Source organism: Xanthomonas euvesicatoria pv. euvesicatoria, from assembly GCF_020880415.1.
In the GTDB taxonomy this organism is placed as follows: Bacteria; Pseudomonadota; Gammaproteobacteria; order Xanthomonadales; family Xanthomonadaceae; genus Xanthomonas; species Xanthomonas euvesicatoria.
The window spans coordinates 1-57,671 of the sequence record NZ_JAJIUJ010000015.1 but is presented as its reverse complement, the minus strand read 5'-3'; the positions used below and the strand labels follow the sequence as shown (position 1 = coordinate 57,671).

Here is a 57,671-nt window from a genome sequence, read left to right as displayed (position 1 = left end):
TGGGTCGGCCTGGCGATTCTGGCCCTGGTCGGCTGGCTGCTGTATCGCGTTGGCAAGCGCGGCGAACAGGCCGCCTGAGTGTGATGCCAGATGGCGCATGCGCCCCGCATGCGCCATCTGCAAGCCGCGCCTGGTTGTGCGCGCAGCTTGATCCAGCACAGCTGTGAGGGAACGGGAAACAGCTGTCTGGGCCCCCGGGCTTTACCTGGCGAAGACATGCCAGCGCTGCAATGGCGCCAGGTCCTGCGCACGATGGAGCTCGATTCGCCGTTTCGATTGCATCGCTGCCACTGCGTCCTGCACACCGCATGCAAACCGTGCAGCACTGCCGCATGCGGGCATCGCGGCCTGCACAGCCACCCGCTAACCCGCCATCCAGATTCAATGTCTTTGCGCCGGCTTTACGCCCTGCGCAACTGCCGTGCATAGCGACTTTATGCCGCTGCTGCTTATCGTGCCGTCTCCCGCACAACGGTGCGCTACGAGTGCTGCATGCCTGGACTGATCTGATCCCAACCACGCGGTAGACCGTGGTGCGCTCATGCGCTGTGCATGACGCCGCAACGCCAGGCAAGTGTCTGGCAGTGCAGGCCCGCGCACTTCCCTGCAGTGGGCGTGTGCATCGCATCGCGACCGCACCGACGCCGCCCCGAAAAAACCGCAGTTGCGGCACTGCAGACCAAGTGCAGCGCCGCCATACCGCGCGTCGTAACGCACCACCTCCCACTCTTCAGCGCGGCACGGTCATGCGATTCGTGCCGCGCTTTGCCCTGGAATCACCGCAATGCCCACCATCACCTCGCGCTCGTCTTCCCGCAAGACACTGCTCGCCGTCATCGTTACGGCAGCGCTGAGCAGCCTCGCAGTTCAGGCGCAGGCGCAAGACGCCACCGACGCGGCGCTTTGCACCGATCGGCCGACCAAGGCCAATGCCACCTGCACCGTGCCGGCTGGCGAGTGGCAACTGGAAACCGACATCGGCAATTACACGCGCGACAGCCAGCCCGGCACACGCACAGAGACGGCGTACTTCACCAATCCCACGCTCAAGTACGGCGTCAGCGACCGCATCGATCTGCAACTCAACTGGGCGCCGCAACTGCAGGTCAAGACCACCGACCGCGCCACCGGTGCGCGCAGCAGCCTGAGCGGCGGCGGCGATCTCTATCTGCGCATGAAGGCGCGTGTGTACGAGAGCGACACCGCCAGCGTGGCGCTGCTGCCGTTCGTGAAGGCACCCACCGCGCGTACCGGCCTGGGCAACGACACCTGGGAAGGCGGCCTGGCGCTGCCGGTCAACTTCGTGCTGCCCAGCAGCTTCTCGCTGACGTTCGGTCCGGAACTGGATTGGTTGGCCGACAGCGATGGCAGCGGCAAGCATGTGGCCATCGTCAACGTGATCAATCTGGCGCGCCCACTGACACCAAAGTTGTCGATGGCGGTGGAGGTGTGGTCCTCCATCAACCGCGATCCGGCGCAGACCGTGGAGCAGTACTCGGCCGATATCGCGGCGTCGTATCTGCTCAATCCGCTCCTGCAGCTGGACGTAGGCGCCAATTTCGGCCTCAACGACCGCACGCCCGACACCCAGGTCTACGTCGGCTTGTCGCACCGCTTCTAAGAGCAGCGAACAAAACGACTGCGCAGCCGCCAGGCGGGCGCGGCCGGTGCCCGGAATCGGCATGTACCACTCGTCCACGCCGGTTTTGAGTGCACCGTCCGCACCCACCTGACGACTGCTCGCTACGTTGTAAGCCGCTCTAAAGCGCCCAGCCGCCCGTGTCGCGTGCAGCGGCATGGGCGACGCATGCGTGCGCGGCGCACCACGTCGCGCCGCAGGACCTCTCTGCCTTTGCGCGTGCGCCGCAGCAACGCCTACCATCGACGTTTTGCCGTTGCCGGAGATCTCGATGAAGCTGCGTCACGCCGTACTGCCCCTGTGTTTGCTGGCTGCCCTGCCAAGCCTTGCCGCTGCGCGCGGTTTCGATGTGCGCGACATGGTGGCGCTGGACCGGGTGTCCTCGCCTACGCTCAGCCCGGATGGCAGCGTGGTGCTGTTCGCCAAGCGCCAGGCCAAGACCGCCAATGGCAAGCCGGCCACCAGCCTGTGGGTGCGCAATCTGCGCACGCGCGATCTGGCGCCGCCCAAGCGGCTCACCCCGGAAGGATGGAACGTCAACAGCCCGGCGTTGTCGCCGGACGGCAAGACGGTGTACTTCCTCAGCAGCAAATCCGGTAGCCAGCAGCTCTACGCGCAGCCGATGGCCGGCGGCACGCCGCAGCAACTCACCGCATTTGCGGTGGACGTGGACAGCTACAAGCTCTCGCCGGACGGCAAGCGCATCGCCTTCAGCGCGGGCGTGTTCCAGGACTGCGGCTCGGACCTGGGCTGCACCAAGAAGAAGCTGGGCGAGCTCAAGAACAACAAGGCCAGCGGCGTGGTGTACGACCAGTTGTTCGTGCGTCATTGGGACACCTGGAACGATGGCCGCCGCAACACCCTGTTCGTGGCCGAGTTGCCTGCGGCCGGTGCCAAGGCAGTGGTCGGGGCATCGGCGATCAGCGCCACGTTGGCCGGCGACGCGCCGTCCAAGCCGTTCGGCGGCAACGACGATTACACCTGGTCGCCCGATGGCAGCAGCGTGGTGGCCAGCGTGCGCATTCCGCAGCCGCATGGCCCGGAGGCGAGCAAGAATGCCAAGGCCAGCGGCAAGCCCACCGGCAACGACGAGCCGTGGCAGACCAACTTCGATCTGTACCGCCTGGATGCGACCGGCAAGTCCGCGCCGGTCAACCTGACCGCGGCCAACCCGGCCTGGGATGCCGGCCCGGTGTTCAGCACCGACGGCAAGACGCTGTACTACCGCGCCATGAAGCGCCCGGGCTTCGAGGCCGACCGCTTCGGCCTGATGGCGATGGATGTGGCCAGCGGCAAGACGCGCGAGATCGCGCCGAAGTGGGACCGCTCGGCGGGCGAGATCGTGTTGAGCGAAGACGGTGCCAGCCTCTACACCAGTGCCGACGAACTCGGCGAGCACCCACTGTTCAAGATCGATATCGCCAGCGGCGAGGCGACCAAGCTGGTAGGCGAGGGCAGCGTGCACGCCCCCACGCTGGCCGGCAATACGCTGGCCTTCACCCGCAGCTCGCTCAAGAGCGGCGACCAGATCTTCGTCAGCGACACGCAAGGCCAGGGGCTGCGCGCGATCAGCCAGAGCGCTGGCGAATTGCTGCCGGACGTGCAGTTCGGCGACTACGAGCAGTTCCAGTTCAAGGGCTGGAACAACGACACCGTGCACGGCTACGTGGTCAAGCCGTACAACTACCAGCAGGGCAAGACTTACCCGGTGGCGTTCCTGATCCACGGCGGCCCGCAGGGCAGCTTCGGCAATGGCTGGAGCAACCGCTGGAATCCGCAGACCTACGCCGGCCAGGGCTACGCGGTGGTGATGATCGATTTCCACGGCTCCACCGGCTACGGCCAAGAATTCACCGACGCCATCAGCCAGCATTGGGGCGACCGCCCGCTGGAAGATCTGCAAAAAGGCTGGGCCGCCGCGCAGAAGCAATACGGCTTCCTCAACGGCGACAAGGCTTGCGCATTGGGCGCCAGCTACGGCGGCTACATGGTCTATTGGATGGCAGGCAACTGGAATCAACCATGGAAGTGCCTGGTCGACCACGACGGCGTGTTCGACAACCGCACCATGGGCTATGCCACCGAGGAACTATGGTTCAGCGAGTGGGAAAATGGCGGCACGCCGTGGCAGAACCCGGCCGGCTACGAGAAGTTCAACCCGGTGCTCCACGTAGACAAGTGGAAGGTGCCGATGCTGGTCATCCACGGTCAGCAGGATTTCCGCATTCCGGTCGAACAGGGCCTGGCTGCCTTCACCGCGCTGCAGCGCAAGGGCATCGATTCCAAGTTCCTGTATTTCCCGGACGAGAACCACTGGGTGCTCAAGCCGGATAACAGCATCCTGTGGCATGACACCGTCAATGGCTGGTTGAAGCAGCATATCGGTCAGTGACGGACGACCGACACGCCGCCAGGCGCGGCGTGTCGGTTGCTTGAGCGAATGCGTTCCCTGGGCGATGGGCGTTGTCGAAGTCAGCGTTTTGGCAACCGCATCCTGCCCGTTGCGCCTGGAGTGCTAGCGCGCCGACTGCGCGCACCGCCAGAGCACGCAGCCGCTATTCCACCTCGCATCTGCCGCGCGTGCACTGCAGTCTTGCCGGCAGTCCATGCCCACCTGATACCTGCGCAGCGCTAGCCGCGCTTGGCCAGCTGGCCTTCCACGATGTCTAGAATTTCCGACACCGCAATCCCGAACGAGCCGGCACGCCCGGCGTCGAACGCGGCCTTCCACTCGGCATACCCGGGCAGATACGCCTGATTGGGCGTGCTGTCGCCGACGTGTTCGGCAGCGCTGCGCTCCAGCGTCTGTGCAATCACCGGAATGTGCGGCAGCGTGTCCAGCGTTCCGTTGGGCATTCCCGCATGACGGACCTGGACCTCGCTGATGGTCACGTGCAGGATCTGGCCACCCTGCGGATGCGTATCGATCTGGTTGATCAGCAGTAGCGGCGTTTCGGCGGCACTGCGCCCGCGGCAGCGCCATAGCTGGCCGACTGCATAGGTTGAAGACGTTGGGGTTGAAGCATTGGCAATGGCCATCGGGAACTCCGCGCGCAAACCGCAATGATGCAGCTTGCTTGCGACGATGGCGACCGGATCGGCGGTGGACGCGCTGATACCGATGAGTCCGCCGGCGGCAATCGTCGATCCGGAGCGTCTGGCCGTTCCACTGACATTCCGCGCGCTGGATGAGTACGCTTGACGTGAACCGCTTGCAACGCCGCGGTGCAGATCACGGGCCAATGCATCCCAAATGCAATTGCCGCAGCGCATCACAGGCATGTCAAACTAGCGCATCTTCCTCTTCCAAGTTCCCTGCCAGGACCGCAAGGACCGTTTGCATGCGCACGTCGTTCCGCCCCGCATTGTGGGTAATCGCTCTGATCTGCAGTCCCGCCCTGGGCGCCGCGTCGCGGCCTGCCGTTGCGCCCGCGCGCGCCCCGGTGGCGGTTGCGTCTTCCGAGCAAGGCGGCGATACGAGCGTGCCATTGCCGGCCGTGCTGAAATCCGGCATGGGGTATCGCGCGTTTGCGCAGGCGGTGATGGAGCAAGGCTGGCAACTGGTGGATCCCCTTGCGGCCGATAGCTGCATGGCCGCGGGCGACTGCGAGATCGAGTTCATCGCGCCCGGCGGCAGCGCGCGGCTGCGCGTGCAGGTGGGCTCACAGGCCGGTGCGGCGGTAGTGCAGAGCTGGCGTGCGCGACAGGTGCCGCTGGATCGCATCGGTAACCCGACCGCTGCGGCGGGAGATGCCAAGCCTGCACCGGCGGCAGTGGACGCAGGCAACACCTCGCGCTGAGTCCTCCGGCCGCAGGCCGATCGCGCATGCGGCGTATCATGGCGCGGCAGGGGCGAATCGTTTCGATCGCGCGCCTGGTTTGATGCGCCTTTCCCGGTCTCGAGCACCTTGCCCTGCATGAACCCTCTCGCATGAAGAGCATCGATCCTGCCGATCTTGAAGCGTTGTTCGATGCCGTGCCGGACGTGTTGTTCTTCGTCAAGGATCGCGAGGGCCGCTACACCCACGTCAACCAGACCATGCTGCGGCGGCTGGGGCTGAAATCGCGCAAGGACCTGATCGGCAAGCGTGTTGCCGAGGTCTATCCCAGTGGCCTGGGCGCCAATTACGCCAATCAGGACGAGCAGGTGCTGGCCGGCGAGGTGATCGACAACCTGCTGGAGCTCCACCTGTTCGCTAACCGTGAGCCTGGCTGGTGCCTGACCTGCAAGCGTCCGTTGCTGGTGAATGGCAAGGTGCAGGGCATCATCGGCATCTCGCGCGATCTGGGCCCGCAGGACGGGCACGAATCGCAGTACGAAAAGCTGCGACTTGCGCTGGCGTATCTCAACGCCAATTACGCGCAGAACGTCCGCATGCAGGCGCTGGTGGAGATCACCGGGTTTTCCATGTCCAAGCTGCAGCGCTCGTTCCGCAAGGTATTCCAGCTCACGCCGCAGCAAGTGTTGGCCAAGCTGCGTCTGCAGATGGCGATGCATCTGCTGCACGGAAACAAGAGCCTTACCGAAATCGGCCACGCTTGCGGCTTCAGCGACCAAAGCGCGTTCGCGCGGCAATTCAAGCAAGCGGTCGGCATGACGCCGCGCGAATATCGTGCGTTGGCGAATGCGCAGCAGTTTTCAGCCGAACCAGTGTAGAGGGCGGGGCGATCTCAACGTGCATGCGCAAGACGTGCGTTGAGCCTGAAAATTCTCTCGAACTGCCTGATGAGGTTTCCGAACAAGGGCTTGCCATGGATAGGCGTCCACCGGATCTGCAACATTGCGTCGTTTCTTGATTCCTGAGCGTTGTGCCGATGATTCAAAGGCATCGGACATGATGACGGGTCTTGAGAGGTGCCCAAGTTATTGGGAGATGCCTTGACCGCCTCGTCTGGTCATTGAACAACTGCATGCGCAGCCGGCTCGTCTTCGTCTCAGTCACCACGCATTCGCGCCGCATGCAAACCGCGCCGCATTCGGTGGTTTACTAAGGCAGCGATGTCACGCACATCGACATGAGTGGGTCGTGCTTCCTGCGTTGAAACGGCAACACGGTTTTCGCTGCACGTCATCCGCAATTGCATGATGAACAATGCCGGGTCGAGCCAGCAGTGAGTGAGGCAGGCACTGCAGCATGCAACACGATGAGGCAGGCGGTTCGAGCGCCATGGCACGGGTCACGCGGTGACTGCGCCACGCAGTGGCAACACGCATCGCTGCCGGCTCGCAAGGCCTGGCGTAAGGCGCCGCCACGTTCCACGCACATTCCGGGACGGGGAAAACTGGGCGCGGTGTGCGAGCAAATCGAATGGCGATATCGGAGGATGCACCGTGCCTAAAATTGAATCGACCAAGCAGGCCCCACCGGATCCCGCGCAATTGATTCAAACTGCACCGACACCATCGGGCTCGGGATCAGCCGCAAGTAGCTCTGCCGCCAGTGCGGCGCCCTCAGCGCAACTCGGCGGACTTTCCATCAGGCCGCGACGGCTGGGCCGAGCCTCCAGAGCCAATCTTCCAGCGGCATCGTCCACCAACGCACAGGACGTCATGGCGGCGCTCTTTGCCGCGGCGCCAGTTCCGCAAGGGCCAGATCCTTTCGAAGTATTGAGCAAGGCCTCATCCAGGCTGAAACGCTTCAACGACCTGGCACAAAAACGTGACGCACCAGCGGATATCAGAGCGCTGGAAGCAAGACTCGAATCCGGAAAGTCTGCGATCGAATCCGCTCGACAAGCCTTGCAGGCGCTGGCCGAGCTGAATATCCAAAAACGCATGCCGGTCGACAACGTCGAAGAACACGAGAATTTCCTGGTGCCGCATTTCGCAGTAGCCGCCTCGCTTCACTACGGCGCATGCGAGAAGATGATCGATCAGAAAATGGCCACCGAATTTGGCCATGTGAATACCCAAAGGGTCGAGATGGTGGTGTTGTCCGCTGACGCCATGCGTCTGCAGCAACCGGGACCATGGCTTGCGTTACGCGGGCATCTTCTGAATGCGCTTGCAGCGATGGAGGAGGTTTGCCAGCGCATCAGGTCGCCGATGACGGGTCAGGGGCCGCGTGACTCGCTCAATGACCATCTCCCGGTCGTCAGGGCGATGATGGGATCGTGCCATGAACGGATGCAGACCGTCCGCGGAATGCTCGTCGAAATACATTCAAGGCGACTTGCCGATGAGGCCAGCGAGTGCGGCCTGCCCCAGGTGCTTGACGGACTGAGGGAACTCGAAGAAATCGACAGCCTTCACCATGCTGAGGTGGGCGAAGCGCTCAAGCATGTGATCCAGGTCCATGTCGAACGCTTTTCCTCAACCGAGCATTCGCTCACCCCGGAGGGGCTGGCCCGGTGCAAAAAGGTACTCGTCGGATACGCCGAGATACGCGGCCGAGCCGGGATGCAGCTGTGTGTGGATGCCGCCGCGCTCATCGAAGCAGGTGAGCATGCCAGAGATCATCTATGGCCAACGATGCTCGATCTTGCACAGGCACTTGCCGACCAACGTCAGGCGATTGTTGACATGTGTGAGTTCGCCGTCCAGGACAGACAGCTGATTGGCGCAGCAGCGGCCTCGCCCGGGCAGGCACCGGCGTCGCTAACATCAAGCGTGCCGACAACCACGACGACAACAGGCAAATCGAGCCGGCCGCGCAGGGCACGCGTGCGCACGCCTGATGCTTCCAGCTCGGCGGCAGCGCCCGCGCGGCGGGTCATGGACGAGCGCAGCGCAGCGCAAAAGCAGGCCGACGAGATACTGAAAGGCACGCGTCTGGAGTCGTTGCCGGTAGCAGAACTCGGGGGCGATTTCATCGCGCTCGCCAAGCGCCTTGGCAAGGACACCACCGACGTAGAGCGGCTGATCGGCGACTCCAGATATGACGCGGCGACGGCCTTCGATTCTGCCAGGATCACCATGCAGGGCTGGTTCGGATCCAGTGAGCGTGTGCTGCAGCTCAAAGGCAAACTCCGTGCAGGAGACGCGCGCATCGACCACCTCGACACGCGGCTGCGTCTTCTCCAGAGGATCGAGCACGATTTCAAACGGCGCGAAGCCGATGCGCTCAAGACCGATCCGCAGCCACGTGCGCCGCATCTGGAGCGCCTGTTGGCGATGAATGGACTGGCACGCGTCACGTCGCCGCGCCGCCTTCGCTCGGAGGACGACATTGGCGACCGTGGCAGGCTATTCGAAGTGCGTATCGATCACACGCCGCAGTCGAATGGAAACATCCCGCGGCCCTGGTTCGTCCACGTACATGCCAAAAGACCGGTCACCCCCCGACGCGCTGCGCGCGCTCGACTATAAGGACTTGGCCGCCGTCCACTTGAAGACGGAGAGAGAAGTCAACCTGGGCGCACGCTGGGAGGAGATGATGCGCGCCCTCGGAAATACCGAGGCCAAGGTGCACCGGGCAACCATCGGCTCCAAGCTGCTTGGCCAGCTTTGGGTGGCTGGCGCTGGTGGGCAGCGCTAATCACGACACGTCGCCTGTCCTCACCAAGGAAGAGATCCTCGAACACACGGCTCAAGGCTCCACGGATCGCTCAACGTGAGTGGCCAGTTGCAGCGGGCCAGGCAGGGACCTGAAGACGGTGAGCATCTGATCGAGGCAATTCGGCGGGCAGGGAGCTCGGTCTTTTTGCCCGCCAACGCCGTGCGGAATGAAGCCGGTGTCGACGCGCGAGCCCGTGCACGCGCAGGCATTGGCGCGCGGCCAGGCGTGGTTCGCCTGACCGTCGCCGTGGGCGGTACTGGTATCGCGCACGTGCAGCCCGTGGCACGTACTGGTCGCAACCGTCATGTCCGGGATTTTTGAATCACATTGCTGAGGAAGGAGGAATTGCGTGCCAACACCTGATTCACCAGCGCGGCATCCGGCATCCAACCCGCGCCAGACATGTCTTTCAGCTGAGCGCCCAACGAGCGCAAGGAGGACGTGGCGGAGTCTACATCGAGCGCGGCGTACCACTGCTTGACCATTTCCACTTCAGGCGTGGCTTGCCAGGCAAGCGCCTCGCGTATCGCCTCAATCACCATGGCATGTACGCCATCCAGGCCTTTCGCATAACGGCTGCTCATCACGCTGGCATCAAGCAGCACTTGCAGCGCCCGTGCCGGGTTCTGGACGACGTCTCCCCAACCATACCGAAGCGGCTCTCGTGGATTTGCCGGGGTATCTTTCTCCCGGTCGTAGCGAAAGCCGGTTACGTCAATGCTGACGACCTTGTGGCGTGCATCTTCTCCGGGAATGACCAGCATATTGTCAGGGCCCAGATCAGACGCTTCGCCCAGGGTCAGCCTGGCCAGCAACGAGGCGAACAGCCCGTCCAGACCGCTGTGGCGCAAGGTATCGATCAACGCCTGTTTGCCCGAACGAAGATTGACCGGATCGTTGATCCGCGCAAGCAGCGCGTGGTCTGCGGCGAGTTCATCGGCCTGCGCACCGCTGCCGGCTGCGCTTTTCACACGGGCAGCGGCTTGCTTGCCTGCGCAAGCGAAACGTCAGGCGGCAAGAACGCCTTGGTCAGGAATGTATCCAGCGGCTCTGCATCATGAATCAGTCGCGAGGCGATGAAGGCGTTGTCGGGTAGTGTCAGCAGCGATGAGTCCGGAATGTGTTGCCGCGGAAGATGGCGTGCCTGTAGCGCGTTGACCAAATCCTGTGCGGCAGCGACGTTGATGATGTCAAACAAGGCCGGGATGCCAAGCGGATTGCGTAGACGAGGATCTGCAGCAACCAGGCTTTCGTGAATCTCGCAGACATCGTCGATGTCCAACGCATCCGTCTTCGCTTTTTCCGTCAATCTCTTACCTTTTTCGGTATCGAGAAAGGCATGGAAGGCCAGTGTCAGCCATTGCTGCGTGGCCTGCTTGTCCATGCTGCCCTCAAGCAGCCTGGCTGCCGAGCCGACGATGTAGCCCAAGCGTTTGTTGGCCTCCGCGCCTTGCCCCTTCGCGCAACATTTCACTGCCTGACCCAGCAGGCTGCGCGAAATTCCGGTTTTGACAAGATGCTCCTGGCCATCGAGCATCCCGACCATGCCCACATCGCTGCCTCCCAATGTCGCCTTGGAGCGCGAGAAGACAACAGCGCTTTCGGACAGGCTCATCGGGTGGCGATGGCCGCCGATGTCGGCCCTGGTGGCTAGAAACGCGATAGGCCGAATGATCGAGAATAGAGGTCTATCCGGGCGATTTACGACGGGAGCCGAGGCAGGCGCGCCGATGCTCCTGCTGCCGCGGCGTCCGGCATTACGCAATCGAGCGCGGTGGCTGTGCTGGTCCGCGCCGCGCTGCGGCGGGGCGTTAGTCCAGCCAATCGGGCATCAGTGCGGTGGTGCCGATCGTCGTCGGTCGCCGGGCTGCGTGGTAACGCCGCGTCATCGGCTGCAGGAAGCGGCAAGTTTGCTGCGCCAGAGGTCGGGGTGATCCGAGATTCCATACCGTGCTCCAGTGACTAGCGGCACATTCTGCAATGCGGCCAATCCCAAGCAACGCCAGTTGGCGTAATCGTCATCCGGGAAGCGAATAGCGACCGAGCGTCGTCATCGACGCGACCTACATGACCTTGGACGGGAGCGACAGGTAAACCTCGCTCGCGTCAGGGTGCTCCATCGCGGCCTGGTAACGAACATCGCGCAGTGCGCATGCTGGTTGCGCGATCGAAGCTGTGGCTAACGCGAAACAGCTAGCGCTTGACGTGGAAATGCGCAGTAACCTGCCGCTACCGCGCAAACGCGCGGTAGCGGCGAAAACTGAAGGGTTGGGGGCCGTCAGCGCGGCGAATGTGGCGTGCCTCGGTTTCAAACCCGGGTACCTGGTCTTCCCACGGTTACGCCAGCATGCGCACCTTCGGCTCGCGTGCCCACTGGCGGGTTTTCGCTGCGGTAATGAATGCCTTGGTATCGGCGGCCGGAACGACGCCCGCATCCTTGCCGACGTTGCCGGCCTTCAACAACAACTGCGCGCCTTCGTCGAATGCGATGGCTTTCAGATGCGCCCAGGCAAAGCTCACAAAATCCAGCGCCGCCGATTCGCGTGTCAGCAGCTTGGCCGCTTCCGAGGACAGCAATACCGCCACCGCGTCGAACACCACCGAAGGCGTCCCAGCCAGCTGCCCATCGGCGGCCAACGGCTTGCCGTCGCTAAGCTTGGCGCCGCCGAGCTTGGGCGCAACGATCTTGACCGTCGCACCCGCAGCTTCGGCCGCCTTGCGTACGGCCTTGATCGCCGCGGCATCGGAGCCGTCGTGAATCAGGATGCCCACCGTGCGCCCTTTCAGGGTGTCCTTCATCTTGCCGATGACCTGCAAGGCAGGCGAGAGCGGCATGTCGATCGGCGCCACTGCAGCCGGCGGTGCTGGCGGCAGGGCGGTCATGCCCATGCCATCGGCCACACGTTGCGCCAGCTCCTGGTCGATATGGCGCAGATGACCCACGATGGCCTCGCGTACGTGGGCGGTTTCCACCTTCGACAGTTCGAACACCAATGCCGAGGCGATATGAGCCTGTTCCGGTGCGGTCTGGCTGCGGAAGAACAGCCGCGCCTGGCTGTAATGGTCGGCAAAGCGTTCTGCACGCACCCGGCCCTTGGTGCCTTCTTCGGCCGCAGTTGCATGGCTGGGGAAACCACGCAGCGCTTCACGCGGCGCATCGGCCTGCAGCGAACTGGGCTCATAGGCGACGCGGCCCTTGGGTACGCTCATCTGCATGTGACCGTCGCGCTGGTTGTTGGCGAACGGGCACTTGGGTGCGTTGATCGGAATCTGATGGAAGTTCGGCCCGCCCAGGCGGCTCAGCTGCGTATCCAGATACGAGAACAGGCGGCCTTGCAGCAGCGGGTCGTTGCTGAAGTCGATGCCGGGCACGATGTTGGCCGGGCAGTAGGCAACCTGCTCCGTTTCGGCAAAGAAGTTGTCCGGCCAGCGGTCGAGCACCATGCGGCCGACGATTTGCAACGGCACAAGCTCTTCGGGAATGACCTTGGTCGAATCCAGATGATCGAACGGGAACGTTGCTGCCTGGGCTTCGGTGAACAATTGCACGCCGAGTTCCCACTCGGGGAAATCGCCGTTCTGGATTGCTTCGAACAGGTCGCGGCGGTGGAAATCCTGATCGGCGCCGGCGATCTTGACCGCCTCGTCCCAGATCGTCGATTGCAGGCCCAGCTTGGGCCGCCAATGGAACTTGACGAAGGTGCTTTCGCCCTTGTCATTGAGGAATCGGAAACTGTGGATGCCGAAACCCTCGATCATGCGGAGCGAGCGCGGAATGGTGCGGTCGCTCATCGCCCACATCACCATGTGCATCGATTCGGGTGTCAGCGAAATGAAATCCCAGAACGTGTCATGCGCGCTGGCAGCCTGCGGGAAGCCCCGGTCCGGCTCCATCTTCACCGCATGAATCAGGTCCGGGAACTTCATCGCATCCTGGATGAAGAACACCGGGATGTTGTTGCCGACCAGATCCCAGTTGCCTTCCTTGGTGTAGAACTTCACCGCAAACCCGCGCACATCGCGCGGCGTATCCACCGAGCCGGCGCCGCCTGCGACAGTGGAAAAACGGGTGAATAACGGGGTCTTTTCGCCCACCTCGGTAAAGATCTTGGCGGTGGTGTACTGGCTCAACGACTTGGTGAGCTCGAAATAGCCGTGGGCGGCACTGCCGCGCGCATGCACGATGCGCTCGGGAATGCGTTCGTGATCGAAGTGGGTGATCTTTTCGCGCAGGATGAAATCTTCCAGCAACGTCGGGCCGCGCGGGGTGGCGCGGAGCGAATTCTGGTTGTCACCTACCGGAATGCCCTGGTTGGTGGTCAGCTGCGGGTGCGTGCCGCCTGCCTTCTGGTGCAATTCATCGCCAGTACCGCGCGACCCATCGACGGTGGTGTTGGCAGGTGCGAGGGCAGGGACCTGCGCGGATTTGCTGGGGGACTTGGCCATAGGAACTCCACTCTGGCGGGCTTGGGATGCGGGCTGAGCAATAAAGCCTGGGAGTGGCGCTGTTAATTGCATGTGTCTGCTTGCGAACGAAAACTCACATGTGCAGCAAACATTGCGCGACGTCGCAGTTGCATGTTGCAGCGATCACGAGCACGCACACGCGCAGCCGTGCAGATGCGCAGACAAGCGGGCGCGACTATCCATGTTTTACAGCAGATCCAGCGGCTGTTTGCGGGTAGGCGGCGCGAAGGCGCGATCGATCTCGGCAAGATCGTCTGCGTGCAATTGCAGCGTGCAGGCCGCGGCATTGGCACGCACATGCGCCGGCGTTCCGGATTCGGGAATGGCGATGACATTGCCGCTGCGGATCGCCCACGCAAGCGCCACCGCGGTGGCTGCAACGCCACGACGCTCGCCGATGGCGTGCAAGACCGGATGATCCAGCAACGCGCGGCTGCCAAGCGGCGAATAGGCCATCACGGCCACCTCGTGCGCGGCGCACCACGGCAACAGGTCGAATTCGATACCGCGGCTGCCAGCGTGGTACAGCACCTGGTTGACCAGGCAACGCGAGCCGCCATCGATTGCCCAGAGCTCCTCCATGTCATCGACATCGAAGTTGGACACGCCCCAATCGCGGATCTTGCCGGCATCGCGTAGTGCTTCGAATGCATCCACCACTTCGGCCAGATCGCTGCCGCCACGCCAGTGCAGCAAATACAGATCCAAGGTGCGCACCCCCAGCCGTTGCAGGCTGGCTTCGCAGGCGCGTGCGATTCCGCGGGCGCTGGCATTGCCGGGCAACACCTTGGACACCACGTAGGGCGGCTGCGCACGGCCGATGGCCTGGCTGATCAGTTGCTCAGAGCGGCCATTGCCGTACATCTCGGCGGTGTCGATCAGCTGCATCCCCAATTGCTGACCGAGTTGCAGCGCCTGAATTTCCTGCTCGGGCGCATGCCGGCCCTGGCCCAGGTTCCAGGAGCCCAGACCTAATGCGGGCACGCGACGCCCGTTGCGCAGGCGCACCTGTGCGCAGGAAGGGGAAGACGATTCGGACATGATGGGTTCCTGTCGCGTTGGAATGAGGGTGGCGGTCGCATCACACCGATCGCCCTGTCACGGCGACGATGGCTGCACCGATGTTGTCGCAGTGTCTGCACGCGCATCCCAGAACGCACAACGATGACGCTGCACGAAGTCGGGCGTTGCGCCGATCCTGTGCGGCGACAGTGTCAGCGGCGTGTCGCCATCAAACAGCGGCCACCGCGGCCGCCCGCCACCGTTGGGATCGCCGGTGCGCGCGAACGCACCCCAATAATCCTGCACCGTATTGGCAAACGCCTGCTGCGCCGGACTGAACTGCGCCCGGCCACTGAGTACCCACGGGCGCTGAAACAGATACACCAGTTCAGAGGCGTGGAACGCGCCCAATGCAGGCGAAAACGGCAGGCGTAACAGACCGTACGGCGCGTGCGGGTCGTCGAACTCGTAGGCGTACACCGGCGCATGCGTGCGCAATGCCTGCCCCAGCCGGCGTGTGGGGCAGGCGAAGCCGCCATCGGTCACGATGTCGGCGAACGCCTCCCAGCGCGATTGCGCGGCAACGGCTGCGTATTGCGTCAGCACCGGGGCTGGAGAGGCATGCATGCGTTGCACGCGCGCTTCATATCCGCCGCGCAGGTTGAGCTTGCCGATGTAGGACAGCAATTGCGCAAACAAACGCCCTTCATCGCGATTGGTGCCCATCAGTACCGGCACCTGCGCATGCCGACCGCTGGCGATTGCGGCGGCCGGCGGCAGCGGCAACGCCTGGCCGCCGGACATCGGCGCCCACGCATCGCTGCCGGTCAGGCCGCGCCGTTGTGGTACTGCATCGGCCAGCGTTTCGGCCGGCAGTGCGCGCAGGCATGCGGCAACATCGTGCGTGCGTGCGCAACCCAGGCGTTGCGCCATGCGGACGCCGCCACTTTCTGCCTCGCGCTGTGGCACGCTGGAATCGCTCGCCAGGCAACTGCCGCTTTGCAGGATGGCGCGTTGAAACAACCCCGCCGCGCCGGGCGAGGCGAGCTGATAACAGATGCTCCACGCACCGGCCGATTCGCCGAACACGGTGACGTTGTGCGCATCGCCGCCGAACGCGGCGATATTGCGTTGCACCCAGCGCAAGGCCGCTTGCTGGTCGAGCAATGCATAGGCGCCTTCGCCTTCGCCACGCAGGCCTGGATGCGCGAAGAAACCGAACACGCCCAGCCGATAGTTGGGTGCCACCACAATGACATCCTGGCGCGCAGCCAACGCGCTCAGGTCGTAGTCGACATTGCTGCCCAATTCCAGCGCACCGCCATAGATCCACACCATCACCGCGCGTGGATGCGCTGCTGCCGGGCCGGGCGGTGCGTAGACATTGAGCGTGAGGCAATCTTCGGACACATGCTTCTGCCCGAAGCGATAGCGCGGCAGGCAGGCCGGGCCGGCCTGGGTGGCATCGCGGACCTGCGTCCATGCGGCTGGCGGTTGCGGTGCGCGAAAGCGCAGTGCACCCACCGGCGGCGCCGCGAACGGCACCCCCAGGAATGCCCGACCCTGTGCACTGGCCACACCGCGCACCGGGCCGGCCGTTGTCTGCACCACTTCGGCACGCGCATCGGGCGCGTGCACCAGCGCCGGCACTTCGCCGGGACGGCGCGGTGCGCAGCCAATCAGCAGGCAGGCTGCCACCAGAACGGCACCAAGAAAGTTCAGTTCACGCATGCGCCAGGGTCTGCTGTGGGATGAAAGCGTCCGTCATCATCCTGGTGGCACGTGTAGGCCAGGAAAACGGCTGGCAGCGCGCTGGGGCGTGTATGGCATCCGGGCATTCACACGCAGCGCAATAAAAAACCCAGCCGTGTCACCGGCTGGGTTTTGTTGGCCATCGCGGGTGCGGCGATCAGGCCTCGACGTCTTCCTTGTATGCATCCACCGGGATGCAGGCGCACATCACGTTCTTGTCGCCGTAGACGTTGTCCACGCGCGCCACCGGCGGCCAGTACTTCTGCTGCTTGAGGCTGGGCAGCGGGAAGGCGGCCAGTTCGCGCGGGTAGGCATGCGTCCACTCGCTGGCCGACACCTGCGTTGCGGTATGTGGCGCGTGCTTGAGCGGGTTGTCCTCGCGGTCAAGGCGGCCGTCTTCGATGGCGCGGATCTCTTCGCGGATCTGGATCATCGCGTCGATGAAGCGGTCCAGTTCATGCTGCGATTCGCTTTCGGTCGGCTCCACCATCAGCGTGCCGGCGACCGGGAAGCTCAAGGTCGGCGCATGGAAGCCGAAGTCGATCAGCCGCTTGGCGATGTCCTCGGCGCCGATGCCGCTGGTCTTCTCCAGCGGGCGCACGTCGAGGATGCACTCGTGCGCCACCAGTCCGTTGCGGCCGGTATACAGCGTCTTGTAGTGCGGCGCCAGGCGCTTGGCGATGTAGTTGGCGTTGAGCAATGCCACTTGCGTGGCCTTGCGCAGACCGGCGCTGCCCATCATGGTCACGTACATCCAGCTGATCGGCAGGATCGAGGCCGAGCCGTAACTTGCAGCGCTCACCATGCCGACATCGCCTTCGCCGCCCAGCGTCTTCGGCAAATACGGGGCCAGGTGGGACTTCACCGCACACGGGCCCACGCCCGGGCCGCCGCCGCCGTGCGGAATGCAGAAGGTCTTGTGCAGGTTGAGGTGCGAGACGTCCGAGCCCCACTTGCCGGGCTTGGCGACACCGACCAGCGCGTTCATGTTGGCGCCATCGGTATAGACCTGGCCGCCATGCGCATGCACCGCTTCGCAGATCGCCACCACGTCTTCTTCGAACACGCCGTGGGTGGACGGGTAGGTGATCATCAGCGCCGCCAGGCGGTCGGAATATTTTTCCGCCTTGGCGCGGATGTCATCCACGTCCACATTGCCGTTGGCATCGCACTTGGTCACCACCACGGTCATGCCGCACATCTGCGCCGACGCCGGGTTGGTGCCGTGCGCCGATTCGGGAATCAGGCAGATATCGCGGTGCGCTTCGCCGCGGGAGCGGTGATAGGCGCGGATCGCCAGCAGGCCGGCGTATTCGCCCTGCGCGCCGGAGTTGGGTTGCAGGCTCACCGCGTCGTAGCCGGTGCACTCGACCAGCATCGCTTCCAGCTCGTCGATCAACTGCGCGTAGCCGGCAGACTGCTCGGCCGGTGCAAGCGGGTGGATCGCACCGAACTCCGGCCAGGTCACCGGGATCATCTCGGCGGTGGCGTTGAGCTTCATCGTGCAACTGCCCAGCGGGATCATGGTGCGATCCATCGCCAGGTCCTTGTCGGCCAGCGAGCGCATGTAGCGCAGCAGCTCGTGCTCGCTATGGTGGGTGTTGAATACCGGGTGGGTCAGGAACGGGGTGGTGCGCAGCAGGCCTTGCGGCAATGCGTCGGCGGTGGCGGCATCGAGCGCGTCCACATCCGCCTGCGCACCGAACAACGCAGCCAGTGCGACCACATCGGCGCGCGTGCTGGTTTCATCCAGGCTGATGCCGACCGCTTCGCTGTCGATCGCGCGCAGGTTGATGCCGGCCGCACGCGCACGCGCGTGGATGGCATTGGCATCGATCGCCTTGACGTGCAAGGTGTCGAAGAAGCGCTCGCCGACGGTAACGCCGGCGCTGCGCAGTGCCGCCGCCAGGATCGCGGCCAGGCGATGGGTGCGTCGCGCAATGCGGGTCAGGCCGTCGGGGCCGTGGTAGACCGCATACATCGACGCCATCACCGCCAGCAGCACCTGCGCGGTGCAGATGTTGGACGTGGCTTTTTCGCGGCGGATATGTTGCTCGCGGGTCTGCAAGGTCAGGCGATACGCCGGGTTGCCGGCGGCATCGATCGACACGCCGATCAAACGGCCCGGCATCGAGCGCTTGTAGGCATCGCGGCAGGCCATGAACGCGGCATGCGGGCCGCCGAAACCGAACGGCACGCCGAAGCGCTGCGAGTTGCCGACCACGATGTCGGCGCCCCATTCCCCCGGGGCGGCGATCAGCGTCAGTGCAAGCAGATCGGTGGCCACCGCGACCAGGCCGCCTTGTGCGTGCACGGCGTCTGCCAGTGCAGCGTGATCGCCGATATGACCGAAGCTGTCCGGGTACTGCAGCAGCACGCCGAAGCACTCGGCCTGCAGCGCTTCTTCCGGCGTGCCGACGCGCAGCACGATGTCCAGCGGCTCGGCGCGTGTGCGCAGCAGTTCCAGCGTCTGCGGATGCACTGCGTCATGCACGAAGAACGTGTTGGACCTGGACTTGGCCGAACGCTTGGCCAGCGTCATTGCCTCGGCCGCGGCGGTGGCTTCGTCCAGCAGCGAGGCGTTGGCGATCTGCATGCCGGTGAGGTCGGCGCACAGGGTCTGGAAGTTGATCAGCGCTTCCATGCGGCCTTGCGAAATTTCCGCCTGGTACGGTGTGTAGGCGGTGTACCAGGCCGGGTTTTCCAGGATGTTGCGCAGGATGACCTTCGGCGTGTGGGTGCCGTAGTAGCCCTGGCCGATGAAGTTGCGGAACACGGTGTTCTTGTCGGCGATGGCGCGGATCTTGGCCAGCGCTTCTTCTTCGGTGATCGCCTCGGGCAGCGCCAGCGGCGCCGGCGACTTGATGTTGCCCGGCACGATGGCATCGGTCAGCGCATCCAGGCAGGCGTGGCCGACCACGTCCAGCATCTGGGCGATTTCCGCGTCGTTGGGGCCGATATGGCGCTCGACGAACGCGCTGTGGTGTTCGAGGTCGCGCAGGGAAGACGGGGTCTGGGACATGGCGGGCATCCGGAGTAGGGGCAGACGAATGGTCGACCCGCATCACGGCCGGTATGACGCGCATGCGCGCACCACGACCTGCCGCAGCAGCAGTCTTCCTCGCGCCCCTCTGTCCTTTTGCCTGAGAGTTTAAAAACGCGGCCTGGCCCGCGGCCTGCCTGCGTTTCGTGCCCCTTCGGCGCCGGCATCGGCCGGTCTCTCCAGAGTTGTACTGCGGATGGTATCGGGCCTGAGCGATTACGGGCTGTTGCGCCTTCGGCAGCGGCAGTGCCGCTTCTCCCACCGTGTTGCCTGGCTAGTATAGCCAGCGTCCAGCCGCTTGGCGAAACGCTTTTCGGCGCCATGAAATGCCAAAGGCCGGGCGAGTCGCCTCATCCGGCCTCCGGGGTTTGAGCGGCGCTGTTCCCTCCGCTACCGGGTGGTCCGGCAACGGCAGCGCCCGCTCGCGACTGCCCGCGCAGGCGGATCAGTGGTGCCCGTTCTTGGGCGGCGGATCGTGCTTGGTATTGGCGCCCGGCGGGGGATAGTCCCCACCGCCGACATGCTTCCACAGACGCTGGTCCAGGGGCTCCAGCTGGCCCTTGGCCCCGGCGGGCCGCTGCAGCGCTTGCGCACCATTGGTTGGCGATTTTTTCGACAGATTCATGTTGACGTCCTCACGGGTTTTCCCTTCGTACGCAGCGTCACGCCGCCCGAAGGGACGACTGCGTGACCGCCTCGGCCATCTGCCCGTTGGCCGGTGAGGCGACAGTGGTCGCTGGACCGCAGAGCCGGGGACAGCACCATGCGATCCAGCGTGCGCGGGTGCCGTTGCGACCCAGGGCCGGCGCACGACGCTGTGTGCGCGGTAACGAACGTCGCATCCGCCAGGTCCGTGCCGGCATGTGCCGATGTGATGCCGGTCACGGCAAGCGCTCCCGACCGCTCGGCCGGATCGCTGGCATTCGCAAAGCGCAGCGCCTTTGCGCAGCGCGTCCGCGTGTGCTAGTGGCACGCGATGCAGGCTTGGCTGGCGATGCGTCTCGCCGGCATGCCGCCGCCGACCAGCATCGGACAGGGGAGGCGCGAGGTGAACTACCATTTCATTTCCGGGCTGCCGCGGGCGGGCTCGTCCTTGCTGGCCGCGTTGCTGCGACAGAACCCGCATGTGCACGCCGATGTCACCTCGCCGGTGGCGCGACTGTACGCGGCGATGCTGATGGGCATGAGCGAGGAACATCCCTCCAACGTGCACATCGACGACGCACAGCGGGTGCGGCTGCTGCGTTCGGTCTTCGACGCCTATTACCAGGATCGCCAGGGGCTGGGCACGGTGTTCGACACCAATCGCGCCTGGTGCAGCCGCCTGACAGGGCTGGCGACGCTGTTCCCGCACAGCCGCCTCATCTGTTGCGTTCGCGATGTTGGCTGGGTCGTCGATAGCTTCGAGCGCCTGGCGCAGACCCAGCCGCTGCGCTTGTCGGCGTTGTTCGGTTACGACCCGGAAGATTCGGTCTCGTTGCGCGCGGACCTGCTGACCGCGCCGCGCGGCGTGGTGGGCTATGCACTGGACGGGCTGCGCCAGGCGTTCTACGGCGAACATGCCGATCGACTGCTGCTGTTGCGCTACGAAACGCTGGCGCAGCGGCCGGCGCAGGCGATGGAGCAGGTCTACGCCTTCCTGCAACTGCCGGCGTTCGCGCACGACTATGCTGGTGTCCAGGCCGAGGCCGAACGCTTCGATGCCGCGTTGCAGATGCCGGGCCTGCATCGCGTCCGTCGCGGGGTGCAGTATGTCCCCCGGCGCAGCGTGTTGCCGCCGGCGCTGTTCGAGCGGTTGCAGGAGCTGGCCTTCTGGGAACGCGGGCCCTCGCATGGAGCCCTGCTGGTATGAGCAGGCGCGTGGCGTGGCAGCGCACGGCGACGCGGCGGCACTGCCGAGCAGGCGGCCAGCACGGGCCGGCGTCGGCGGCCGCCGGCGGATGACGACCCTGTTTCGACGCGAGGCGGTGGACTACCGGCAGCGCAGTCGGCTCGGGCCGGTGGTGCTGCGCCAGCATGGCGCGCTACGTTGGTGCGTAGGCCTGCTGATGACGACCGTGATCCTGCTGCTGGTCGGATTCTTCCGCCTGGGCTTCGCGCGCAGCGAGACCTTGTATGGCACGGTCGTCCCGGCGGGCGGACTGATCTCCGTCACCACACCGCAGTCGGGCGTGGTGGTGCAGGTCGGCGCCGTGCAGGGCCAGCGCGTCGCTGCGGGCCAGCTGCTGTTCGTGTTGTCGGCCGAACATCGCGACGATCGCGGGCGGCCGACCCAGCGCGCTGCTGTGGTGCTGGCCGAACAGCAGCGCCTGGCCGTCGAGGCGATGGCGCAGTTGCGTGCCCAGGGGCGCGTGCAGCAGCAGGCGGCTGCGCGGGCGCTGGCCGGCCTGCGCGACCGCTTGCAGCAGATCGACGCCGAGCTGGACTTGCTGCGCCATCGGCAGCAACTGACCCAATCGATCGAGCAACGTTACCGTACCGCGTTGACGCGCGGCCTGGTCAGCCAGCAATTCGTCGATGAGAAACAGGCCGACGTGCTCGACCAACGCGCGCATACCCTGGAGCTGCAGCGCGAGCGCATGGCCTTGGCCGATGCGCTTGCGCAGGCCCAGGCCGAGGTGCAGCAGTTACCGTCGAACTTGCGCCAACAATTGGCGATGGCCGGTGCCGGCCTGCAGGAGGACCGGCGTGCGGCGATCGAGCAGGCGGCCGCGTCGCGTTGGGAAGTGCGCGCGCCGCGTGCCGGGCGTGTAGCGCTGCGACCGCTGCAGCGCGGGCAGGCGGTCGCGCAGGGGCAACGCCTGGCCGATCTGCTGCCGACGTCGATGGCGACCGAGGTCGTGTTGTATGCGCCCTCCAGGGCCGCCGGGCTGATCGGCCCCGGCATGCCGGTGCAACTGCGCTTCGATGCCTTGCCCTACCAGCACTACGGTCAGTTCGCCGGGCAGGTGGTCGAGATCGCCGTCGCGCCCGAACCGCCGCGTGTCGACTCGGTCTCGGTAAGCGAGCCGTTGTACCGCGTGCGGGTGCGCCTGGCCGGGGATGCCGCGCTGCGTGCAGGACGCACGGCGGTCCTGCGACCGGGTATGCGCGTGCAGGGCACGCTGGCATTGGAATGGCGGCGCTTCTCGCAGTGGGCATTCGAGCCGCTGTCCAGTTTGCACGGCACGCTGCGATGAGCCGCTGGTGGGCGCAGTTGCGCCGAGCGTCCGGCGTGCGTGGATTGCCGATGATCCTGCAGGGGCAAGTCGGCGAATGCGGATTGGCGGCCATGGCCATGATCGCCCACTATCACGGTTGCCACATCGGCCTGGCCGAACTGCGCCGCCGCTTCCTGCTATCGCGACAGGGCACCAACCTGGCCAATCTGGTCGCGATCGCGCAGGCGCTCGGTCTGCAGGCGCGCGCGTTGCGGCTGGAAATGGACGCGCTGCCGGAGTTGCAGCTGCCCTGCGTCGTGCATTGGGATCTCAATCATTTCGTCGTGCTCAAGCGGGTGGGCACCCGTCGTCTGCAGATCCACGATCCGGCCAGCGGGCCGCGGAGCCTGACGCCGGGCGAATTCTCCCGGCATTTCTCCGGGATCGCGCTGGAACTCAGCCCGGCCGCCGACTTCCGTCCGCAAGCTGCGGCGCCGGCAGTGGCGTTGTCCTCGTTGATCGGTCGTGTCCACGGGCTTGGACGGGCGGTCTGGCAGGTGCTTGCGTTGGCATTCGCGCTCGAGGTACTCAGCCTGGGAATGCCGTTCCAACTGCAGTGGATCGTCGATCAGGCGGTGCCGTCGGCCGACATCGGGTTGATCCATGTCCTTGGCGCCGGGTTCCTGTTGCTGGTGGTCCTGCAATCCTGCATCGCCCTGCTGCGCGGATGGCTGATCGCCAGCGTGTCGGCACAGCTGGGTTTTCAATGGATGGGGCAGGTGTTTGCGCACCTGCTCGCGCTCCCGTTGGCGTATTTCGAGAAGCGTCACCTCGGCGGAATCCAGTCGCGATTCGCCTCGATCGTGCAGGTGCAACGCACCTTGACGACCGGATTCACCCAGACCCTGGTCGATGGCGTGCTGGTGATCGGCACCCTCGGCCTGATGCTGGTCTACAGCGTCGGCCTCAGCGCGATCACGCTGGTGGCGGTAACGCTGTATGCGGCGACACGCTGGCTGTGGCTGCGGAGGATGCGCGAAGCTGCCGCCGAGCAGTTGTTGTGGGACGCGCGCCAGCACACCCACCTGCTGGAGAGCGTGCGCGGCATCCAGGGCGTGCGGCTGTTCGGGCGCCAGCAGGTGCGGCGCATGGACTGGACCCATCTGCTGGCCGAACAGACCAATGCACAACTGCGCCTGGCGCAGGGCGAGGTCTGGCAGTCGTCACTCAAGCGCCTGCTGTTCGGATGCGAGCGGGTGCTGGTGATCTGGCTCGCCGCGTTCGCGATCCTGCGCGCAGAGCTTTCGCTGGGCATGCTGTTGGCATTCATGGCTTATCGCGAGCAGTTCGCCATGCGCTTGTCAGAGCTGATCGATCGGCTGGTGGAGTTCCGCCTGTTGCGCGTCCATCTGGAGCGGGTGGCCGACATCGTCCACCAGCCGCGCGAGGAGGCCGATCAGCGCATCGATGCGCCTGCCTGGAACGACACCACCATCGAACTGTGCGGCATCGGCTTCCGCTATGCCGACGATACCCCGGCCGTGCTCGAAGACGTCAGCGTGCGCATCGCCAGCGGGGAATGCGTGGCCATCACCGGCGCGTCAGGGTGCGGCAAGACCACCTTGGTCAAAGTGATCCTCGGGCTGCTGAAACCCAGCGCCGGACACGTAAAGATCGGCGGGCGCCCGCTGAGCGAGACGGCGCTGACGCCCTATCGCGCCATCGTCGGCACGGTGATGCAGGACGATCTGCTGTTCACTGGATCGGTCAGCGAAAACATCAGTTTCTTCGACCCGGAGCCGGATCAGGCGCAGGTCGAACGTTGCGCGCGCATCGCCGGCGTGCACCAGGAGGTGGAGCAGATGCCGCTAGGCTACGCCTCGTTGTTGAGCGAGGCGGGTACCGGGTTGTCGGGCGGGCAGCGGCAACGCGTCTTGCTGGCACGCGCGCTGTACAGGTCGCCACGCATCCTGGTGCTGGACGAGGCGACCAGCCATCTGGACGTCATGAACGAGCAGCGCGTCAATCGCGCCATCCAGGCAATGCAGGTCACCCGGATCATCGTGGCGCATCGACGCGAAACCGTGGCCATGGCCGCGCGCGTCATTACCCTGGAACAGGGGCGAGTGGTGAGCGATCAGCCGATCGCCGATTGGCAGCGGCTGCAGGAGCGCTCCGCCGCAGCCGACTGATCGCTGCCGTTGGCCGCTGGCGCCGAGCACTGCCGGCGCCGTCATTGCCGGGGGCGCAGCCGCTCGGCTGGGCAGGATGACGATGCCGTGCTAGGACGAAGCGGACGCGGCTGCGATTTATGTGCCTGCGTGCCGCGCATGCGCTCCATCGCTGGCCGCATGCGGTGGCAGTTGGCGTAAAGTGTCGGCTTCTTTGCCCCATGCCTGCCGCTGCGCTCGTTGGCCTGACCACCGCTGCCGGTGCCTGCGCGTGGGGAGTCCTCCGGATACCGTTGCGCATGACTTCTGCTGTTCCCTCCACCCGTCGCATGGCGCTGCTGCTGGCCGGGCTGGCGATGTTCGGCCCGTTTTCGATCGACACCATCTTCCCGGCGTTCTCGCAGCTGGGCCGCAGCCTGGCGGTGGACCAGGTGGCGATCCAGCAGACCATCAGCGTCTATCTGCTGGCGTATGGCCTGATGAGCATCGCGCACGGGCCGTTGTCCGATGCCTGGGGCCGCAAACGGGTGATCCTGGGCGGGCTGGCCTTGTTTGTCGCCGGCTCGATCGGCTGTGCGCTGTCGCAAGACTTGCCCACGCTGCTGGCATTCCGCGCGCTGCAGGGCCTGTCGGCCGGCGTGGGCATGATCGTCGGGCGGGCGGTGATCCGCGACCTGTTCCATGGCCCGGACGCGCAACGGCTGATGAGCCAGGTGTCGATGATCTTCGGGATTGCGCCGGCCATCGCGCCGATCATCGGCGGCTGGATCCTGCTCAGTGGCGGCGGCTGGCCGTTGATCTTCTGGTTCCTGGTGGTGTTCGGCCTGGTGCTGCTCATCGCAACCCTGACCTGGCTTCCCGAGACCCACCCGGTGGAGGCGCGCACGCCGCTGCAGTTCAAACGCCTGTTGCAGGATTACGTGCGCATCGGCTTCAACCCGCGCTTCCAGCGCCTGGCCGCGGCCGGTTCGTTCAACTTCGCCGGCATCTTCCTGTACATCGCGTCGGCGCCGGTGTTGATCATGCAGCACCTGAAGCTGGGCGAAGGCGATTTCGCCTGGCTGTTCATTCCCACCATCGGCGGCATGACGCTGGGCTCGTTCCTGTCCGGGCGCATGGCCGGGCGCATGCAGCCGGTGCGGCAGATCCGCATCGGCTTCATCTGCTGCGGGGTGGCGGCGCTGGCCAATCTGGCCTACACCTTTGCGGTGGCGCAGATCGCGCTGCCGTGGGCGGTGCTGCCGATCTTCCTGGCCGGCGTGGGCATGGCGCTGATCTTCCCGATCCTGGCGCTGGCAGTGCTGGACATGTACCCGCAGCAGCGCGGCCTGGCGTCCTCGCTGCAGGCCTTCACGCAGTTGATGACCAATACGGTGGTGGCCGGGGTGCTGTCGCCGCTGCTGAGTGAGCATCCGCGGCATCTGGCGATCGGCATGACCGGCTTTTTCTTGCTGGGCTGGCTATTCTGGCGCTGGGAGCGCCGCAGCGGCCGCCGTCTACGGCACCGCCAGGCCACCGAGGCAGTGCCTCTGGAGCCGGCCGACCACCTCTGACCTCACAGGAGCCTGCATGTCCACCGATTCCAAGTTGCGCCGTGATGCCCGCAAGCGCGCCGCCGAGCGCCAGCGCAACCAGGCCGCCGCCAATCCCGCGCCGGTGTCCCCGATCGAACCGCATGCCGAACTCCGCGACCAGCAACGCACCCTGTTGGCCGGCATCGTCCGCCGCGACGGTGAATGGGTGCTGGGCATGGATGGCCGCATCGCCGGCGAAAGCACCAGCGCCGCCCAGGTGCTGGCGCTGATCATGCGCGCGGCCGAGTTGCACGAACGCCAGGGCACCCCCGTGCGGCTGACCTACTCGGACGCCCTCAAGGACGCCGCGCACGCCGAAGCCCGTGCCGACGGCATGGAGTTCGAGCAGTTCAAGACCAGGTTGAGCGAACGGTTGCAGGGCGGCACCAAGCTCAACTGAGCCTGCTGGAACAAGCGCTGCTAGACGCACTGCCTGACACGTCTGCTGCCCACGACAGCGTTGGGTGTCAGTCAGGGCGTGTCACTGGACGCGCAACAGCGGGTGGACGATGCCGAAGTAGATGGTGCAGCAGCCTGCCGCAGGTCGCCAAAGCGATGAGCATGCTCATCGCGATCACGGTTTGATCAGTGGCAGGATGCCACCGCGCCATGCAGGCGGGAAACGCTGGCATCTGCGCGCTGTGTTGCGAGCCGATCAATCCCGGCCACTGCCAGCAATAAGCAATCGTCAGGTGCCACGCCAGCGACAACAGCACCGCCAACGCTGCGATGCACCCACCTGCCGTCATACAGACCAGCAACCACCACGTGCAACGCTGACCGATCATCGACGCAACACCTCGCTGTCAGAGAGCGCTGCACCTGAGCAATCTGCCGAAGCGACGGTTGGCCGGTGGTCGACGCTTTCCTTTGCCATGCGTCATCAGCGCGCCATCGCAGGCGCAGTCGTCGTGGTTGCCGGAGTGGCGGCCGGTGCCTGCCACCCGCACATCTGCCCTTGATTCTGCTGCTTGAGCCATTCGCTCATCGGCGCGAAGTATTCCAGCATCGGTCCGGCATCGAGTTTGTCGTTGCCGGTGAGTTCCTTGAGTGTGGTCTGCCAGGGTTGGCTGGAACCACGCTGCAGCATCGACCAGAACTTCTGCCCGGCGTCCTTGTTGCCGTAGAAGCTGCATTCGTACAGCGGCCCCTGATGGCCGGCAGCCTGGCATAGGCCTTTGTAGAATTGGAATTGCAGGATATGCGCCAGGAAATAGCGCGTGTACGGCGTGTTGCCCGGCACGTGGTACTTGGCGCCAGGGTCGAAGAATTCTTCGCCGCGCGCGCCGACCGGCGCCACGCCCTGGTACTTGGCTTTCAGTTCCCACCAGGCCTGGTTGTAATGCTCGGGCGTGATGGAGCCGTCGAACACGCCCCAGCGCCAGCGGTCGATCATCAAACCGAACGGCAGGAACGCCACCTTGCTCAGTGCCATGCGCATCTGCGAATTGATCAACGACTCGCGGCCGGTCTGTTGCTCGCCCACCATGCCGATCGACTGCAGGTACTTGGGCGTCATCGCCAGCACGATGGTGTCGCCGATCGCTTCGTGGAAGCCATCGTTGGCGCCGTTCTGAAACAGCGGCGGCAACGGGTTATAAGCCAGGTCGTAATAGATGTGGCCCAGCTCGTGGTAGATGGTGGTGAAGTCTTCTTCGGTCGGCTTGATGCACATCTTGGTGCGCACGTCCGCGCCGATGTTCTGGTTCGGCTCGCCGCCCATGTTCATGTCCCAGGCGCTGGCGTGGCACACCACATCGCGGTCCAGCGGCTTGATGAACTGCGAGCGCTGCCAATACGTGTCCGGCAGCTTGGGCATGCCCAGCGATGTGTAGAAATCCTGCGCGCGTTCGGTCATCTGCTTGGCGGTACGCAGCTGCGCCTCGCGTTCGGCGTTGAAGCGTGCGGCCGCGCCACCATCGCCGCCGGTATTGCGCGCCAGCACTGCGCTGAGGTTGCCCTGGTACTGCTTTTCCAGCGCGGAGGTGATGTCCAGATCACCGGCGCCAGGGTAGGGCTGCAGCAGATCCCACAGGTTGCTCCAGTCCTGCTGCCACATATTGCCCATCAGGTGTGCCGGCAACAGGCCGCCGGCGACCTCGCCCTTGTCCTTGCCGTATTGCGTATCGAGTTTGCCGCGCGCATAGCACTGCAGCTGCGCATACAACGGTTTGACCTGTTCCCACAGACGGTCGGTTTCGCTGGCCAGTTGCGCCGGCGGCATGTCGTAGCCGCTGCGCCATAGCACCCCGACGTCGGCGAAACCCAGCCCGCGTGCGCCCTCGTTGGCCAGTTCGACGAAGCGTTGGTAGTCCTTGCGCATGGGCTGCGCAGTGCTGTGCCAGCCCTGCCAGGCGTCGAGTTGTTCGTTGTAGTCGCGGCTGCTGGCCAGCACTTGCTCCAACTCGCCGAGCTGGCGGCAGCGGCGCTGCTCGCCTTCGCCCACGCAGTAGCTGCCCGCGCCGTAATCGCCTTCCATCTTGGCGGCGATGCGGGTGAGTTCGGCCAGCTTGGCCGGGTCGCGCGGTGCGGGCAGGGCACTCATCAATTTCAGCAATTGCAGCGCACGCGCACTGTCGGCCGACATCGGTGTGCCGGCGTACTGCTTGGATTGTTCGATCCACCGGTCCAGCTGCGCCAGCGAGCGTTCGTTGGCCTTGGCCGCCAGCAACTGCGAATCGCCGTTGATGTAGGTCGACGACAGCCACTGCGCCGCAGTGATTTCCGGATAGGCCGCCTTGTATTCGGCGCTGATGCGCGCAACGAACTGGTCGGCGCTTTCGGCCAGCGCGGTCTTGCTCGCCACAGGTGTGTCCGGTGGTGCCGCATCCCGGCGGCAGGCCGACAAGCTCAGGGTGCCGGCAGCCACAGCCAACGCCAGCAACAGCAAACGAGGATTCACGGGTGGTCCTTGCAGTGAAGTCCGGCGAAGGCTAGAGCGCGCCGGGGTTCAGGGCAAGGGGCAACGCACGCCACGCATGCGATGTGCGGCGCGGGCAGACGCAGGCGTTGGCGATCAGCGCAGCGTGGTGCCGGTGCACTTGGCGAACAGGTCGCGCTCGGGCGCATAGACGCTGGTCTTGACCTGCATCAACCCAAGCACGGACGGGAACAGCGCATCCTGATCGGTATATTGCCCTGCACGGTGGCGCAGGCAGGCTTCATCCAGGCCGCGATCGCGCGCGAACTCAGGCGAGAACCACATCACCATCGGCACATGGGTCTGCTCCTTGGGCGCGATGGCATACGGAACGCCATGCAGGTACAGGCCTTTTTCGCCAAGCGATTCGCCGTGATCGGAGAGATAGATCATCGCCGTGTCGTAGTCCGGCAGGCCACGCAGCGCGTGGATGGCCTGATTGAGGAAATGGTCGGTGTACAGGATCGAATTATCGTAGGCGTTGACGATGTCCTGGCGGCCGCAGCTGCCCAGATCCGCGGTCTTGCACACCGGCTTGAAGCGTTCGAACTGCGCCGGGTACCGTTCGAAGTAGCTCGGGCCATGGCTGCCCAGTTGGTGCAGCACCACCACGCGGTCGCCAGGCTTTGCGCGCACCTGCGCAGCCAGGTCGCTCAACAGGATCTCGTCCATGCAGCGGCCATCGGCGCACAGGCCCGGTGTGGTGGCATCGTCCAGCTTCTGGATCTCCAACCCGTCGCACACGCCCTTGCAGCCGGACTGATTGTCGCGCCACAGCGTCGAAATGCCGGCATGTTCCAGCACATGCAGGAACGACTGATGGCCACGAATCATGTCTTCGTTGTAGTCGCGACGCCCGTAGGGCGAGAACATGCAGGGCACCGAGACTTCGGTGCTGGTCCCGCACGAATGCATGTCGGGGAAGTTGATCACCCCTGCCTGTGCCAGCTCCGGCGTGGTCTGTCTGGCATAGCCGTTGAGTCCCCAGTTCTGCGCGCGTGCGGTTTCCCCCAGCACCACCAGCAACAAGCGCGGGCGGCTGCCCGGCGCGCGCGGCGTGGCCATGGCGTCGTGTTCGATCGGCTGTTTGGGAGCACGCTTGATCGGCGATTCGGATTTGAGGTTTTGCCGCAATGCCACGATGTAATTGATCGGCGTGGCCAAATAACGCGCTTCGCGGTGATTGCGCATCAGTGCGGAAATATCCTGCGACGAGAGCATGGCGCCAGCAGCGCCCACCACCGCCACCACCAGCAGGAAGCCCGATCGCACCAGCACCGCCTTGCCCGCACTGCGTGCGCGCAAACGTGTGCGCCACAGCAATGCAGTCGGAATCAGGAAGTAGCACACCAGCGGAAGGATCAGGCCCGGCGTGAGCAACTCGCGCGATTCCTTGTGATCGGTATGCAGCACGTTGCGCAGCATGTCCGCATCCAGATAGACGTTGTAGCTGTCCATGTAATGCGCGGCCAGCGCGGTGGTGAACAGCAAGAGCGTCAGCAGCGGCTTTGCATTCCAGCGCCAAACCAGGATGCCCAGGAGCAGCGCATGCACGGCCACCAACAGCGCCATCAACGAGATCGCGAACCCGATGCTGCCCGGATGCGTGGCCATGGCCGTGCGCCAGAACAACTGATTGCACACCAACGCAAAAAACAGGCTCGACAGCAGTACCAACGCTTCGGTCGACACCGTCGGCCGCGTACTCCACGTCAGCGCGCGCAGGCCACCACGCCTGCGCGGTTCCGGCAACCAGGTACTCATGCTGCATCCCCCGAGAGCAACATCAATCCAAGCGCGCGACGCGGCCGTTGCAGCATCACGCAGTACAGCGCCAGTGCGCTCACCCAGCACACCGCCAGCGACCACAGGTCGTGCGAGAGAAAATGCGCGCCGCGCAATTGTTGCGCAACACCGAAAATGAGACCTGCTGCCAAGCCTATGAACAAACCTGCAAACCGCCATGCAGGACGGAGCGCCAGCGCACAAAAATACAGTGCCACCCAGGCATAACCGGCACTGGCATGGCCGGCAGGAAAGCACCCGGACGCGGCGATGCCGTGGCGCGATTCGAATAGCCCGATCATCGCCTGCGTACCGCCATAGCGGCTCAGATCCCATGGGCAATCCATCGCCGTCCACGACTTGAGCAGCGACACCAGCGAGGTCGACAGCGCGACGGAGGCGGCCAGGTAGGTCAGCGGCCAGCGCAACACCTTCAGGCGCGGCCTGCACCACGCAACGATGGCCAGCACCAGCACGCCGACTCCGGCTGCCGTGCTCAACCATTTACCCACGCGGTGGATCACGCCGCTGGTGAACCAGTGGTCCTTGAGTAACCAGTGGCCGCCTTCCAACCGATACAGCGCATCGGCGATCCATTGGTCGCCACCGGCGCCCATCAGCAGCGCGCTCGCCAACAGGACGCAGGCCAGGGGCAGCCACAGATGGCGCACGAGGAAGTGCGTCTCCACGCCGCTGGCGGTATGCGCCACGGTCGGCGCACGGATGGGAAGCGTTGTCATCGAGATGGCGGCCTGTGTCAATGCCCGACATCTTCGAAACCCGGATGTCGGAAAGCGGTCGGACCGGGGTTGCCCGGCCGTTAACCCGACACCAAGCGTTCAGTCTGCATCGCCTTCGCCACCGGTTTGTTCGGCGTCGGACGCAGCGGCGATGCAACCGGCATGCCACGCCGTGCCGGGCAGCAACTGCCATTGATTGCGATTGGACTCGCCGATATCGATGCGTTGCGCCGGATCGATACATGCCGGCACCGCCTGCTTGAGCACGAACAGCCAGCGAGTGTGCGGCGCTTGCGCAAGCCACGGGCCGGCCTTGGCCCATTGGTCCTGCCAGCTCGCCTTGAAGCCGAAATCGGTCACCGGGCGATCGGCCTGCAGCAGGTTCTGCTCGCGCCAGGCCAGCATGCCCAGCTGCGCGTCCGGGCCGATGCGCTGGCCCACGCGCTGCATCAGACGTGAGGACGAACTATAAGGATCCAGCGCCGGCATCAACCCCAGGCCGAACACCGTCCACAGCGCGGCGGTCATCACCACCAACGCGGTGCCCGCGCGTTTACCGCGCGACCATGCACTCGCCGCCAGGCCGACCACGCCCAGGCCGATCAACCAGAAACCCACCGGCTGCAGCGAGGCAAGCTCCATGCCGCGCTTGACTGCGGTGTTCTCGGCCCAGTGCAGATGCAACGCAATGCCGCCGCCCAGCGCCAGGCCGGCGACGGCAAGCAGCAGCACATACCCGGTCAGCAGCGCCCGCACGCCGCGCCGGCGCAACAACCCCGCCAGCAACGGCGCCGCGGCAATGCACAGTGCCGGCAGCATCGGGAAGATATAGACCTCGCGTTTGCCCGGGCTGGCGCTGAAGAACAGCAGCACCAGCACGCTCCAGGCCAGCAGCAGCACATAGCGCGGGTCGCCGCGGCGCAGTCGCCGCCACCAGGCCGGCAGCAGCCACGGCAACAACAGGCATCCGGGCAGCCACAAGGTGGCGATCACCTGCAGGTAGTACCAGAACGGTTTGACGTGATGCCAGGCGTGCGCGTAGCGCGTGCCGGTCTGCTTGAACAACAGCTCGTGCGCATAGGCATGCAGCTGCGTGTCGTCGCTGTGCCACAGCGCGATGCCCAGCGGCCCCAGCCACACCGCCGTACCGGCCACGAACGCCGGCAGCACCAGTGCCCAGCTGCGTCCTGCCAGCGCGCGCGCCGGCAATACGCGCCAATGCGTACGCCGCAGCGCCATCCACGGCAGCAAAACCAGCAGCGGCAGAAAACCGACGCCCTTGGTCACCGTGCCGACGCCGGCAGCAAACAGGCCCAGCGTCCAGGCGCGCCAGTCCGGCCCGCGCAGCAGGTGCCGCAGCAGTCCCCACAACGACAGTGTGGTCAGCGCCACCAGCACCATATCGATCTGCGCACGCTTGGCCATCAGGCCGAACTGCAGCACCGTGAACAAGGCCAGCACCGCGTGGGCCGCCACGCGCCGCGTCCAGAGCCGGCGCGCGATATCCCAGGTCAGCCACAACGTGGCCAGCGCGGCCAGCAGCGACGGCAGCAGGAAGGCCACCGGCCAGTGCGGTACCAGTTCGTAGGTGGCCGCCTGCAGCCACATGAAGGCCGGCGGTTTTTCTGCATACAACTCGCTGCCACGGTGCGGCAGCAGCCACTGGCCGGTCTCGACCATGGTGCGCGCGGCCAGCACGAAGCGCGGCTCGTCCGGCGGATTGGGTTGGCGCATGCCCAGCCCGGCCAGCAAGCTGACGACGATCGTCAGCAGCGCGGCCAGCAGTGCGCGCTGGCGGGATGAGGAGGCAGCGATGGCAGGCGACACGCGCACGCCCTGAGTAAATGCGGGCAGACACTATCTGGCAAGTGGGTCGGAAATTTGTCGGAGCCGAGCCTGCGTGATCGCGCATCGCAGCGCAGGCATCGCCATGCGCTGCTGCCGAAGCGCAACCGGTTGGAAGGCCGTGCCGGCGATAGCGGTCGCGTTTGGCCGGCCTCGGTTAGGATGCGCACACTGTGCCTGCCGGGCCGTCCTGGAACCCCGCTCATGCGGCTGCTGGTCATTGAAGACAACCGCAACATGGTTGCCAACCTGTTCGACTATTTCGAAGCGCGCGGGCATACCCTGGACGCCGCGCCCGATGGCGTCACCGGCCTGCATCTGGCGACCACCCAGCATTACGACGCATTGATCCTGGACTGGATGATGCCGCGCATGGATGGACCGGAAGTGCTGCGCCGGCTGCGCGAGCAGCACCAGTCCGAATTGCCGGTGATCATGCTCACCGCACGCGACGAACTGCCGGACAAGATCGCCGGCTTCCGCGCCGGCGCCGACGACTACCTGACCAAACCCTTCGCACTGCCCGAGCTGGAGGTGCGCATCGAAGCCTTGCTGGCGCGTGCGCACGGCCGTCGCCGCGGCAAACTGCTGCAAGTGGCCGACCTGCGCCTGGACCTGGCCACGCTGGAAGCGACGCGCGCCGGCCAGGTGCTGCATCTGTATCCGGCCTGCCGCAAGTTGCTGGAAGTGCTCATGCAGGCCAGCCCGGCCGCGGTGACGCGGCAACGCCTGGAGCAATCGTTGTGGGGCGACGATCCGCCCGACGGCGACATGCTGCGCTCGCATATCTATGAGTTGCGTCGCAGCGTGGACGGCCCGTTCGCGCAAAAACTGATCCATACCTTGCCGCGGCTCGGCTACCGGCTGGCGCAGCTGGATGCGGCCGATGCACCTGGCGCTGGCGACTGCAGCGATGTCTAAACAGCGCCCGTTGGGTCGCCGCGTGCTGGTGTGGTTGTTCGGCTACACGCTGCTGATGACCCTGGCGGTGTTCGGCACCGCGCAGTACCTGCACGAACGCGCCGAACACGGCGTGTGGCGCTCGCTGCTCAATTCCGAACTGGACAGCATTCTCGAGCGCAGCGTGCAGAATCCGGAGTATCACTGGCAGGACTCGGACACCTTGCGGCTGTACCGCGTCGACGATGTCGCGCGCACGCCGCCGGTCTTGCGCACCCTGCATCCCGGCCTGCACGACGGTCTGGAGATCGCCGGCCGCCAGAGTGCCGTGATGGTGCGCGACACCGCGCATGCCGGCCGCCTGGCCCTGGTGCTGGACATCACCGATTTCGAAGCGCTGGAAAAGTTCCTGACCCGCTGGATGCTGGCCGCTGGGATCGCGCTGATCGGCATCACCTTGCTGATGGGCACGTATGCGATGGCCCGGCTGGTGCGCCCTTTGGTGGAACTTGCGCGCGACATCGGCGCGTTGCGTCCAGGGCAGCGTGCGCAGCAGATTGCGGTCGGGCCACAGGGCAGCGCCGAACTGTACGTGATTGCCGATGCGCTCAACGATTATCTGGAACGCAACAGCCAGTTCGTCGACCGAGAGCGGGCCTTCATCGACAGCGCCAGCCACGAATTGCGCACGCCCATCGCGGTGATCGGCAATGCGGTGGAGCTGGCGCTGGAGCAACCCGGCACGCCGCCGGCGGTACGCCACCAGCTGCAGCGCATTGCCCAGACCAGCGCCTCGGTCGAGCAGTTGATCACCTTGCTGCTGGTGCTGGCCAAGGACCCCGGCCGGCTGGTGCGCAGCAGCGATGCGTTGCGGCTGGATCAGTTGCTGCCGGACATCGTGGCCGACCACACGCACCTGTGCGCCGACAAGGATCTGCAACTGGTCGTGGACCCGTTGCCGCCGTGCAGCCTGGTCGCCCCGGTCGCCATCGTGCAGACGGCCATCGGCAACCTGCTGCGCAACGCCATCGAAAACAGCGACCGCGGCATCATTCGCATCTCGCTGTCGGCGCCCGGCGTGGTCCGCATTGCCGACCCCGGCCATGGCATGACGCCCGAAGAGATCAGCGCCATCTACACGCGCCTGGCGCGCGGCAACGCACGTCAGGGGAGTGGCATCGGGCTGGAGCTGATCGGACGGTTGTGCGAGCACCTGGGCTGGCATCTGCAGCTGGATTCCAATGCAGGGCAGGGCACGGTGGCCACGCTGGATCTCTCCGGCGCCACGGCAACGGGATCCTGAGGCCGATCACTCGACCGACTGCGCTCAGCCCAGACGGCGCGTCCGCTATTCCGTACTGCAGGTGCCACACGTTCGCCGCTGCTGCTGCGAACGCCGCACTGCCCTGATGCCCGTCGCTGCTGACCACTGCTCGCTGCGGTTGGGCAGCCACTTGAACGCGCCGCGCAAGCTCAGGCAGGCAACAGGCCGCGTGCGTCCAGCCAGCTGCGCGCGTTCTCCGCGTCCTGCTCGAACCAGGCACGGGTGGAGCCCAGCCGATACGTATAGCCCCAGCTGTCCATGTCCGCCATCAGGCGCGCGCTGCCCACGCCGGGCAGTTGCTCGGCCAGCAGGATCTGCAGGTAACAGGTGGCGTCTTCTTCCTCCACCGAATCGGTGGCGTCGGTATGCACGGCGGCGCGTTTTTCCGCAGGCAGCACGATCAGATGTCCGGCTTCGTGCAGGAGCGAATGCACCGGGGTGTCGTCGCGCACGTACACATCGCAGCCGATGATGCCGGCCTCCGGTTCGCCCCAGAAACTGCCTGGAATCGCTGCACCACTGTCCACGCGATGCAGGCGCAAGCCATAGCGCGCGAGCAGGGCGGCAGGTGCGTCCAGGCCGATATCGGCCACGCACAGGACATCGGCAGCGGTGGGTGTGGCAGTGGGGGCGGTGGTCACGCGCAATGGCTCGCGGTCGGGTCACATGCAACAACGGCACCGTGCGAACGCGGTGCCGTTGTCGGCGCTTACTTGTCGCCGTCTTCCGGAAGGGCGACCGAGATGTCCAGCACGTCGTGTTCGCCGTCCTTGACCAGATCCACGCGCACCGCATCGGCATCGATGTTGACGTACTTCTTGATCACTTCCAGCAGTTCGCGCTGCATCAGCGGCAGGTAATCCGGCCCGCCGCGGTGGTTGCGCTCCTGCGCAATGATGATCTGCAGGCGGTTCTTGGCCGTCTCGGCGGTGTTTTTCTTGCTCTTGAGAAAATCGAGCAGGCCCATGCTTACCCTCCGAACAGCTTGCTGAAGAAGCCTTTCTTCTCCACGGATGTGAATCGCATCGGGCGCTCCTCGCCCATGATGCGGGCGACTGCGTCGTCATACGCCTGGCCGGCCGGGGACTCGGCATCCAGGATCACCGGCTCGCCCTTGTTGGAGGCGTTGAGCACGTCGCCGGATTCGGGAATCACGCCGATCGCCTTCAGGCCCAGCACTTCTTCCACGTCGGTGATGCTGAGCATCTCGCCGCCTTCCACGCGGCCCGGGCTGTAGCGGGTCAGCAGCAGGAACGCCGGCACGGCCTTGCCTTCTTCGGCCTTGCGGGTCTTGGAATCGAGCAGGCCGATGATGCGGTCCGAGTCGCGCACCGAAGAGACTTCCGGATTGACCACCACCACCGCGCGGTCGGCGAAATACATCGCCAGGAACGCGCCTTTTTCGATGCCGGCCGGCGAATCGCAGACGATGTAGTCGAAGCCGTCGGCGGCTAGGTCCTTGAGCACCTTTTCCACGCCTTCCTGGGTCAGCGCGTCCTTGTCGCGGGTCTGCGAGGCGGCCAGGACGTACAGGTTCTCGAACCGCTTGTCCTTGATCAGCGACTGCTTGAGCGTGGCTTCGCCGTGCACGACATTGACGAAGTCGTACACCACGCGCCGCTCGCAGCCCATGATCAGGTCCAGGTTGCGCAAGCCGACGTCGAAGTCGATGACCGCCACCTTCTTGCCGCGTTTGGCCAGCCCGCAAGCCAGGCTTGCGCTGGTGGTGGTCTTGCCGACGCCGCCCTTGCCGGAGGTGACTACGATGATTTCAGCCAAAGGATTTCTCCGAATATTTCTGTGGTTGGGCCGCGTCAATCAAGCGCAGCGATCTTGATCTGATCCTGCTCCAGCCAGACCTGGACGGCCTTGCCACGCAGGTCCATGGGAACATCGTCCAGCACCTTGTAGTGGCCAGCGATGGCAACCAGTTCGGCGTGGAAGTCGCGGCAGAAGATGCGCGCGTCGGGATTGCCCTGCGCGCCGGCCAGAGCGCGGCCACGCAGGGTACCGTAGATATGGATGCTTCCGTCGGCGATGACCTCGGCCCCGGCACCGACCGTACTGAGTACGGTCAGGTCGCAGTTCTCCGCGTACAGCTGCTGACCCGAACGCACCGCGGTGCGCTGCATCCGGCCCGGCGCCGGTCGCGCGGCCGGCGGTGCCGGCTCGGCACGTGCGGGCGGCGGCGGTGGCGGTGGCGGACTGACCGCGGTCGGCTCGTACTGCGCGCGAAATTTGGCCAGCAGCGGCACGCCCAACTGCTGGGACAGCAGGTCGATCTCGCTGGTGCCGTAGGCCAGCGCCACCGGCAGCACGCCGGCATCGCGCAGGCCGTCCAGCAGCGCCTTGGCCGTAGCCAGGTCCGGCACCTGCGACAGCCCGCCGAAATCCAGGATCACCGCCGCACGGCCGAACAACTTGGGCGCGCGGCTCACGCGCTCGCGCATTTCCTGCACCAGCCGCGGCACATCCAGCGTCCGCACACGCAGGTTGGCGATGCCCACCTGGCCGATCTTCAGTTCGCCGGCCTGTTCAAAATCCACATTCACACTTGCCACAACTCAGCTCCCCGTCGATGGGCTAGCGGTGGTGGCGGCATGACGCGGCCGGCCCACCCACGGCAAGTGGTCGGGCAACTTGCCGCCATAGGTCTCCTTGACCCACCGATAGCTGCACATGTCTTTCATCAGCATGCTGGCGCGCACTTCCACATCGGGCATGGTGTTCTGGCCAACCTCGCGGAAGCCGAAGCTGCCATGGAACAGCAAGGCCGCATCTGCGCCATGGTCCAGGAACACCTCGCACGCCAGCTGCGGGTAACGCAGCTCGGTATAGCTCTGCACATCGGCATAGAACGCCCGCCCGACGCCACCGCCGCGGCGGCGGCTGGCGACCACGATGCGGTCGATATAGAAGAATTCCGGGTGACGGTCCCGGAACCAGGCGAAATTGCTGCTGTCGTGCGCACTGCCGCTTCCGAAACCGACCAGAAACCCGGCCAGGTTGCCGTCGCGCTCGGCGACGCGGAAATACTCGGCCTGCTCGTAGAAACGTTGCAGCCTGGTTGAATCCAGCGGCAGGATCGCCAGTCCGGCATTGTTGTTCAGGGCCAGGACGGAATCGAGCTCGTGCTCGCGCACGTCGCGGATGACGATCGACATTGGGACTCCGTGGGGTAACGCGTCGACCCGAAATCGGATCTGCGTCGGATTATTACATGCGGGGCCTGAAGCGGCGACCCAGCGCATGCGATCGGCCGGCGCGCGGCAGGTGCCGGCGTGCAACGGCGCGTCAGCACAGGCGCTGCGCGGGCCCGACATCCGCCACCCGTGCACCTGCCGGCATGCATGACTTCCGGCAAGAGGGCAGCGCGGTCGCTTACGCCTAAGATGCGGGCATGTTGGGATACCTCAGTCACACGCGCGTCCTGCGCTTTGCCGGCCTGTTCACCTGGGCGATGATCGTCATGCCCTTGGTGTACACCTACTGGCCGCCGGCCGAAGAAGGCGACCACCGCAGCGTGGCCGAGGCGGTGATGATGTCGGCATTCTTCATCGGCTTCGGCGCCAGCTACTTCTGGTTGACCCGCGGCTTGAACAGCGGCGGCCACGCGCACTGGTACGACCGGTTGATCCTGTTGCTGCTCACCATCTGCGCGCTGGCGGTGAGCTATCTGAGCGGAACCGGGCTCGGCAGCATCCTGATGATGGTGGCGGCCGGGGTGATCCCGTGGCTGCTGCCGCTACGCGTGGGCGTGCTATGGCTGGTGCTGAGCCAGCTGGCGGTGCTGCCGGTGTTCTACTACCTGCGCCCGGACTTCACCCTGTTCGCGGCGCTGATGCAGTCGCTGTTGTACGGCGGCTTTTCGATGTTCATCTTCGTCACCAGCCTGGTGGCCCGCCAGCAGACCGATGCGCGCGAAGAGCAGCGCCGGCTCAACGCCGAACTGCGCGCCACCCGCGCGTTGCTGGCCGAGAGTGCGCGCATCAACGAGCGCACCCGCATCTCGCGCGAGCTGCACGACCTGCTCGGCCACCACCTCACCGCGCTCAGCCTCAACCTGGAAGTGGCCGGCCACATCACCGAGGGCCAGGCCCAGGAGCACGTGCGCCAGGCGCACACGCTGGCCAAATTGTTGCTCACCGATGTGCGCGAGGCGGTCAGCCACCTGCGCGACAGCGGCGCGATCGACCTGGAAGCGGCGCTGCGCCCGCTGGTCACCCAGGTGCCGTCGCTGGATATCCACCTGGACATCGCCCAGCCGCTGACCCTGGACGACCCCGAGCGCGCCCACGTGCTGCTGCGCTGTACCCAGGAAATCATCACCAATGCGGTGCGCCATGCCGGCGCGCGCAACCTGTGGATCCAGGTGCGCCGCGATGCCGATACGGTGCTGATCGACGCCCGCGACGACGGCCACGGCGCCGATGCGGTCGCGCCCGGCAACGGGCTGCGCGGCATGCGTGAGCGGCTGAACCAGTATGGTGGGAAGCTCGAAATTCAAACCCGGCGGGGTGAGGGCTTTGGCCTGCGCATCGCTGTTCCAGGCGCGCCGGCACTGATGCCTGCGGCCGTGACCCAAGGAGTGTTGTGATGATCCGTGTGTGCCTGGTCGACGATCAAACCCTGGTGCGCCAGGGGATCCGCTCGCTGTTGGCGCTGGACGACGGCATCGAGGTGGTGGCCGAGGCCTCCGACGGCAAGCAGGCAGTGGAGCAGATTCCGCAGATCCAGCCGGACGTGGTGCTGATGGACATGCGCATGCCGGTGATGTCCGGGCTGGAAGCGCTGCAGATGCTCTCGCGCAACGGCACCCTGCCGCCGACGATCATCCTGACCACCTTCGACGACGACCAATTGGTGCTGGCCGGGCTCAAGGCCGGCGCCAAGGGCTATCTGCTCAAGGACGTCTCGCTGGAACAACTGGTTGGCGCCATCCGTACCGTCGCCGAAGGCGGCTCGCTGGTGCAGCCGGCGGTGACCCAGCGCCTGCTGTCGGGTCTGGAGCACATGCGTAACGAGTTCGTCAGCCTGGACCGCCCCGATCCGCTCACCGACCGCGAAACCGAGATCCTGCGGCTGATGGCGAGTGGGTTTTCCAACAAGGAAATCGCCAACTCGCTGGGTGTGGCCGAAGGCACCATCAAGAATCACGTCTCCAACATCCTCTCCAAGCTCGGCGTACGCGACCGCACCCGCGCGGTGCTGAAAGCATTCGAACTGCAGCTGGTGTGAGCTCGGCCCTGCGCCGGCGAGCTCGACGCCAAGCCGGCCTGCAGCAGGCACCGGACTCGCATTCAGGACGCTGCGGCGCCGGTCGGACTGCGAAACGGGCGGACCGGTGCCGCCTGGCAACTGCAACATCACACGCACGCAGCACGTGATGTGCATGATAGCGGCGCGCAACCGCCCAAACCCTTGTGCAGGTTGGGATTGCGCATCCCCCACGCGCTGCGTTGCGCGGTGAATGACACCGCAAGACCGCGCTACCCGTCGCACAACTGAACATCTTTCTCGAAGCCTGCTAGGATGGTGGCTTCGCTTCACTCAACCCGGCCGTGGGATCGGCCCCGGAGACCTCCTGAATGACCCGTATTATCGAGTTCCTGATCGCCTTGGGGATCGTGGCTGGCTTGTTTGTCGTGGTGGGCTTGGTGTTGCCCTCGGAGCGGCAGATGTCCGAGAGTGTTGAGACCAACCGCAGGATGACGATTGTTTACGACACCGTGAACAGCTTCCGTCGTTTCAAGGATTGGAACCCGCTTGTGCTGCGTGACCCGAAGATCCAGCTGAAGCTGGCCGGCCCGGAAGAGGGCAAGGGTGCACGCGTCGAATACAGCTCCACCGAGGGCTATATCGGCAACGGCAGCTGGGAGATCACCAACAGCGTCAAGAACGAGCGTGTTGAGATCGCAATCGAAGATCCCACCAAGGGCTACGACAAGGTCACCAATTTCACCCTGGTGCCGACCGGCAAGAACAACAAGAACGTCAAGATCACCCAGGATTACAGCGTCAAGTACGGCTGGAACCTGTTTGGTCGCTATGCCGGCCTGTACGTCAGCCGCCACGTGGGCGACGACCTGAAGCTGGGTCTGTCGCGTCTGGCGACTGCGCTGGCCACCGTGCCGAACTTCGACTACCGCGCCGAGCTTGACGGCAAGCCGGTGTTGAGCGACCTCAAGATCGTCGATGTGCCGGCCGAGGACCTATTGGTCGTCACCGCGGGCAACATCGATCGTGACAACGAGACGATCAAGAAGTCGATCAAGGACAACCAGGAGTGGATCAAGCGCGTGATGGATTCCAACGGCCTTGAGGCGGTTGGTCCGGTGCGCATCGTGACCACCGACTTCGCTTCGGACAAGTACGCCTTCGACGTGGTGCAGCCGGTGCGCAAGCGCGCTGGTGGTGCTCCGAAGGCCGACGCCAAGGCCGACACCGCCAAGGCCGATGCCAAGAAGGACGACGCGGCTGCCGCGGCACCCGCCGATGCAACCCCGGTGGCTGCAACGGGCGACGAGTTGAAGCTCAACATTCCGTCCGAAGCACCGGTGAAGTACCAGCGGGTTCCGGCGCACCGTTCGGCCTTTGCGACCTACGCAGGCCACATGGCCGGTCTGGACGCAGTGCGTAACTCGCTGCGCGCCTGGGCTGCCACCAGCGGCATGGACGTGACCGATCGTCCATACGAAGCGTGGAAGGGTGGCGTGGACAAGTCGTTCACCCAGGACGGCACCTACGACGTCTACTGGGCCATCAAGTAATCGTCTCACCACGATGAGCTGATCCAGACGAAAACGCGCCGCAGTCTTGCGGCGCGTTTTTTTTTGCGCTGCGGCGCTGCCATGGAAGTTGCCTGCATGTCTTTGCTTGATCGTCGCAAGAAACACCCCTCGCTGCTGGCGTTCTGCGGCGGCCTGCTGGCGGCCACTGCCGTCGGTCTATCGGCCTATGCCTCGCACGGGGTTGCCGATGCGGTGGTGCAGTCGCGGCTGCAGCTGGCGTCGTTGTACGCATTCGGCCACGGCGCGGTCCTCACCGTGCTGGGCGCCACCGAAACGCGCGCGCTGGGCCGGGTGGGCTTGTACCTGCTGTTGCTCGGCACGTTGCTGTTTGCCGGCAGCCTGGTCGGGGGCGCGTTGCTGCAGTGGCCGACCACCCTGGCGCCGGTCGGCGGAGTGGGCCTGATGCTGGGCTGGGTGGTGCTGGCCATTGGTGCGCTGAGGCGCTGAGCATGCCGTGCCATGCCCGCGGATTCGATGTGGAGGCTGCGTTCGCGCATGTGTCCCGGCGCGATCGCGCGCTGGGTGCGTGGATGAAGCGCATCGGCCCGATCGCCCCGCAACCGGGCTGGCACAAACCCTTCGACCCGGTCGATGCGCTGGCACGCGCCATCCTGTTCCAGCAACTCAGCGGCAAGGCGGCGTCGACCATCGTGGCGCGGGTGGAAGTGGCGATCGGTGCGCAGCGGCTGCATGCGGACACCCTCGATCGTATCGACGATGCAGCGCTGCGTGCCTGCGGCGTTTCCGGCAACAAGGCGCTGGCGTTGCGCGATCTGGCACGGCGCGAACGCGAAGGCGAGATTCCCTCGCTGCGCAGGCTCGCTTTCATGGACGAGGACGCCATCGTGCAGGCGCTGGTGCCGGTGCGCGGCATCGGCCGCTGGACGGTGGAAATGATGCTGATGTTCCGCTTGGGCCGCCCGGATCTGCTGCCCATCGACGACCTGGGCGTGCGCAAAGGGGCGCAGCGCGTGGACAAGCAGGAGCAGATGCCCACCCCTAGCGAACTGGCCGCACGCGGCGAACGGTGGGGCCCGTACCGCACCTATGCCGCGTTCTATCTGTGGAAGATTGCCGACTTCAGTGTGGCGACCAAGGTGCCGACACCGCGTTCGCAGGAGTAGGGCGAACGCACGCGGGGCAGACGCGACGGGCCGTCCTGTCCAGCCGCGCTGCGTGGCGCATGACGTTCGACCGGCTCATCCCGCCGACCAACGCCAATGCCACGGTTCGTAGACGATGCCATGCGGGTTGTCGCGTGGATAACTCAGGCGGTAGCCGAATGCGTGTGCGTTGCTGCACAACCAGGCGAATGCGTGCGTGGCTTCGAAGGACTCTTCGGCCGGCGGCTCGCCCGGTGTGCCCAGATCCAGTGCGTCGCCGCTGTGATGTTCGCTGAAACCCGGCGCTGCGTTGACCGTCAGGACCTGTTCCAGGGTGAGTCCGCGCGCGAACTTGCGCTCGAAGATGCCCAGTTGGTAGTCGTGGCTGCGATAGCCTGAAATCGCATCGATCACGATGTCTGCGCGCAGCGCAGCCGCACGCATCTGTCGCCATGCGCGTGCAGCGCCGGCACTGAGCCATAGCGGGCGGCCGAAGCGATCGCGTCCGGCAAACTGCAGTGCGGCCGGTTCGGCAATCAACTGCAGGCCGGTCCGTTGCACATAGTCGTCGGCGGCGAGCCCGAGCTGGCTCAGCCGGCGCTGCAATCCGTCGATCGCCAGCGTGTCGTCGCGTACCTGGCCGATGCGGCCGGTTGCGGTCTGCAGACGGTCCAATGCTTCGTCCAGGCCATGCTCGCGTGCCAGCCGCGGGATCAGCGGCATCAGACCCTGCGGAAGATGTGCAGCCAGATAGCGTCCATCGCGTTTGCGCCGCAGTAGCCAGTCGGCCTGTGCCAGCACACGCGCATCCGCATTGCCGCGCGCGCGCAGCAGATCGGCCGGCCACAGCTCGATCGCGCTGGTATTGAGGAGTACACGTTGAAGATGATGCATCTACGCAGCTTAGCGGTTGCCTGGTGAGCGCTGCCAGTCCGGCCAGGCGCTGTGACCCGCACCGACCCAGATGGGCGAACCGCTACACCGGTGCGCAGTCGCGTCTGGATGATCGACGGCGCGTGATCAATTTTCGGATTGTTCTTTTTCGCCCTGCGGTTTCGGTAGCCGGCCAGCCTTGCGTAACGCATCGCGCAGCACGTATTCGATCTGCGCATTGAGGCTGCGCAATTCGTCGTCGGCCCAGCGCTGCACGGCGGCCAACACATCGGCGTTGATACGCAGCGGGTAGGCTTTTTTTTCGCTCATTTGCCGTCTCTGCGGCCGCCGTGACGGCGCAGGTGCATCACCATCGACACGATCAACGCGTTGACGCCGATGAGCATGCCGATCACCACGGCATAGATGCCGGCGCGATTGTCGCCAGCCCAGTACAGGCATGCGGCGCCGACCAGGATCACCAGGCTGATCAATGCCCAGCGCAGGCCCAGCCCGCGTGCACGGTCGTCATCGTCGGCGCCGATGGACGCGGCGATGGCAAGCGCGGGCAAGCCGGAAAGCGCAACCACCAGGGGCACCATGATATTCATCAGATCGATCTCGGAGTGGCTGACGCAACGGAAGCGAGCGCTTGCCAGGTGGCGTGGAGGGCGCGCCCACAAGCGCAGTGTACGAGTGGCGCATGCCGATGCCGAACCGCGGCTGCGCCCGGGCGGCAGTGAGCGCAGGTGTTTTATCGGCAGCCCTCAATACAGCGAGCCGGCGTTGACCACCGGTTGGGTCCCGCGATCGGAACACAACACGGTAAGCAGGTTGCTGACCATATGCGCCTTGCGCTCTTCGTCCAGCTGCACCACGCCATTCTTGTGCAGCTCCGACAGCGCCATTTCGACCATCCCCACTGCGCCGGCAACGATGCGCGAGCGTGCGGCAATCACCGCATTGGCCTGCTGGCGCTGCAGCATGGCCTGGGCGATTTCCGGCGCGTAGGCGAGGTGGCTGATGCGCGCCTCGATCACGTCCACGCCGGCCTGGGTCAGGCGCTCGTCCAGATGCCGCTTGAGTTGCTCGCTGATTTCGGCCGGATGGCTGCGCAGCGAGATCTGGCCGTCTTCGTGCTGGTCGTACGGATAGCTGGTCGCCATCGCACGCAGCGCCGCTTCGGACTGGATATGCACGAAGCTTTCGTAGTCGTCGACGTTGTAGACCGCTTCGGAGGCATCGAGCACCTGCCATACGATCACCGCAGCGATTTCGATCGGACTGCCATCCAGCTCGTTGACCTTGAGTCGCCCGCTTTCGAAATTGCGTACGCGCTGGCTGACGCGACGCTTGGCGTAGAACGGCACATTCCAGCGCAGGCCGGCGTCCTTGACGGTGCCGACGTACTTGCCGAACAGGCTCAGTACCGCGGCCTGGTTGGGCTCCAGCGTGTACAGCCCGGCCAGCATGAAAATGCACGCCGCCGCGACCAGTACCGCGGCGATGAACGCGCCCAGCGTGACGCTGTTGTCGGCCATCATCGTCAATACAACCCAAGACGTACCGACAAGGCCGGCGCCTGCGACGAGAACGACGGGAATGCCGGGTAACGAACCGATCGGCTTCTCTTTCATGAGCGCGAGTCCTTGTGGAATGGTAAGAAGATATCAATGTGATATCAGTTAAACAACAGCCGTTCGTCGGCGTGGCAGTGGGCAACCGTTAGAATGGCGGCCCCTCTCGTTCTGGACCGCGCTCATGACCACTTTCGGCACGCCGTTATCGCCTTCCGCCACCCGCGTGTTGTTGCTGGGCTCGGGCGAACTGGGCAAGGAAGTGGCGATCGAGCTGCAGCGTTTCGGTGTGGAAGTGATCGCAGCCGACCGCTATGCCAATGCACCGGCGATGCAAGTGGCGCACCGCTCGCATGTGCTGGACATGCTCGACCCCGCAGCATTGCGCGCGCTGATCGCCAGCGAGCAGCCGCATCTGATCGTGCCGGAGATCGAAGCGATCCATACCGAAACCCTGGTGGCGCTGGAACGCGAGCAAGGCCAGAAGGTCATCCCGACGGCGCGTGCCGCGCGCCTGACCATGGACCGCGAAGGCATCCGCCGCCTGGCAGCCGAAACGCTGTGCCTGCCGACCTCGCCGTATCGCTTTGTCGATACCGTCGAGGAGTATCGCAATGCAATCGCCGCGGTGGGGGTGCCATGCGTGGTCAAGCCGGTGATGTCGTCCTCGGGCAAGGGCCAGAGCACCCTGCGTAGCGAGGCCGATATCGATGCGGCGTGGGCGTATGCGCAGACCGGCGGGCGTGCCGGTGCCGGTCGCTGCATCGTCGAAGGCTTCATCGATTTCGATTACGAAATTACCTTGCTCACCGTGCGGCATGCCGGTGGCACCTCGTACTGCGACCCCATCGGGCACTGGCAGCAGGACGGCGACTACCGCGAAAGCTGGCAGCCGCAACCGATGTCGGCCGCTGCGTTGCGCCGCTCGCAGGAAATCGCCAAGGCCATCACCGACGAGCTCGGCGGCTGGGGCCTGTTTGGCGTGGAGTTGTTCGTCAAGGGCGATGAGGTGTGGTTCAGCGAAGTCTCGCCGCGCCCGCACGACACCGGTCTGGTCACGCTTGTCTCGCAGGACCTGAGCGAATTCGCGCTGCATGCCCGAGCCATTCTCGGCCTGCCGGTGGGCGCGCAGGACGGCGGCGTGATCCGTCAGGCCGGCCCCTCGGCATCGTGCGCGTTGCTGGCGCACGGCAATGGCGTGCCGGTGTTCGACAACGTGGCCGAGGCGCTGCGCGACCCGGACACCGCACTACGCCTGTTCGGCAAACCCCGGGTGGACGGCCATCGCCGCGTCGGCGTCACCCTGGCGCGCGCGGACAGCATCGATGCGGCGCGTGAGAAGGCGCGCGTCGCCGCTGCCGCGTTGACGATCCAGCTGCAGGCCTGAGTTTCCTGCCGACTCGCATTGGTGCAGTGACAAGGTTGCTGCACCGTAGACTATGGTTGCTGGCTCTGAGAAGTCAGTTAGTAGCCAACAGGTCGGGCGCAGGAGTGCACATCTGGCGACTCTCGTGCGGTCAGCTCATGGTCCGAGCTGCTGGTGCCTGCGTCTGCTCTTGTTGCAAGTTCCGATGCTGCTCTGCCTGCCCGCGTTCGGCTGCAGCCTTTGTCCATTCCTGACTGCTCTGCTCCAGCGGTGTATTGAGTGCGGCGACCGTATCGACATGGGCACGCAGCTGGTCGTGCGATCCGGCCGAGTAAGGATTGTTCTGCACTGCAAATGCGCGCGAGGCATCGTCGCTCAGCCTGACTTCGTCGATGCGGTCCATTCCCATCTTGCAGGACTGCACCGCCAGGCAGCCCGCAAGATTGGCGCTGCGCGCGTCCGTTTGTCGTCCGTGCTCGCGATCCAGTATCTGTATGTGATCCTTTGCCTGTGCAAACAGTTGGTAGCCGGGATGCGTGGGATCCTTTAACGATGGCGCGTGCCGCTCCTCGCTGAGAATGTGCTGCTGCAAAGACCTTTGCGATGGAAGCGGGTTACGGATTTCCCTGTTCAATGGACTGTCAGGAAATGGTGCCTCAATGCTCTCTACACCGTGGATATTGCGTAGCGGGCGGTAAGCATCTTTTCCAGGCCCTTCTAGCGGCAGAGGGATGCGAACGTCCGGAAGCAGTTGCCCGGCTCCTGGAATAAGTAAGCCATTTACATCAATGCTCTTGTTTCGATGGAGTCCGGCATGATTGAGGGCCGCCCAGGTGAAATCGACGCAATTGTTGCGTACGTCCCTGTATTGCGTGTCAAAACCAAATTTTTCTGGTTCTTCCCCAAATTTATGGAGTTTTTCATATTGTTCTTTGCTTATTTCGATGGTTCTTGAGTATGCTGGCCTGTGATATTCGCTTGCATCTGTGTCATAGATTTTTCCTGGGCCGTTCATTTGCCCATGAGTGATCGGGGCAAAGCCATAGCTGGCTGGCCTGCTTTTGCCATCGTCGAGTACGAAAAACATGTGCCCTGGGCCAGAGGTGGCTGGTTCACCATCCACCAATTGTTGCTTTCCCTTTGTATAAAGGGGCGTCCCGGGCGCGGCAATGACGACAGTTACTGTGTAATGCTGCCTGTCCATTAGATGCCCCATTCAAACTCATTTTTGATTATTTGGAGGAAGTCCATTCCCGTTGAACGGAAATTTGCGCAGACGGGTCTTTGAGTGCTGGATTTCCTGATTGAGATGAGACGTCGACGCGGTATCGGCCGTAGCTGTCTATTGGCAAATAGCAAACGGTCCAGTTGCTCGTATCTGAGGTGTGTGCGGCGACGTCAATGTATTTTTTTTCCTCGTTTCCGAACCGCCATTCAAAAAATTTACGTCTAGCTGGTTCTTTCTTGATGTACGCTTGAAACGCGTCTTCAGTGGGTAGTTTTTGGCATTGATCCCCGATCCATTTGCAGGCCTCGACATGGACCGCATATCGTGGCGGAGATTTCCCGTTATTTAAGAAAGTGACTGGATCGAGCTCGCCTTTGCGGTTCAAAGTCAATCCAACGATGTAGGATTGAGTGAGATTTACATTCTTCGGCGTTGCTTCGAATTCGAAGCGCACATGGGCATCGGTGGCATCCACCGGAAATGGCCGAATGAGGAGAAGGTCTTCTTTTTCAGAAGACGGTGGCTTGCTTGCGCTGCACGCGCTCGCAAGAAGCGCGAGCGCCAATGGCAGAAAAAAAGTACGCAGGAAACCGCGCGCGTCGTGGAAATGCAGTCTCATTCAACTTGCTCACGATACCTGTCTGCGAGGGAGTGTAAGCCTGTCGATCGGATCGGGACCACCAGATTCAATGGGGGCGCCCTCGGAGCCTTGTCGATCACTGCCTCAGTTGCCTCCGAAAGTCGTCTGCTCTTCCGGCATGGCGTTAGGACTCGGGGCGCTGAATCTTCCCTTTCTAGCGTATGGCCTTACTGTTATAAGCAGCCGTCGACACCAGGCCCAGAGCGTGACATCTCGGAGCCTCGGTACGATTGCTTAGTTGCTAGCCACATCCACCCACACCGCATGGTGGTCGCTGCCATCGGCAATCGCCGCTTCTGGTGCGCTGCTGGCCGGCCAGAAAATGCCGCTGCCGATCAGGGTGAACTGGCGCGACGGCAGCACGTAATCCAGGCGCATGGTGCCGGCTTGCGGGCCGAAGTCGCCGGTGACCTGGTGCGGGTCGCCGCTGTGGGCGATGCCCAGTGCGGCGTATTCGGCGGTTTTTTCCGGGCCGCCATCGCTGCGCGGGGTGGGGTAGTGAAGGACGCGCGGGTGGTTGATCAAGGCGCGGATCGCCGCATGCCGGCCGGCACCATCGACCGGGTCGTTGTTCAGATCGCCCAGGATGACGAAGCGCGCATCGGCAGCCAGGCCGCCGCAGCCCCCCTTGTCGTCGCAGAGCCAGCGTTGGCTTTCGGGTGCGTTGTCCAGATACGCGCGCCACAGCTGCAGTTCGTCGTGGTTGCGCGCGGCGTTGCGTTTCTCGGCACCGTCGAACACCGGCGGGGTGGGGTGCGACACCAGCGCATGCACGACGCCCAGCGGCGTGCGCACCGGCACATCCCAATGCGATTTGGACGAAAGCCGCAGCTGTGCCCAGATGGCATCGCTGTAGTACGACGTCTTGCTGGCCGGATCGATCGGCCGCAGTGCGCCGGGTAGCGCGCTCCACTTCAGCAGCTGGAAGCTTCGCACCGCCTGCGCATCGATCGGGTAGCGCGACAACACCAGCATGCCGTACTGGCCAGGATGCAGCCCGTAGCCCCACGCGTCGTTGCCACGCGCGCGGCCTTCGCCGCCGGTGCTGCCGTTGTTGTCCAGATCCAGGCCGCTCGGCACGCCGGTGTTGACCGGTGCCAGATAGCGGTACGGATAACGCAACGCCTCGCCGCCGCCCGGCTGGGCGACCTGCAGGTAGCGTTGCTGGAACAGATCGGCAGCGCGATGTTCCGGGTCGAAGTCGAATTCGTTGAGCAGCACCAGATCCGGGCGCACGCGCTGCAGGACCGCAGCAATCTTGCGCGCATGTGCGCTATCGCCCTGCAGCTCGCGAATCAGGCCGCCGGCCTCGTCCGAATACAGCGAGGTGTTGTAGGTGGCGATGCGCAGCTGTGCCGCGGCCGGCCGGGCGGCGAGGGTGTCGGTCTGCATCTTGGGCGAGGGCGCGGGGTGGGCGCAGGCCGCGCACAAGGCGGTCAGCGTCAGCAGCAGGAAAGGTTTGATCATTGCGAGATTCTCGCATGCGGGATGCGACACGCCGATGTCGCAATCCGGCGGTTCAGTCGACCGATGCGTGAGCGGGCAAGCCGCGCCAGTGGCGACCATCGTAGGCTTCCAGTGCACTGAAGCGGCGCTTGTAGTTCATCTTCGCGTGGCCATCGATCCAGTACCCCAGATACAGGTGCGCGCGTCGCTCGCGTTGCGCCCACTGGATCTGCTGCAGGATCGCGAACGTGCCCAGGCTGCGCGCTGCCGCCTCCGGCGTGTAGAACGTGTAGACCGCCGACAACGCATGCCCGGTGACATCGGTCACTGCAACTGCCAGCAGCCGGCCGGGCAGGTGGGCGATGGCTGGTTCGCGGATCTCCAGAAAGCGCCCGTGCGACCAGCCGCCGATCAGGAACTGGTCGAACTCGGTGGCGCCATGTTCGTCCATGCCGCCGCCGGGATGTCGGTGCTTGAGGTAGTGGCGATAGAGCGCAAGTTGTTCGTCGGTGCGCTCGGCGGCCACCACGCGGACCACCAGATCCTGGTTGCGCGCCAGGCAACGGCGTTGGCTGCGGTCCGGGTGGAACGCAGCCACCGCGATGCGTACCGGCACACAGGCACGGCACCGTTCGCAGTGCGGCCGGTAGACCAGGTCGCCGGAGCGGCGGAAGCCCCATGCCAGCGCTTGCGGATAGATCGCCCCCAGGCGCGGATCGTGCGGATCCAGCACCAGATCGCGCGCCTGCCGGTCGGACCAATAGCCACAGGCATGCTCGCCGGTCTGGAACAGGCGCAGGTCGTCGTGGGTGTCGGCATGGATGGCCATGGCCGAAGGATAGCGCCTGAGCGTCGCATCAGCGGCGACTGTCCGCCGGATGAATACGTCCGGCCTGGGCGTCAACGCGCGCATCGATGGCTCGTTGATGGGGGTGTTGGTGGCAGCGCACGGATGATCCGCACGCACCACCCACGCGATGCGGCCCATGCAGGTGCCGCGTGTGGTTCCTATCTTTCAGGAGTGTCTCATGACGTCACGCAAACCCTTTCTCGCCCTGGCCGTGCTGGCCGCGCTGTCCGCTGGCACCGCATTCGCCGCCACCGTGCCGGCTCCCGGCGATGCGCCGCGGCCTGCCAAGCTCGACAAGAACGGCGATGGCGTGATCGACCGCAGCGAAGCGGCTGCCGATCCGACGCTGGCCGCGCAGTTCGATACGTTGGACACCAACAAGGACGGCAAGCTGTCGCGCGACGAGCGCCCGCACCATCGTGGCCCGGGGCGCGGCGGACGTGGCGAATGGATGGCCAAGCTCGATACCAACAAGGACGGCCGTATCAGCCGCGAAGAAGCCAAGGCCGACCCCAAGTTCGCTGCGCGCTTCGACCAGATGGATCTCAACAAGGACGGATTCGTCGACCGTGCCGACCGTGAATTGCGCATGCAGCAGCATCGCGATGCGTGGTTCGCCAAGGCCGACACCGACAAGGACGGCAAGTTGAGCAAGGCCGAGTTCGATGCCGCGTCCAAGTGGCGTGGCGGGCACGGACCGGGTGGGATGGGCAGGCACGGCGACGATGGCAAGCCGGCACCGGCGAGCGCACCTGCGGCCAACCGCTGAGGCATCGCCGAGTGCGGCGCTCGCTGCGTATCGGCGAGTGCCGCTCGGGTGAGCGGTGAGTTCACCCCGCGATTTGCAGTACGTAACAAGGCGCCGATCGACCGCGCCCTTCCGCCTGGCGGGAGGGCGCTTGCGTTTGGGCAGATGCTGAGCGCGGCTACAACGCTCAGTCGTGCTTCCAGGACGTGGGAACCGGATTGGAGACGGTGTTCTTCTCCAGCGTGTAGGTGCCGTTCTGCTGCGCGATCGCTTCGCCGGTGTCGACGATGGCGTTCTGGATAAAGACATTCTGCTTGTCGCCGCGCACGAAGGTCAGCTGATGGAACGCGGTCTTGTTGCCCCAGTCTTCCGAGGGCAGGGAAATGAACCGGATGGTGTAGCTCTGGTCGTCGAACGTTCCCTGCAGGACATAAACGCCGTAATGGTTTTCGCCCTGGGAAATGATCTTGTACATGCCGTTGCTGAAATAATAGATTTCCGCATCGGGGAAGGGCTTCTTGTCGTAGAGCTTGCGATAGTGAAGCACCTGCTTGAAGGTGGGTGCTCCGAAACTCACCGATAGCGTCTTGCCATCGGGGGACTTGGTGAGTCCGTCCGCATGCGCGCTCATGCTGACCATCATCAGCAGACTGGTGAACAGGCTTGCCTTCACTTCATGACTCCGTAGTCTTGTTGAATCCTGCCTGCTTATAGCAGCGCGGGCGCTGCCCGATGACGGCGACAGTCGGATACGAACCCATCACTTCGGATCATGCGACGTTGCTTGCTACGGGCTCACCGCCGCACGCGCATCGCACTGAACCGGTTCTCATCGCCCATGCCACCAGGCTGCCATACGCAGGGTTGCTCCGTCTGCGCTCACTTGGCCCGCACCGGCGTGTCATCGTCTCCTGCGGTGATATCCGGTCGGCTCAGAGCATTCCCAACTGCATGTAGTGCCGCACGACGGGCACAATGACAGCCGCAGTGCTCACCAGCATCGCGCCTGGACTGAACATGCAGCGGTATAACAGCGGTGCCCGGGTGACGCCGCGTCTGCGCGCATCGCGCTTGAGCATGGGGCGCATGACACGTGGCAGGACGCGCAGGGATTGATAGTTGAGCACCGCCATGCCTGCGCACAGCGCCAGAACCGATGCCCATGCGCCCGCCTGCAGGTGTTTCAGCACCAGCGTGCTGCCGCACGCCAGCACCGAGGTCAGCGTGGTGACGTGCACGAACCGACGGATCGCCGCTGCCTCGCTGGCGCTCTGTGCGAAGCGCAGCAGGTACCAGTACGACCAGTAGGTGCCGATCCCGGCAACCAGCACTGCGCACGCAGCGAACAGGGCCGGCATGCCGAGCCAGAGGCTGAGTGCGCCCGCGGCGCCGCTCCCACCAAGCGCCGAGCCGCTCAACCCGCTCGCGCCTAGTTTGCCCGCGCCTCCGATGCCCGTCAGCACAACGGCCGCGCTAGCCTTGCCCGGCGCGCCCAACAGGCTGGCCGAGCTTACTGCGCTGGCGAACGCCACGCCGGGGGCGCTGCCGCGCGCGAATTCGCCGAACCGGCGCAGCAGCTCGCTGCGTACGCTGGCACGTGCGCGCGACAGGCGCTTGCGCACCGCTGCATCGCTGAGTCCAAGCAGCGAGGCAACCTGTTGCGAGCGCTGGCCTTCGCGGTAATACAACAGCAGCGTTTCGCGACTTTCTTCCGGCAGTGCAGAAATGATGTCGAGCGCCGCGATCTCTTCTTCCACCTGCAGCAACTGGTCGGCGGGCGAGGGCGCCGGGTCGGCTGCCATCGCGATGGCAAGCTCCGCCGCCCCACCACCGAGCGCACGATGGCGGTTGGCGCGCAGCCAGTCGCGCGCCAGGTTGCGGGTGATCTGACGAAGCCAGGGCAGGAAGCTGGCCGGCTGATGCAGTTGCGCCAGCCGCTGCCAAGCACGCAGGAAGGCCTCCTGGGCAATGTCTTCGCTGGCCGCGAGATCGCGGGTGATCGCCAGCGCGATCGCAGTCACCGTGTTCTGGCAGGCAAGCACGATGCGTCCGTAAGCCTGCTGGCAGCCAGCCGCGGCGCTGGGCAGGTCGCGTTGCAACATCAGATTCAGCGTGTCGGCGTTCATCGGCGCAATCCATGTCCTGGTGCCAGCATGACGCAGGCCGGCAACGGATGTGACCGCGCCGACGAGCATGCTTGTCGTACCAGCGGATGGCCACGCTGGCCAGTTGCATTCAGCGGGTCGGCTGGATCCGTACGCGCACTTCGTCGTCTTCTGCTGCCGGTGGTGCGCCATCTGGCGTCGGCGTCCGTTGCGATGCCGGCTGGGCTGCTGGTGCCAGTTGCGTCGGCGCGCTGCGATGGCGCATCACCACCACCATCGCCACGGCGCCGATCACCAGCAGCAACACCAGGCGGATACGCCAGGCCCAGCTGCGCGCACTGGAGCTGGAGCCGTTTTCGCCGTCGCGGAAGGTGTATTCCACATTCGGCAGGTCGCGGCGGGTGGTGTCCAGCAGGCGGGCGTCGCGCAACAGCTCGCGTGCGCGCGGTTGGTCGTTGGCATGCACGATCCAGACGGTGGGCTGCGCCTGGGCGTTGCTCTGCTCCAGGTAGCTGAACTGGCCGCCGCGCTTGCTCTGATAAGAGCGACCGTTGCTGATGCGGATCTCGATTCCCGCATCGCGCAACAGATTGGCCACGCCTTCGGCGGTTTCGATACGTTGACTGCTGAAGATCTTGCGCATGGTGGAAAACGCCGTTGGGTCCGGAACAGATGGCACCGTTGAGGCGCCAGTTCAAGATGAAACATCAAGGTGCGGGTGGTGTGGTCAGGTGATCGCATGCGCATGCCCATGGCAGGCAAGCATGCCAGCTTGCGGCGTCTGCAGTGCGCGGGGCGCGTTGCTCGGCTGCCTTCGACCCGGCCAAGGGTGCGTGCTGGCATCAAGCAGCGTGCCTTACCGTCGCGGCGTGAGGTCTACTCCTTGGCCGGCACGGCAATCGCGCTGCCGTCAGGCACCACCCGGATCAGGCCTTCCTGCGTGGTGCTTGCCACCAGCACGCCGTCGCGGGTGAAAAACTGCCCGCGGGCCAGGCCGCGTGACCCTTGCGCGGTGGGGCTGTCGAGCGAGTACAGCAGCCAGTCGTCGGTACGGAATGGGCGATGGAACCACAGGGCATGATCGAGCGAGGCCATCTGCACGTTCGGCGTCTAATAGCTGATGCCGTGCGGAAATGTCGAGGTACCGAGCAACTGAAAATCCGACGCGTACGCAAGCAGCGCTTGATGCAGGCCCACATCGTCGCCGATGGGATCGTTCAGGCGCAGCCACATCTGCTGGAACGGCGGACGCTTGGGCGGCTTGAGTTCGTCGCGCGGAAAGACATGGCGAAATTCGAACGGGCCGCCGCGCGACAGCCAACGCTGCACCTTGGCCGGTAGCTTGGCCAACACTTCCGGTGCCAGCGGTGCGGCCGGTTCGATGTCTTCCGGTGGCGGCACCACCGGCATCGCCGACTGATGCTCGGCGCCATCTTCGCGCTCCTGAAACGAAGCTGCGCAGAAAAAGATCACCTTGCCATGCTGGATCGCGGTAACCCGGCGCACCGAGAAACTGCCGCCATCGCGGGTGCGGTCGACGTCGTAGACGATGGGGTGGTCGATATTGCCGGCACGCAGGAAATACGCATGCAGCGAATGCGCCTGGCGGCCGTTTTCGACCGTGGCCTGCGCTGCCGATAACGCCTGGCCCAGCACCTGCCCGCCGAACACGTATTTGGTGCCGATGTCGCGGCTCTGGCCACGGAACAGGTTGTCTTCCAGACGCTCCAGCGACAGCAGGCTGATCAGTTCGGAGACGACGGGTTCGGCGGTGGCGGACAAGGGGCTGGCCTGGACATGCGACGGAACGCGAGTATACCGGCCCGCCCAATGGGCGCCGCGAGGCAGGGCTCAGGCCTTTTGCAGGCGCGCCACCAGGCCATGCAGCGCGGCCTGCGCATCCGGCGCGTACCAGCCATCGATGAAACGCTCCAGCTGGATCAACTCCGGCGCCAATGCCGCGCGCAGGTCGGCACGCGCAATCGCGCGCGTGGTCAACATCGGTTGGCGGGGGAGCTGCTGCAGCTCCTGGAGCCACGCCACCGCACGCGCGGTGACCAGCTCGCCATCGACCAGTTCGTCCACCAGCCCGATCGCCACCGCCTGTTCGGCCGGCAGCAGTTGCCCGGAGATCAGCAGGCGTTCGGCGCGGTGCGCGCCCACCACGCGGCGCAATAGGCGTTGGATCCCCTCTGGCGCAGCAAGGCCAACCTGCACCTCGTTGAGGCCGATCGTATAGGGTCTTGCGGTATCGGCACTGCGTGCCATCACCCGGTAGTCGCAGCACAGCGCCAGCACGCAGCCGCCGGCCGGCGCATGCCCGCCGATGGCCGCCACCACCGGCACGCGGCTGTTGGCCAGCGCCTGCGCCGCATCGAAGAACGCGGTCCAACTGGCCAGTAGCGCGGCGCGGTCGGTACCGTGCGCCAGCAGATGCGGCACATCCATGCCGCCGGAAAAAATCCGCTCGCTGCCCGACAGCACGATGCCATCGACTTCCTCGCCCGCCTGCTGGACCGCGACGCTCAACGCCTGGCACAACGCGCTGTCCAGCGCATTGACCGGCGGACGCGCCAGACGGATTTCGCGAAGACGGCCATGGTCTAAGATCTGGATGCTCATTCGGGGCTCCTGGAGGTCAGGTCATGATAGACGGCAGTCGAAGCAGGCGGGTTAGGTGTGCCGGCGTGGTGCTCGCGGCGTTGGCGCTGGTGGCAAGTGCGGGCGTGTCGGCGCAATGCCTGCCCGAATTCAAGAATGGCTGGATCCGCATCCCGCCGCCCGGTGGCATGGGCATGGCGGCCGGGTTCGGGCAATTTCATAACGGCTGTGCGCAGCCGCTGAAGATCACTGCTGCCAACAGCAGCGTGTTTGCCGATGTTTCCTTGCACGAAACCACCCAGGTCAATGGCGTCAGCCGCATGCGCGCGGTGCCCGAACTGGCATTGCCGGCCGGCAAATCGGTGCCGTTGGCGCCGGGCGGCCTGCACCTGATGTTGATGGACGCCGATGCGCCACTGCAGGAAGGCGCGCAGGTGCCGGTGAGCTTCACCCTGCAGGACGGCCGCCAAATCAAGGCCACCTTGGAAGCACGCAAGCGCGCGCCCGGGTCTTGAGTGTTTGATGGCTGTTGCGCACTTGCT

General features: G+C 65.0%; 47 protein-coding genes, 1 other RNA gene, 4 pseudogenes and 1 riboswitch (1 of these 53 running past the window's edge). Of the genes and pseudogenes, 22 read left to right on the top strand and 30 right to left on the bottom strand.

Features of this window, described 5'->3' with window-relative positions; all coding sequences use genetic code 11:
• From LN450_RS01920 to LN450_RS01905, 4 genes are all read left to right on the top strand, one after another.
• Positions 1-78: the end of an OPT family oligopeptide transporter gene (locus LN450_RS01920; protein WP_011346708.1), read on the top strand. It extends 1,893 nt beyond the left edge of the window; the window shows 78 of its 1,971 coding nt (coding positions 1,894-1,971); the start codon falls outside the window, past its left edge; its stop codon occupies positions 76-78.
• 706 nt (positions 79-784) lie between these two features.
• Positions 785-1,621: a transporter gene (locus tag LN450_RS01915; protein WP_008571897.1), complete on the top strand. Its 837-nt coding sequence runs from the start codon at positions 785-787 to the stop codon at positions 1,619-1,621.
• 61 nt (positions 1,622-1,682) lie between these two features.
• A non-coding RNA gene (locus tag LN450_RS01910) (sX9 sRNA) lies at positions 1,683-1,757 on the top strand.
• A gap of 153 nt (positions 1,758-1,910) precedes the next feature.
• Complete coding sequence (locus tag LN450_RS01905; RefSeq protein WP_011346709.1) at positions 1,911-4,031, top strand: alpha/beta hydrolase family protein; 2,121 nt, start codon at positions 1,911-1,913, stop codon at positions 4,029-4,031.
• Between the two features lie 239 nt (positions 4,032-4,270).
• Here LN450_RS01905 and LN450_RS01900 read toward each other — a convergent pair whose 3' ends face one another.
• The gene (locus tag LN450_RS01900) at positions 4,271-4,696 is read right to left on the bottom strand and encodes a hypothetical protein (protein WP_372178235.1); all 426 of its coding nucleotides are present in this window, start codon (positions 4,694-4,696) and stop codon (positions 4,271-4,273) included.
• Between the two features lie 284 nt (positions 4,697-4,980).
• Between LN450_RS01900 and LN450_RS01895 the strand changes: the two genes are divergently transcribed.
• The 3 genes and pseudogenes from LN450_RS01895 (at position 4,981) to xopP (ending at position 9,117) form a co-directional block, all read left to right on the top strand.
• Positions 4,981-5,439 carry a hypothetical protein gene (locus LN450_RS01895; RefSeq protein WP_011346711.1) on the top strand — a complete coding sequence of 153 codons (459 nt, stop codon included), beginning with the start codon at positions 4,981-4,983 and terminating at the stop codon, positions 5,437-5,439.
• 131 nt (positions 5,440-5,570) lie between these two features.
• Positions 5,571-6,296, top strand: a complete 726-nt coding sequence (locus LN450_RS01890) for an AraC family transcriptional regulator (RefSeq protein WP_011346712.1) — start codon at positions 5,571-5,573, stop codon at positions 6,294-6,296.
• Positions 6,297-6,971: 675 nt separating this feature from the next.
• Positions 6,972-9,117 (top strand): annotated as a pseudogene (gene xopP, locus LN450_RS01885) (type III secretion system effector XopP).
• 323 nt (positions 9,118-9,440) lie between these two features.
• Here xopP and LN450_RS01880 read toward each other — a convergent pair.
• The 6 genes and pseudogenes from LN450_RS01880 to raxX all read right to left on the bottom strand — a co-directional run bounded on the left by LN450_RS01880 (position 9,441) and on the right by raxX (position 20,027).
• A pseudogene (locus tag LN450_RS01880) lies at positions 9,441-10,675 on the bottom strand (type III secretion system effector protein).
• Between the two features lie 800 nt (positions 10,676-11,475).
• Positions 11,476-13,584, bottom strand: coding sequence for a catalase (locus LN450_RS01875; RefSeq protein ID WP_011346717.1), 2,109 nt, complete (start codon positions 13,582-13,584; stop codon positions 11,476-11,478).
• Between the two features lie 207 nt (positions 13,585-13,791).
• Positions 13,792-14,646, bottom strand: coding sequence for an aldo/keto reductase (locus LN450_RS01870; protein WP_011346718.1), 855 nt, complete (start codon positions 14,644-14,646; stop codon positions 13,792-13,794).
• A 57-nt stretch (positions 14,647-14,703) separates the two neighbouring features.
• The gene (locus tag LN450_RS01865; protein WP_011346719.1) at positions 14,704-16,338 is read right to left on the bottom strand and encodes a carboxylesterase/lipase family protein; all 1,635 of its coding nucleotides are present in this window, start codon (positions 16,336-16,338) and stop codon (positions 14,704-14,706) included.
• Between the two features lie 178 nt (positions 16,339-16,516).
• Positions 16,517-19,390, bottom strand: a complete 2,874-nt coding sequence (gene gcvP / locus LN450_RS01860) for an aminomethyl-transferring glycine dehydrogenase (RefSeq protein ID WP_046935913.1) — start codon at positions 19,388-19,390, stop codon at positions 16,517-16,519.
• A gap of 90 nt (positions 19,391-19,480) precedes the next feature.
• A riboswitch (glycine riboswitch) is annotated at positions 19,481-19,595 on the bottom strand.
• A gap of 252 nt (positions 19,596-19,847) precedes the next feature.
• Positions 19,848-20,027, bottom strand: a complete 180-nt coding sequence (gene raxX, locus LN450_RS01855) for a RaxX family RiPP (protein ID WP_014089614.1) — start codon at positions 20,025-20,027, stop codon at positions 19,848-19,850.
• 423 nt (positions 20,028-20,450) lie between these two features.
• Between raxX and raxST the strand changes: the two genes are divergently transcribed.
• The 5 genes from raxST to LN450_RS01830 all read left to right on the top strand — a co-directional run bounded on the left by raxST (position 20,451) and on the right by LN450_RS01830 (position 26,687).
• Complete coding sequence (raxST, locus tag LN450_RS01850) at positions 20,451-21,254, top strand: RiPP modification sulfotransferase RaxST (RefSeq protein WP_039418813.1); 804 nt, start codon at positions 20,451-20,453, stop codon at positions 21,252-21,254.
• Positions 21,235-22,581 (top strand): HlyD family secretion protein, encoded by a 1,347-nt coding sequence (locus LN450_RS01845; protein WP_078537057.1) that lies wholly within the window; start codon positions 21,235-21,237, stop codon positions 22,579-22,581. Before raxST ends, LN450_RS01845 begins: the two co-directional genes overlap by 20 nt.
• A complete protein-coding gene (raxB, locus tag LN450_RS01840; RefSeq protein WP_011346723.1) occupies positions 22,578-24,734 on the top strand; it encodes a peptidase domain-containing ABC transporter RaxB in 2,157 nt (718 codons plus the stop codon). Before LN450_RS01845 ends, raxB begins: the two co-directional genes overlap by 4 nt.
• Before the next feature lie 278 nt (positions 24,735-25,012).
• Positions 25,013-26,266 (top strand): multidrug effflux MFS transporter, encoded by a 1,254-nt coding sequence (locus LN450_RS01835; protein WP_011346724.1) that lies wholly within the window; start codon positions 25,013-25,015, stop codon positions 26,264-26,266.
• Positions 26,267-26,282: 16 nt separating this feature from the next.
• A complete protein-coding gene (locus tag LN450_RS01830; RefSeq protein ID WP_003484384.1) occupies positions 26,283-26,687 on the top strand; it encodes a hypothetical protein in 405 nt (134 codons plus the stop codon).
• 67 nt (positions 26,688-26,754) lie between these two features.
• On the opposite strand, the gene LN450_RS01825 is transcribed toward LN450_RS01830, so the two are convergent.
• From LN450_RS01825 to LN450_RS01805, 5 genes are all read right to left on the bottom strand, one after another.
• The gene (locus tag LN450_RS01825; protein ID WP_071042663.1) at positions 26,755-27,075 is read right to left on the bottom strand and encodes a hypothetical protein; all 321 of its coding nucleotides are present in this window, start codon (positions 27,073-27,075) and stop codon (positions 26,755-26,757) included.
• A 95-nt stretch (positions 27,076-27,170) separates the two neighbouring features.
• The gene (locus tag LN450_RS01820) at positions 27,171-29,189 is read right to left on the bottom strand and encodes a M2 family metallopeptidase (RefSeq protein WP_011346725.1); all 2,019 of its coding nucleotides are present in this window, start codon (positions 29,187-29,189) and stop codon (positions 27,171-27,173) included.
• 114 nt (positions 29,190-29,303) lie between these two features.
• On the bottom strand, positions 29,304-30,971 hold the full coding sequence (locus LN450_RS01815) for a phosphoethanolamine transferase (protein WP_011346726.1): 1,668 nt from the start codon (positions 30,969-30,971) through the stop codon (positions 29,304-29,306).
• Positions 30,968-31,732, bottom strand: coding sequence for a phosphatase PAP2 family protein (locus LN450_RS01810; protein WP_011346727.1), 765 nt, complete (start codon positions 31,730-31,732; stop codon positions 30,968-30,970). The genes LN450_RS01815 and LN450_RS01810 overlap by 4 nt, the downstream gene beginning before the upstream one ends.
• Positions 31,733-31,831: 99 nt before the next feature.
• Positions 31,832-33,565, bottom strand: a complete 1,734-nt coding sequence (locus LN450_RS01805) for an ArnT family glycosyltransferase (protein ID WP_039418581.1) — start codon at positions 33,563-33,565, stop codon at positions 31,832-31,834.
• A gap of 216 nt (positions 33,566-33,781) precedes the next feature.
• Here LN450_RS01805 and LN450_RS01800 point away from each other — a divergent pair, with 216 nt between their 5' ends.
• Positions 33,782-34,498, top strand: a complete 717-nt coding sequence (locus LN450_RS01800; RefSeq protein WP_003484375.1) for a response regulator transcription factor — start codon at positions 33,782-33,784, stop codon at positions 34,496-34,498.
• A complete protein-coding gene (locus LN450_RS01795; RefSeq protein ID WP_029818902.1) occupies positions 34,464-35,780 on the top strand; it encodes a sensor histidine kinase in 1,317 nt (438 codons plus the stop codon). The genes LN450_RS01800 and LN450_RS01795 overlap by 35 nt, the downstream gene beginning before the upstream one ends.
• Positions 35,781-35,950: 170 nt before the next feature.
• Here the strand turns inward: LN450_RS01795 and LN450_RS01790 are convergent, their stop codons facing one another.
• From LN450_RS01790 to LN450_RS01770, 5 genes are all read right to left on the bottom strand, one after another.
• Complete coding sequence (locus LN450_RS01790; protein ID WP_014089622.1) at positions 35,951-36,442, bottom strand: hypothetical protein; 492 nt, start codon at positions 36,440-36,442, stop codon at positions 35,951-35,953.
• 68 nt (positions 36,443-36,510) lie between these two features.
• Entirely contained in the window at positions 36,511-36,768 is a 258-nt protein-coding gene (minE, locus tag LN450_RS01785; RefSeq protein ID WP_003484370.1) for a cell division topological specificity factor MinE, read from the bottom strand.
• 2 nt (positions 36,769-36,770) lie between these two features.
• Positions 36,771-37,580 carry a septum site-determining protein MinD gene (gene minD, locus LN450_RS01780; protein ID WP_005930297.1) on the bottom strand — a complete coding sequence of 270 codons (810 nt, stop codon included), beginning with the start codon at positions 37,578-37,580 and terminating at the stop codon, positions 36,771-36,773.
• A 35-nt stretch (positions 37,581-37,615) separates the two neighbouring features.
• On the bottom strand, positions 37,616-38,362 hold the full coding sequence (gene minC / locus LN450_RS01775; protein ID WP_011346732.1) for a septum site-determining protein MinC: 747 nt from the start codon (positions 38,360-38,362) through the stop codon (positions 37,616-37,618).
• Positions 38,363-38,365: 3 nt separating this feature from the next.
• Positions 38,366-38,965 carry a GNAT family N-acetyltransferase gene (locus LN450_RS01770; protein ID WP_008574695.1) on the bottom strand — a complete coding sequence of 200 codons (600 nt, stop codon included), beginning with the start codon at positions 38,963-38,965 and terminating at the stop codon, positions 38,366-38,368.
• 236 nt (positions 38,966-39,201) lie between these two features.
• Between LN450_RS01770 and LN450_RS01765 the strand changes: the two genes are divergently transcribed.
• The 5 genes from LN450_RS01765 (at position 39,202) to LN450_RS01745 (ending at position 43,716) form a co-directional block, all read left to right on the top strand.
• Positions 39,202-40,398: a sensor histidine kinase gene (locus LN450_RS01765; RefSeq protein WP_008574698.1), complete on the top strand. Its 1,197-nt coding sequence runs from the start codon at positions 39,202-39,204 to the stop codon at positions 40,396-40,398.
• Positions 40,398-41,039 carry a response regulator gene (locus LN450_RS01760; RefSeq protein ID WP_008574699.1) on the top strand — a complete coding sequence of 214 codons (642 nt, stop codon included), beginning with the start codon at positions 40,398-40,400 and terminating at the stop codon, positions 41,037-41,039. The genes LN450_RS01765 and LN450_RS01760 overlap by 1 nt, the downstream gene beginning before the upstream one ends.
• A 350-nt stretch (positions 41,040-41,389) precedes the next feature.
• Positions 41,390-42,571: a polyketide cyclase gene (locus LN450_RS01755; protein WP_011346734.1), complete on the top strand. Its 1,182-nt coding sequence runs from the start codon at positions 41,390-41,392 to the stop codon at positions 42,569-42,571.
• A gap of 81 nt (positions 42,572-42,652) precedes the next feature.
• Positions 42,653-43,039 carry a DUF423 domain-containing protein gene (locus LN450_RS01750; protein ID WP_008574702.1) on the top strand — a complete coding sequence of 129 codons (387 nt, stop codon included), beginning with the start codon at positions 42,653-42,655 and terminating at the stop codon, positions 43,037-43,039.
• Between the two features lie 2 nt (positions 43,040-43,041).
• Positions 43,042-43,716 carry a DNA-3-methyladenine glycosylase family protein gene (locus LN450_RS01745; RefSeq protein WP_011346735.1) on the top strand — a complete coding sequence of 225 codons (675 nt, stop codon included), beginning with the start codon at positions 43,042-43,044 and terminating at the stop codon, positions 43,714-43,716.
• A 75-nt stretch (positions 43,717-43,791) separates the two neighbouring features.
• On the opposite strand, the gene LN450_RS01740 is transcribed toward LN450_RS01745, so the two are convergent.
• From LN450_RS01740 to LN450_RS01725, 4 genes and pseudogenes are all read right to left on the bottom strand, one after another.
• Positions 43,792-44,589 (bottom strand): M15 family metallopeptidase, encoded by a 798-nt coding sequence (locus LN450_RS01740; protein WP_039418947.1) that lies wholly within the window; start codon positions 44,587-44,589, stop codon positions 43,792-43,794.
• A gap of 126 nt (positions 44,590-44,715) precedes the next feature.
• Positions 44,716-44,898 (bottom strand): type II toxin-antitoxin system antitoxin, encoded by a 183-nt coding sequence (locus tag LN450_RS01735; RefSeq protein WP_008574708.1) that lies wholly within the window; start codon positions 44,896-44,898, stop codon positions 44,716-44,718.
• On the bottom strand, positions 44,895-45,179 hold the full coding sequence (locus tag LN450_RS01730; RefSeq protein ID WP_008574709.1) for a hypothetical protein: 285 nt from the start codon (positions 45,177-45,179) through the stop codon (positions 44,895-44,897). Before LN450_RS01730 ends, LN450_RS01735 begins: the two co-directional genes overlap by 4 nt.
• Before the next feature lie 156 nt (positions 45,180-45,335).
• Positions 45,336-46,046 (bottom strand): annotated as a pseudogene (locus LN450_RS01725) (SPFH domain-containing protein); the annotation flags it as partial.
• A gap of 283 nt (positions 46,047-46,329) precedes the next feature.
• Between LN450_RS01725 and purT the strand changes: the two are divergent.
• A complete protein-coding gene (purT, locus tag LN450_RS01720; protein WP_011346738.1) occupies positions 46,330-47,532 on the top strand; it encodes a formate-dependent phosphoribosylglycinamide formyltransferase in 1,203 nt (400 codons plus the stop codon).
• A 130-nt stretch (positions 47,533-47,662) separates the two neighbouring features.
• Here the strand turns inward: purT and LN450_RS01715 are convergent, their stop codons facing one another.
• The 4 genes from LN450_RS01715 to LN450_RS01700 all read right to left on the bottom strand — a co-directional run bounded on the left by LN450_RS01715 (position 47,663) and on the right by LN450_RS01700 (position 51,813).
• Entirely contained in the window at positions 47,663-48,727 is a 1,065-nt protein-coding gene (locus LN450_RS01715) for an XVIPCD domain-containing protein (protein WP_372499246.1), read from the bottom strand.
• A gap of 16 nt (positions 48,728-48,743) precedes the next feature.
• The gene (locus tag LN450_RS01710; protein ID WP_011346740.1) at positions 48,744-49,358 is read right to left on the bottom strand and encodes a hypothetical protein; all 615 of its coding nucleotides are present in this window, start codon (positions 49,356-49,358) and stop codon (positions 48,744-48,746) included.
• A gap of 255 nt (positions 49,359-49,613) precedes the next feature.
• Positions 49,614-50,945, bottom strand: coding sequence for an endonuclease/exonuclease/phosphatase family protein (locus LN450_RS01705; protein ID WP_011346741.1), 1,332 nt, complete (start codon positions 50,943-50,945; stop codon positions 49,614-49,616).
• The gene (locus tag LN450_RS01700; protein WP_039416617.1) at positions 50,899-51,813 is read right to left on the bottom strand and encodes an arginyltransferase; all 915 of its coding nucleotides are present in this window, start codon (positions 51,811-51,813) and stop codon (positions 50,899-50,901) included. Before LN450_RS01700 ends, LN450_RS01705 begins: the two co-directional genes overlap by 47 nt.
• Positions 51,814-51,853: 40 nt before the next feature.
• On the opposite strand from LN450_RS01700, the gene LN450_RS01695 reads away from it, so the two are divergent.
• Positions 51,854-52,444 (top strand): EF-hand domain-containing protein, encoded by a 591-nt coding sequence (locus LN450_RS01695; RefSeq protein WP_011346743.1) that lies wholly within the window; start codon positions 51,854-51,856, stop codon positions 52,442-52,444.
• A 166-nt stretch (positions 52,445-52,610) separates the two neighbouring features.
• Here LN450_RS01695 and LN450_RS01690 read toward each other — a convergent pair whose 3' ends face one another.
• The 5 genes and pseudogenes from LN450_RS01690 to LN450_RS01670 form a co-directional block, all read right to left on the bottom strand.
• On the bottom strand, positions 52,611-53,096 hold the full coding sequence (locus LN450_RS01690) for a hypothetical protein (protein WP_008574722.1): 486 nt from the start codon (positions 53,094-53,096) through the stop codon (positions 52,611-52,613).
• Between the two features lie 259 nt (positions 53,097-53,355).
• Positions 53,356-54,549: an RNA polymerase sigma factor gene (locus tag LN450_RS01685; protein WP_011346744.1), complete on the bottom strand. Its 1,194-nt coding sequence runs from the start codon at positions 54,547-54,549 to the stop codon at positions 53,356-53,358.
• 109 nt (positions 54,550-54,658) lie between these two features.
• The gene (locus LN450_RS01680; protein WP_011346745.1) at positions 54,659-55,171 is read right to left on the bottom strand and encodes a putative signal transducing protein; all 513 of its coding nucleotides are present in this window, start codon (positions 55,169-55,171) and stop codon (positions 54,659-54,661) included.
• Between the two features lie 233 nt (positions 55,172-55,404).
• Positions 55,405-56,310, bottom strand: a pseudogene (gene tesB, locus LN450_RS01675) (acyl-CoA thioesterase II).
• A 69-nt stretch (positions 56,311-56,379) separates the two neighbouring features.
• Positions 56,380-57,150 carry an enoyl-CoA hydratase/isomerase family protein gene (locus LN450_RS01670; RefSeq protein ID WP_008574729.1) on the bottom strand — a complete coding sequence of 257 codons (771 nt, stop codon included), beginning with the start codon at positions 57,148-57,150 and terminating at the stop codon, positions 56,380-56,382.
• A gap of 65 nt (positions 57,151-57,215) precedes the next feature.
• On the opposite strand from LN450_RS01670, the gene LN450_RS01665 reads away from it, so the two are divergent.
• The gene (locus tag LN450_RS01665) at positions 57,216-57,644 is read left to right on the top strand and encodes a copper chaperone PCu(A)C (RefSeq protein ID WP_039416615.1); all 429 of its coding nucleotides are present in this window, start codon (positions 57,216-57,218) and stop codon (positions 57,642-57,644) included.
• Positions 57,645-57,671 lie beyond the last annotated feature (27 nt).

Coding starts and splice junctions, on each gene's coding strand:
- LN450_RS01835 (WP_011346724.1), top strand. CDS start 25,013: ATGACTTCTGCTGTTCCCTCCACCCGTCGCATGGCGCTGCTGCTGGCC.
- LN450_RS01710 (WP_011346740.1), bottom strand. CDS start 49,358: ATGAGACTGCATTTCCACGACGCGCGCGGTTTCCTGCGTACTTTTTTT.
- LN450_RS01745 (WP_011346735.1), top strand. CDS start 43,042: ATGCCGTGCCATGCCCGCGGATTCGATGTGGAGGCTGCGTTCGCGCAT.
- LN450_RS01875 (WP_011346717.1), bottom strand. CDS start 13,584: ATGGCCAAGTCCCCCAGCAAATCCGCGCAGGTCCCTGCCCTCGCACCT.
- LN450_RS01870 (WP_011346718.1), bottom strand. CDS start 14,646: ATGTCCGAATCGTCTTCCCCTTCCTGCGCACAGGTGCGCCTGCGCAAC.
- LN450_RS01680 (WP_011346745.1), bottom strand. CDS start 55,171: ATGCGCAAGATCTTCAGCAGTCAACGTATCGAAACCGCCGAAGGCGTG.
- raxB (WP_011346723.1), top strand. CDS start 22,578: ATGAGCCGCTGGTGGGCGCAGTTGCGCCGAGCGTCCGGCGTGCGTGGA.
- raxX (WP_014089614.1), bottom strand. CDS start 20,027: ATGAATCTGTCGAAAAAATCGCCAACCAATGGTGCGCAAGCGCTGCAG.
- LN450_RS01830 (WP_003484384.1), top strand. CDS start 26,283: ATGTCCACCGATTCCAAGTTGCGCCGTGATGCCCGCAAGCGCGCCGCC.
- LN450_RS01895 (WP_011346711.1), top strand. CDS start 4,981: ATGCGCACGTCGTTCCGCCCCGCATTGTGGGTAATCGCTCTGATCTGC.
- LN450_RS01700 (WP_039416617.1), bottom strand. CDS start 51,813: ATGGGCCGCATCGCGTGGGTGGTGCGTGCGGATCATCCGTGCGCTGCC.
- LN450_RS01800 (WP_003484375.1), top strand. CDS start 33,782: ATGCGGCTGCTGGTCATTGAAGACAACCGCAACATGGTTGCCAACCTG.
- LN450_RS01915 (WP_008571897.1), top strand. CDS start 785: ATGCCCACCATCACCTCGCGCTCGTCTTCCCGCAAGACACTGCTCGCC.
- LN450_RS01905 (WP_011346709.1), top strand. CDS start 1,911: ATGAAGCTGCGTCACGCCGTACTGCCCCTGTGTTTGCTGGCTGCCCTG.
- LN450_RS01760 (WP_008574699.1), top strand. CDS start 40,398: ATGATCCGTGTGTGCCTGGTCGACGATCAAACCCTGGTGCGCCAGGGG.
- LN450_RS01770 (WP_008574695.1), bottom strand. CDS start 38,965: ATGTCGATCGTCATCCGCGACGTGCGCGAGCACGAGCTCGATTCCGTC.
- LN450_RS01795 (WP_029818902.1), top strand. CDS start 34,464: ATGCACCTGGCGCTGGCGACTGCAGCGATGTCTAAACAGCGCCCGTTG.
- LN450_RS01670 (WP_008574729.1), bottom strand. CDS start 57,150: ATGAGCATCCAGATCTTAGACCATGGCCGTCTTCGCGAAATCCGTCTG.
- LN450_RS01735 (WP_008574708.1), bottom strand. CDS start 44,898: ATGAGCGAAAAAAAAGCCTACCCGCTGCGTATCAACGCCGATGTGTTG.
- LN450_RS01685 (WP_011346744.1), bottom strand. CDS start 54,549: ATGAACGCCGACACGCTGAATCTGATGTTGCAACGCGACCTGCCCAGC.
- LN450_RS01825 (WP_071042663.1), bottom strand. CDS start 27,075: ATGATCGGTCAGCGTTGCACGTGGTGGTTGCTGGTCTGTATGACGGCA.
- LN450_RS01705 (WP_011346741.1), bottom strand. CDS start 50,945: ATGGTCGCCACTGGCGCGGCTTGCCCGCTCACGCATCGGTCGACTGAA.
- LN450_RS01890 (WP_011346712.1), top strand. CDS start 5,571: ATGAAGAGCATCGATCCTGCCGATCTTGAAGCGTTGTTCGATGCCGTG.
- LN450_RS01765 (WP_008574698.1), top strand. CDS start 39,202: ATGTTGGGATACCTCAGTCACACGCGCGTCCTGCGCTTTGCCGGCCTG.
- purT (WP_011346738.1), top strand. CDS start 46,330: ATGACCACTTTCGGCACGCCGTTATCGCCTTCCGCCACCCGCGTGTTG.
- LN450_RS01815 (WP_011346726.1), bottom strand. CDS start 30,971: ATGAGTACCTGGTTGCCGGAACCGCGCAGGCGTGGTGGCCTGCGCGCG.
- LN450_RS01755 (WP_011346734.1), top strand. CDS start 41,390: ATGACCCGTATTATCGAGTTCCTGATCGCCTTGGGGATCGTGGCTGGC.
- LN450_RS01865 (WP_011346719.1), bottom strand. CDS start 16,338: ATGCGTGAACTGAACTTTCTTGGTGCCGTTCTGGTGGCAGCCTGCCTG.
- LN450_RS01695 (WP_011346743.1), top strand. CDS start 51,854: ATGACGTCACGCAAACCCTTTCTCGCCCTGGCCGTGCTGGCCGCGCTG.
- LN450_RS01730 (WP_008574709.1), bottom strand. CDS start 45,179: ATGAATATCATGGTGCCCCTGGTGGTTGCGCTTTCCGGCTTGCCCGCG.
- minE (WP_003484370.1), bottom strand. CDS start 36,768: ATGGGCCTGCTCGATTTTCTCAAGAGCAAGAAAAACACCGCCGAGACG.
- LN450_RS01845 (WP_078537057.1), top strand. CDS start 21,235: ATGGAGCCCTGCTGGTATGAGCAGGCGCGTGGCGTGGCAGCGCACGGC.
- LN450_RS01715 (WP_372499246.1), bottom strand. CDS start 48,727: ATGGGGCATCTAATGGACAGGCAGCATTACACAGTAACTGTCGTCATT.
- gcvP (WP_046935913.1), bottom strand. CDS start 19,390: ATGCCCGCCATGTCCCAGACCCCGTCTTCCCTGCGCGACCTCGAACAC.
- LN450_RS01750 (WP_008574702.1), top strand. CDS start 42,653: ATGGAAGTTGCCTGCATGTCTTTGCTTGATCGTCGCAAGAAACACCCC.
- LN450_RS01740 (WP_039418947.1), bottom strand. CDS start 44,589: ATGCATCATCTTCAACGTGTACTCCTCAATACCAGCGCGATCGAGCTG.
- LN450_RS01810 (WP_011346727.1), bottom strand. CDS start 31,732: ATGACAACGCTTCCCATCCGTGCGCCGACCGTGGCGCATACCGCCAGC.